Source organism: Streptomyces sp. NBC_01003 (assembly GCF_045162695.1).
Lineage (GTDB): Bacteria > Actinomycetota > Actinomycetes > Streptomycetales > Streptomycetaceae > Streptomyces.
The window spans coordinates 4,061,644-4,119,314 of the sequence record NZ_CP108707.1; the positions used below are offsets into that span (position 1 = coordinate 4,061,644).

At 70.7% G+C, this 57,671-nt stretch carries 49 protein-coding genes and 2 tRNA genes (1 of these 51 running past the window's edge); 19 read left to right on the forward strand and 32 right to left on the reverse strand.

Annotation, left to right across the window (positions count from 1 at the left end; translation table 11 throughout):
* Positions 1-231 precede the first annotated feature (231 nt).
* From rsrA to OG698_RS18490, 4 genes are all read right to left on the reverse strand, one after another.
* A complete protein-coding gene (gene rsrA, locus OG698_RS18475; RefSeq protein WP_326774182.1) occupies positions 232-543 on the reverse strand; it encodes a mycothiol system anti-sigma-R factor in 312 nt (103 codons plus the stop codon).
* Positions 540-1,205 carry an RNA polymerase sigma factor SigR gene (gene sigR / locus OG698_RS18480; RefSeq protein ID WP_199841903.1) on the reverse strand — a complete coding sequence of 222 codons (666 nt, stop codon included), beginning with the start codon at positions 1,203-1,205 and terminating at the stop codon, positions 540-542. Before sigR ends, rsrA begins: the two co-directional genes overlap by 4 nt.
* A 305-nt stretch (positions 1,206-1,510) precedes the next feature.
* Complete coding sequence (locus tag OG698_RS18485) at positions 1,511-2,200, reverse strand: alpha/beta family hydrolase (RefSeq protein WP_406104132.1); 690 nt, start codon at positions 2,198-2,200, stop codon at positions 1,511-1,513.
* 1 nt (position 2,201) lies between these two features.
* Positions 2,202-3,017 carry an SOS response-associated peptidase gene (locus OG698_RS18490; RefSeq protein ID WP_406104133.1) on the reverse strand — a complete coding sequence of 272 codons (816 nt, stop codon included), beginning with the start codon at positions 3,015-3,017 and terminating at the stop codon, positions 2,202-2,204.
* A gap of 49 nt (positions 3,018-3,066) precedes the next feature.
* Between OG698_RS18490 and OG698_RS18495 the strand changes: the two genes are divergently transcribed.
* From OG698_RS18495 to OG698_RS18510, 4 genes are all read left to right on the forward strand, one after another.
* On the forward strand, positions 3,067-3,789 hold the full coding sequence (locus OG698_RS18495) for a M50 family metallopeptidase (protein ID WP_406104135.1): 723 nt from the start codon (positions 3,067-3,069) through the stop codon (positions 3,787-3,789).
* A 56-nt stretch (positions 3,790-3,845) separates the two neighbouring features.
* Positions 3,846-5,162, forward strand: a complete 1,317-nt coding sequence (gene aroA / locus OG698_RS18500; protein WP_406104137.1) for a 3-phosphoshikimate 1-carboxyvinyltransferase — start codon at positions 3,846-3,848, stop codon at positions 5,160-5,162.
* 16 nt (positions 5,163-5,178) lie between these two features.
* Complete coding sequence (rsgA, locus tag OG698_RS18505; RefSeq protein WP_406104138.1) at positions 5,179-6,189, forward strand: ribosome small subunit-dependent GTPase A; 1,011 nt, start codon at positions 5,179-5,181, stop codon at positions 6,187-6,189.
* 116 nt (positions 6,190-6,305) lie between these two features.
* On the forward strand, positions 6,306-6,629 hold the full coding sequence (locus OG698_RS18510; protein ID WP_100595965.1) for a multidrug efflux SMR transporter: 324 nt from the start codon (positions 6,306-6,308) through the stop codon (positions 6,627-6,629).
* 10 nt (positions 6,630-6,639) lie between these two features.
* Here the strand turns inward: OG698_RS18510 and OG698_RS18515 are convergent, their stop codons facing one another.
* The 3 genes from OG698_RS18515 to OG698_RS18525 are packed head-to-tail and all read right to left on the reverse strand — an operon-like array spanning position 6,640 to position 10,591.
* Positions 6,640-8,667 carry a dipeptide ABC transporter ATP-binding protein gene (locus OG698_RS18515; RefSeq protein WP_406111137.1) on the reverse strand — a complete coding sequence of 676 codons (2,028 nt, stop codon included), beginning with the start codon at positions 8,665-8,667 and terminating at the stop codon, positions 6,640-6,642.
* The gene (locus OG698_RS18520; RefSeq protein WP_406104140.1) at positions 8,660-9,586 is read right to left on the reverse strand and encodes an ABC transporter permease; all 927 of its coding nucleotides are present in this window, start codon (positions 9,584-9,586) and stop codon (positions 8,660-8,662) included. Before OG698_RS18520 ends, OG698_RS18515 begins: the two co-directional genes overlap by 8 nt.
* Positions 9,587-9,607: 21 nt before the next feature.
* The gene (locus tag OG698_RS18525) at positions 9,608-10,591 is read right to left on the reverse strand and encodes an ABC transporter permease (protein ID WP_383088180.1); all 984 of its coding nucleotides are present in this window, start codon (positions 10,589-10,591) and stop codon (positions 9,608-9,610) included.
* 263 nt (positions 10,592-10,854) lie between these two features.
* Here OG698_RS18525 and OG698_RS18530 point away from each other — a divergent pair, with 263 nt between their 5' ends.
* Positions 10,855-12,540 (forward strand): ABC transporter substrate-binding protein, encoded by a 1,686-nt coding sequence (locus OG698_RS18530; protein WP_406104142.1) that lies wholly within the window; start codon positions 10,855-10,857, stop codon positions 12,538-12,540.
* Positions 12,541-12,557: 17 nt separating this feature from the next.
* Here OG698_RS18530 and OG698_RS18535 read toward each other — a convergent pair whose 3' ends face one another.
* Positions 12,558-13,160 carry a TetR/AcrR family transcriptional regulator gene (locus tag OG698_RS18535; protein WP_406104144.1) on the reverse strand — a complete coding sequence of 201 codons (603 nt, stop codon included), beginning with the start codon at positions 13,158-13,160 and terminating at the stop codon, positions 12,558-12,560.
* A 132-nt stretch (positions 13,161-13,292) separates the two neighbouring features.
* Between OG698_RS18535 and hisN the strand changes: the two genes are divergently transcribed.
* Positions 13,293-14,087 (forward strand): histidinol-phosphatase, encoded by a 795-nt coding sequence (gene hisN, locus OG698_RS18540; RefSeq protein WP_100595971.1) that lies wholly within the window; start codon positions 13,293-13,295, stop codon positions 14,085-14,087.
* 199 nt (positions 14,088-14,286) lie between these two features.
* Positions 14,287-14,688 carry a cyclic nucleotide-binding/CBS domain-containing protein gene (locus OG698_RS18545; protein WP_406104146.1) on the forward strand — a complete coding sequence of 134 codons (402 nt, stop codon included), beginning with the start codon at positions 14,287-14,289 and terminating at the stop codon, positions 14,686-14,688.
* 82 nt (positions 14,689-14,770) lie between these two features.
* On the opposite strand, the gene OG698_RS18550 is transcribed toward OG698_RS18545, so the two are convergent.
* Positions 14,771-16,252, reverse strand: coding sequence for a catalase (locus OG698_RS18550; RefSeq protein ID WP_406104148.1), 1,482 nt, complete (start codon positions 16,250-16,252; stop codon positions 14,771-14,773).
* Positions 16,253-16,414: 162 nt separating this feature from the next.
* On the opposite strand from OG698_RS18550, the gene OG698_RS18555 reads away from it, so the two are divergent.
* From OG698_RS18555 to OG698_RS18570, 4 genes are all read left to right on the forward strand, one after another.
* Complete coding sequence (locus OG698_RS18555) at positions 16,415-16,831, forward strand: Fur family transcriptional regulator (RefSeq protein WP_329570499.1); 417 nt, start codon at positions 16,415-16,417, stop codon at positions 16,829-16,831.
* Positions 16,832-17,059: 228 nt separating this feature from the next.
* Positions 17,060-17,842 (forward strand): ABC transporter ATP-binding protein, encoded by a 783-nt coding sequence (locus tag OG698_RS18560; protein ID WP_329570501.1) that lies wholly within the window; start codon positions 17,060-17,062, stop codon positions 17,840-17,842.
* Complete coding sequence (locus tag OG698_RS18565) at positions 17,839-18,702, forward strand: ABC transporter permease (RefSeq protein WP_406104150.1); 864 nt, start codon at positions 17,839-17,841, stop codon at positions 18,700-18,702. The genes OG698_RS18560 and OG698_RS18565 overlap by 4 nt, the downstream gene beginning before the upstream one ends.
* Positions 18,703-18,733: 31 nt before the next feature.
* Positions 18,734-19,870 (forward strand): ABC transporter substrate-binding protein, encoded by a 1,137-nt coding sequence (locus OG698_RS18570; RefSeq protein ID WP_406104152.1) that lies wholly within the window; start codon positions 18,734-18,736, stop codon positions 19,868-19,870.
* Between the two features lie 69 nt (positions 19,871-19,939).
* Here OG698_RS18570 and OG698_RS18575 read toward each other — a convergent pair.
* The 4 genes from OG698_RS18575 to OG698_RS18590 form a co-directional block, all read right to left on the reverse strand.
* A tRNA-Met gene (locus tag OG698_RS18575) sits at positions 19,940-20,013 on the reverse strand.
* Positions 20,014-20,153: 140 nt separating this feature from the next.
* The gene (locus OG698_RS18580; RefSeq protein ID WP_406104154.1) at positions 20,154-22,022 is read right to left on the reverse strand and encodes a sel1 repeat family protein; all 1,869 of its coding nucleotides are present in this window, start codon (positions 22,020-22,022) and stop codon (positions 20,154-20,156) included.
* 210 nt (positions 22,023-22,232) lie between these two features.
* Positions 22,233-22,306: transfer RNA gene (locus OG698_RS18585), tRNA-Met, on the reverse strand.
* Between the two features lie 43 nt (positions 22,307-22,349).
* Entirely contained in the window at positions 22,350-25,304 is a 2,955-nt protein-coding gene (locus OG698_RS18590) for a UPF0182 family protein (RefSeq protein WP_406111139.1), read from the reverse strand.
* A gap of 140 nt (positions 25,305-25,444) precedes the next feature.
* Here OG698_RS18590 and OG698_RS18595 point away from each other — a divergent pair, with 140 nt between their 5' ends.
* Positions 25,445-25,987 (forward strand): PPA1309 family protein, encoded by a 543-nt coding sequence (locus tag OG698_RS18595; RefSeq protein WP_399969773.1) that lies wholly within the window; start codon positions 25,445-25,447, stop codon positions 25,985-25,987.
* A gap of 64 nt (positions 25,988-26,051) precedes the next feature.
* On the opposite strand, the gene OG698_RS18600 is transcribed toward OG698_RS18595, so the two are convergent.
* The 4 genes from OG698_RS18600 to OG698_RS18615 form a co-directional block, all read right to left on the reverse strand.
* A complete protein-coding gene (locus OG698_RS18600) occupies positions 26,052-27,140 on the reverse strand; it encodes a PDZ domain-containing protein (RefSeq protein ID WP_399969775.1) in 1,089 nt (362 codons plus the stop codon).
* A gap of 25 nt (positions 27,141-27,165) precedes the next feature.
* Positions 27,166-27,402, reverse strand: coding sequence for a hypothetical protein (locus OG698_RS18605; protein WP_406111750.1), 237 nt, complete (start codon positions 27,400-27,402; stop codon positions 27,166-27,168).
* A gap of 147 nt (positions 27,403-27,549) precedes the next feature.
* A complete protein-coding gene (locus OG698_RS18610; protein WP_399969777.1) occupies positions 27,550-28,014 on the reverse strand; it encodes a molybdenum cofactor biosynthesis protein MoaE in 465 nt (154 codons plus the stop codon).
* A gap of 120 nt (positions 28,015-28,134) precedes the next feature.
* The gene (locus tag OG698_RS18615) at positions 28,135-29,247 is read right to left on the reverse strand and encodes an SDR family oxidoreductase (RefSeq protein WP_399969779.1); all 1,113 of its coding nucleotides are present in this window, start codon (positions 29,245-29,247) and stop codon (positions 28,135-28,137) included.
* Between the two features lie 190 nt (positions 29,248-29,437).
* Here OG698_RS18615 and OG698_RS18620 point away from each other — a divergent pair, with 190 nt between their 5' ends.
* Both OG698_RS18620 and OG698_RS18625 read left to right on the forward strand, forming a co-directional pair.
* Positions 29,438-30,910 carry a zinc-dependent metalloprotease gene (locus OG698_RS18620; RefSeq protein WP_406104156.1) on the forward strand — a complete coding sequence of 491 codons (1,473 nt, stop codon included), beginning with the start codon at positions 29,438-29,440 and terminating at the stop codon, positions 30,908-30,910.
* The gene (locus OG698_RS18625) at positions 30,907-31,431 is read left to right on the forward strand and encodes an NUDIX hydrolase (RefSeq protein ID WP_399969782.1); all 525 of its coding nucleotides are present in this window, start codon (positions 30,907-30,909) and stop codon (positions 31,429-31,431) included. The genes OG698_RS18620 and OG698_RS18625 overlap by 4 nt, the downstream gene beginning before the upstream one ends.
* A gap of 93 nt (positions 31,432-31,524) precedes the next feature.
* Here the strand turns inward: OG698_RS18625 and OG698_RS18630 are convergent, their stop codons facing one another.
* The 4 genes from OG698_RS18630 to OG698_RS18645 form a co-directional block, all read right to left on the reverse strand.
* Positions 31,525-32,280, reverse strand: coding sequence for an AIM24 family protein (locus tag OG698_RS18630; RefSeq protein ID WP_100596678.1), 756 nt, complete (start codon positions 32,278-32,280; stop codon positions 31,525-31,527).
* A 16-nt stretch (positions 32,281-32,296) separates the two neighbouring features.
* Positions 32,297-32,977, reverse strand: coding sequence for an AIM24 family protein (locus OG698_RS18635; RefSeq protein ID WP_100596677.1), 681 nt, complete (start codon positions 32,975-32,977; stop codon positions 32,297-32,299).
* Positions 32,978-32,988: 11 nt separating this feature from the next.
* Entirely contained in the window at positions 32,989-34,686 is a 1,698-nt protein-coding gene (locus OG698_RS18640; RefSeq protein ID WP_406104159.1) for a TerD family protein, read from the reverse strand.
* 241 nt (positions 34,687-34,927) lie between these two features.
* Positions 34,928-35,527, reverse strand: a complete 600-nt coding sequence (locus OG698_RS18645) for a M48 family metallopeptidase (protein ID WP_406104161.1) — start codon at positions 35,525-35,527, stop codon at positions 34,928-34,930.
* A gap of 304 nt (positions 35,528-35,831) precedes the next feature.
* Here OG698_RS18645 and OG698_RS18650 point away from each other — a divergent pair, with 304 nt between their 5' ends.
* Together OG698_RS18650 and OG698_RS18655 are read left to right on the forward strand one after the other, a co-directional pair.
* A complete protein-coding gene (locus tag OG698_RS18650; protein WP_406104163.1) occupies positions 35,832-37,025 on the forward strand; it encodes a ThiF family adenylyltransferase in 1,194 nt (397 codons plus the stop codon).
* A 41-nt stretch (positions 37,026-37,066) separates the two neighbouring features.
* Positions 37,067-38,545, forward strand: coding sequence for an ABC1 kinase family protein (locus OG698_RS18655; RefSeq protein ID WP_406104165.1), 1,479 nt, complete (start codon positions 37,067-37,069; stop codon positions 38,543-38,545).
* Between the two features lie 93 nt (positions 38,546-38,638).
* Here the strand turns inward: OG698_RS18655 and OG698_RS18660 are convergent, their stop codons facing one another.
* From OG698_RS18660 to OG698_RS18680, 5 genes are all read right to left on the reverse strand, one after another.
* A complete protein-coding gene (locus tag OG698_RS18660) occupies positions 38,639-38,848 on the reverse strand; it encodes a hypothetical protein (protein WP_100596672.1) in 210 nt (69 codons plus the stop codon).
* A gap of 86 nt (positions 38,849-38,934) precedes the next feature.
* Positions 38,935-39,258 carry a hypothetical protein gene (locus OG698_RS18665; RefSeq protein ID WP_326774205.1) on the reverse strand — a complete coding sequence of 108 codons (324 nt, stop codon included), beginning with the start codon at positions 39,256-39,258 and terminating at the stop codon, positions 38,935-38,937.
* The gene (locus tag OG698_RS18670; protein ID WP_116510238.1) at positions 39,255-39,623 is read right to left on the reverse strand and encodes a WhiB family transcriptional regulator; all 369 of its coding nucleotides are present in this window, start codon (positions 39,621-39,623) and stop codon (positions 39,255-39,257) included. Before OG698_RS18670 ends, OG698_RS18665 begins: the two co-directional genes overlap by 4 nt.
* 172 nt (positions 39,624-39,795) lie before the next feature.
* Positions 39,796-40,119, reverse strand: coding sequence for a hypothetical protein (locus OG698_RS18675; RefSeq protein WP_100596669.1), 324 nt, complete (start codon positions 40,117-40,119; stop codon positions 39,796-39,798).
* A gap of 163 nt (positions 40,120-40,282) precedes the next feature.
* On the reverse strand, positions 40,283-42,613 hold the full coding sequence (locus tag OG698_RS18680) for an ATP-dependent DNA helicase UvrD2 (RefSeq protein WP_406104166.1): 2,331 nt from the start codon (positions 42,611-42,613) through the stop codon (positions 40,283-40,285).
* 131 nt (positions 42,614-42,744) lie between these two features.
* Between OG698_RS18680 and OG698_RS18685 the strand changes: the two genes are divergently transcribed.
* The gene (locus OG698_RS18685) at positions 42,745-43,008 is read left to right on the forward strand and encodes a mycoredoxin (protein ID WP_399969797.1); all 264 of its coding nucleotides are present in this window, start codon (positions 42,745-42,747) and stop codon (positions 43,006-43,008) included.
* 57 nt (positions 43,009-43,065) lie between these two features.
* On the opposite strand, the gene OG698_RS18690 is transcribed toward OG698_RS18685, so the two are convergent.
* From OG698_RS18690 to OG698_RS18715, 6 genes are all read right to left on the reverse strand, one after another.
* A complete protein-coding gene (locus OG698_RS18690; protein ID WP_406104168.1) occupies positions 43,066-43,776 on the reverse strand; it encodes a hypothetical protein in 711 nt (236 codons plus the stop codon).
* Between the two features lie 103 nt (positions 43,777-43,879).
* Complete coding sequence (nudC, locus tag OG698_RS18695) at positions 43,880-44,830, reverse strand: NAD(+) diphosphatase (RefSeq protein WP_165914633.1); 951 nt, start codon at positions 44,828-44,830, stop codon at positions 43,880-43,882.
* A gap of 85 nt (positions 44,831-44,915) precedes the next feature.
* Positions 44,916-46,328 carry a dipeptidase gene (locus OG698_RS18700; RefSeq protein WP_406104170.1) on the reverse strand — a complete coding sequence of 471 codons (1,413 nt, stop codon included), beginning with the start codon at positions 46,326-46,328 and terminating at the stop codon, positions 44,916-44,918.
* Between the two features lie 10 nt (positions 46,329-46,338).
* Positions 46,339-50,064, reverse strand: coding sequence for a UvrD-helicase domain-containing protein (locus OG698_RS18705; protein ID WP_406104172.1), 3,726 nt, complete (start codon positions 50,062-50,064; stop codon positions 46,339-46,341).
* A gap of 58 nt (positions 50,065-50,122) precedes the next feature.
* Entirely contained in the window at positions 50,123-53,470 is a 3,348-nt protein-coding gene (locus OG698_RS18710) for an ATP-dependent helicase (protein WP_406104173.1), read from the reverse strand.
* A 275-nt stretch (positions 53,471-53,745) separates the two neighbouring features.
* Positions 53,746-54,120 carry an MGMT family protein gene (locus tag OG698_RS18715; RefSeq protein WP_406104174.1) on the reverse strand — a complete coding sequence of 125 codons (375 nt, stop codon included), beginning with the start codon at positions 54,118-54,120 and terminating at the stop codon, positions 53,746-53,748.
* A gap of 162 nt (positions 54,121-54,282) precedes the next feature.
* On the opposite strand from OG698_RS18715, the gene OG698_RS18720 reads away from it, so the two are divergent.
* Entirely contained in the window at positions 54,283-57,198 is a 2,916-nt protein-coding gene (locus tag OG698_RS18720; RefSeq protein WP_406104176.1) for a lysylphosphatidylglycerol synthase domain-containing protein, read from the forward strand.
* 180 nt (positions 57,199-57,378) lie between these two features.
* Positions 57,379-57,671: the start of an alpha/beta hydrolase gene (locus tag OG698_RS18725; protein ID WP_406104178.1), read on the forward strand. 1,252 nt of this gene lie beyond the right edge of the window; only the first 293 of its 1,545 coding nucleotides appear in the window; it begins with the start codon at positions 57,379-57,381; its stop codon lies beyond the right edge, outside the window.

Here is a 57,671-nt window from a genome sequence, read left to right on the forward strand (position 1 = left end):
CCCCTCCCCGTGATCCCGCTTCAGGTTCCGGAGAATAGAGCGGTGGGGAGGGCGCGCGGGCGGCATCGCGAGGATTCCCCGGGCCACCCGACGGCGGATTAGCACATTCGGGTGACGGGGGTGGAGAACGAGGGGCGGGGAACCCGGCCGGGAACGGCGGGGAACGGCGGCGGGACGTGACGTATCGCCGTCACGTCCCGCTCATCACCGCTCGGCCCCAGGGCCGCCGTCTCAGGCTTCCCGCAGCTTGGGAGCCGACGCCGTCACGTCCTGGTCGGGCACGGCCTGCCCCGACCGGATCAGGTCGATGCGGCCCATGACCTTCGACCGCAGGTCGCTCGGTACGTCGTCCTGGCCGCAGCACCGCTTGACCAGCTTCTTCACGGCCTGCTCGAGGCCGTACTTCTCGAGGCACGGAGAGCACTCCTCGAAGTGCGTCTCGAACTTCGTGCAGTCGCTGTCCGGCATCTCGTGATCGAGGAACTCGTAGAGATGGTCGAGGACTTCACTGCAGTCCGTCTCGTGGTGCTCGCCGCAGCTCATGAGCCCGAGCCTTTCGCTTCGTTCGACTCCCCGGCACCGGCCGGGACCAGTCCGCGGTCGCGGGCGTAGTCCTCGAGCATGCCGCGCAGCTGGCGACGGCCCCGGTGGAGCCGGGACATCACCGTCCCGATGGGTGTCCCCATGATGTCCGCGATCTCCTTGTACGCAAAGCCCTCTACGTCGGCGAGATAGACCGCGATGCGGAACTCCTCGGGGATCGCCTGGAGCGCCGACTTCACGTCCGAGTCGGGCAGGTGGTCGAGCGCCTGCGACTCGGCGGAACGCAGGCCGGTCGACATGTGCGACTCGGCACGCGCCAGCTGCCAGTCCTCGATCTCCTCGGCGGCACTGCGCTGGGGCTCGCGCTGCTTCTTGCGGTACGAGTTGATGAAGGTGTTGGTGAGGATGCGGTACAGCCACGCCTTGAGGTTCGTGCCCTCGCGGAACTGGTGGAACGACGCGTACGCCTTCGCGTAGGTCTCCTGCACCAGGTCCTCGGCATCGGCCGGGTTGCGCGTCATGCGCAGCGCGGCCGAGTACATCTGGTCGAGGAACGTGAGCGCGTCGCGCTCGAAGCGCAGGCTGCGCTCCGCGGCGGTCTCCTCGGGCTCTTCCGCCTGGCCGTGTTCGGTCCCTGCGTCGGTGCCAGTGACCGGACCCACCTCCTCCAACGACGTGGCGGGGCCGAAGGAGACCCCACTCGAATCGGAGAATAGACGACCCTCGGTCGGAGCGGCCTGGCGATCAGGTCCGCCCGCCGTCCGAATGGGGGCGGTCTTCGCCGCGTGCAGCACGCTCCACTCCAGGTCAGCGGCGCTGCTGCGGCTCGGGCAGATGGTCGAACCCATGCGGCGGACTTCCTCTCGTAAGCACTCGTGACAACGCGTGACTTCTCGCAATTCTTCGACAGCACTCTCGTACCGTCTGTACCGGACAACAGACGCCCGGGCCGCAACATTCCCGGGCGTCACGCGAGTGATCCGGCCCACTTCACGACGGCGTCCACGATGAGTGCCACGGCCTCGTCCTGGCCGATGTCCGCCCGCTTCGGCACCGCGAACCCGTGGTCCCCGTAAGGGATTTCGACGAGCTCGTACGCGGTGGATCCGGGGAATTCTGCGGGCTTCCCGAAGGGGTCGTTGCCGCCCTGGACGACGAGGGTGGGGACCCCGGCGCCGAGGAGTTCGTCGGCGCGGGACTTCTCGGGGCGGCCCGGCGGGTGGAGCGGGAAGCTCAGGGCGAGGACGGCGGCCGCGCCGAGTTCCCGCGCCGTGCGGCACGCCACGCGCGCGCCCGCGCTGCGCCCGCCCGAGACGACCGGGAGCCCCGGCTTCTCCAGGGCGGGCCACACCCCGCGCCAGCCGACGTCCAGGGTCTTCGGCGCAGGCGCCACCTTCTTGCCGGCCACCCGCCACGGCTGCTCGACGAGGGCGACGGTCACTCCGTGTGCGGGCAGCTCGGCGGCGACGGCCTTCAGGTCACGCGCCTCGATGCCGCCGCCGGCGCCATGGCTGAGGGCCAGGACGAGGCGGGCCTTCTTCGCGGGGGCCGGGTGCCAGGTGATGCGGGCCTCACCTGCGCCGGTCTCGACGATCTCGGTCTTCGCGGCGGGCCCGGCGGCGCTCGTGGTCGTGTTCTTGGTCACGTTCTTGGTCACGTCAGAAGAGTGTGCCCTCCTCGGGCCCTTCCAGCTCCTTGAGCAGCTCCGGCCCGTTGTTGCGCACGTTGCTGACCGAGGTCGATACGGGGTAGGCCCGCATCAGGCCCTCCGGCGGCGGCGCGAGCAGCGACTTCAGGTCGTCGACGTCGGTGCGGGCCGGGTCGAGCCAGGCGTCCCAGCGGTCCGGCGTGAGCATGAGCGGCATGCGGGGGTGGATGTCGAAGAGCGAGCGGGGCCCCTCGCCGGGGGCGACGGCGAGCGGCGCGGTCTCCGCCTCGGTGGTGATGACCGTGCAGGTCACCCACCAGGCGAGCGGGTGCTCGTCGGGCAGGGTGCGGTCGCGCCAGAACTCGTACAGGCCCGCCATCGCGAAGACGGAGCCGTCGGCGGGCGTGACGAAGTAGGGCTGCTTGCGCGGCCGCTTCTTCTTGCCCTCGACCTCCAGGTCGCGCTCGCCGACGCCGGTGACCCACTCGTAGTAGCCGTCGGCGGGCAGGATGCAGCGGCGGCTCGAGAAGGCGCGGCGGTACGAGGGCTTCTCGGACACCGTCTCGGCGCGGGCGTTGATCATCCGGGCGCCTCCCTCGGGGGTCTTCGACCACGACGGCACGAGGCCCCACTTGAGCGTGCGCAGCTGGCGAACCGGATTCCGGTCGGCGGCGTCCTTCACAGGGCGGTCGAGGACCGCGTAGACCTCCTTGGTCGGGGCCACGTTGAAGTCGGGCGCGAGGGTCTCCTCGGGCTCCCACTTCTCGATCTCAAAGATTCCTGCGAGATCCTCGGGCCTACGACTCGATGCATACCGTCCGCACATACGTGCCACAGTGCCAGATACTGGCCCGCCAGAGGGAGCCGCTCCAGCCATGTACGTCACCGCGAGTAGCGGCGCCGCCGACCTGTGGGACCGGGTCTTCGGCAGCCAGTCCGACCCTGATCAGTGGGTGGTGTTCGCCACAGCGGCGGTCTCACTCGCCGTGATCGTCCCGCACAACATATGGCGGCTCTCCCGCAACGCGATCACCATCGCCCATGAGGGCGGGCACGGCATCGTGGCCCTGCTCAGCGGGCGCCGTCTCGACGGCATCAGGCTGCACTCGGACACCAGCGGCCTCACGGTCAGCCGTGGCAAGCCGTCGGGCCTGGGCATGATCCTGACCGCGGCCGCCGGCTACACCGCTCCCCCGCTCCTCGGCCTCGGCGGCGCGGCGCTGCTCGCCGCCGGGCACATCACGGCCCTCCTGTGGCTGGCCACGGCCCTGCTCCTGGCGCTGCTCGTGATGATCAGGAACGCGTACGGCGCGCTGACCGTGATCCTGACCGGCGGCCTCTTCGTGCTCGTGTCCTGGCTGGCGGGACCGCAGGTGCAGGCCGCGTTCGGCTACGTCGTCGTGTGGTTCCTGCTGCTGGGCGGCGTGCGGCCCGCGTTCGAGCTGCAGAGCAAGCGCAGGCGGGGCGGGGCCGGGGACTCCGACGCGGACCAGCTGTCGCGGCTCACGCACGTGCCGGCGGGAATGTGGCTGTTCTTCTTCCACGCCGTCTCACTGTGCTCGCTGCTCGGCGGGAGCCGCTGGCTGCTCGGACTGTGACCCCGGGTGGGGGCTCGTGATCCGGCCCGATCGCCTGAGCCCACTAAAGTAAAGGCATGACCGAAATCCCCGCGCACACCTCTCTCTGGCCCGCCCCCCACGCGAGCGGCCCCGTCTTCGCGACGGTCCATGTGCCGGGGTCGAAGTCGGTCACCAACCGCGCGCTCGTCCTGGCCGCGCTCGCCGCCGAGCCCGGCTGGCTGCGCCGCCCGCTGCGCTCGCGCGACACGCTCCTGATGGCGGCCGCCCTGCGCGCCATGGGCGTCGGCATCGAGGAGGGCGTGGGCCCGGACGGTTCCGGCGAGGCCTGGCGCGTCATCCCTTCGGGGCTGCGCGGCCCGGCCACGGTCGACGTGGGCAACGCCGGTACGGTGATGCGCTTCCTGCCCCCGGTCGCGGCGCTCGCCGACGGATCGGTGCGCTTCGACGGCGACCCCCGTTCGTACGAGCGGCCGCTGAACGGCGTGATCGACGCGCTGCGTGTGCTCGGCGCCCGGATCGACGACGACAGCCGCGGCTCGCTCCCGATGACCGTGCACGGCACCGGTGCCCTCGACGGCGGCCTGGTCGAGATCGACGCGTCCTCCTCGTCGCAGTTCGTCAGCGCCCTCCTGCTGTCCGCGCCGCGCTTCAACCAGGGCATCGAGGTGCGTCACGTCGGCGGCCCGCTGCCCTCGATGCCGCACATCCGGATGACCGTCGACATGCTGCGCACAGTCGGCGCCCAGGTCGACACCCCGGAGTCCGGCGGCGAGCCGAACGTCTGGCGCGTCACCTCGGGCGCCCTGCTCGGCCGCGACCTGACGGTGGAGCCCGACCTGTCTAACGCCCAGCCGTTCCTGGCCGCGGCCCTCGTCACCGGCGGCAAGGTCACCGTCCCCGACTGGCCGGAGCGCACGACACAGCCCGGCGACCGGCTGCGCGAGATCTTCACGCTGATGGGCGGCTCCTGCGAACTGACCGGGCAGGGCCTTGAGTTCACCGGATCCGGCGCGATCCACGGCATCGACGTGGACCTGAGCGAGGTCGGCGAGCTGACGCCCGGCATCGCGGCCGTCGCGGCCCTCGCCGACTCCCCCTCCACCCTCCGGGGCGTGGCGCACCTGCGCCTGCACGAGACGGACCGCCTGGCCGCGCTCACCAAGGAGATCAACGAGCTCGGCGGCGACGTCACCGAGACCGCCGACGGCCTGCACATCCGGCCGCGCCGCCTGCACGGCGGGATCTTCCACACGTACGACGACCACCGCATGGCCACCGCGGGCGCGATCATCGGCCTCGCCGTGCCGGGCGTGGAGATCGAGAACGTGGGGACGACCGCCAAGACCCTGCCCGACTTCCCCGACCTGTGGGCCGGGATGCTGGGGAACTGACGGGCGGATCGAGATCATGCGCCGTTACGGCAAGAACCCCGACGAGGACGACATCCGCGTCCGCCCCAACCGCAAGGGCAACCGCCCGCGCACGAACATCCGCCCGAAGCACGAGGACGCCGCTGACGGCATGGTCCTGACCGTGGACCGGGGCCGCCTCACCGTCCTCATCGACGACATCCCCGTCACCGCGATGAAGGCCCGCGAGCTGGGCCGCAAGGCGGCCGTGGTCGGCGACCAGGTCTCCGTCGTCGGGGATCTGTCCGGCAAGAAGGACACCCTCGCGCGCATCGTCCGCATCGGTGAGCGCACCTCCGTCCTGCGCCGCACGGCCGACGACGACGACCCGTACGAGCGCGTGGTCGTCGCCAACGCGGACCAGCTCGCCATAGTCACCGCCCTCGCGGACCCCGAGCCGCGCCCGCGCATGATCGACCGCTGCCTCGTCGCCGCGTACGACAGTGGCCTCGACCCGCTCCTCGTCCTGACCAAGTCGGACCTCGACCCGCCGGACAAACTCCTGGAGATGTACGGGGCATTGGGCGTCCCCTACGTCGTCACCAGCCGGGACGAGCTGGAGAGCGGGGCCGCGGTCGCGCGGGTGCGCGAGCAGCTCGACGGCAAGATCACCGTGTTCGTCGGCCACTCCGGCGTGGGCAAGACGACGCTGGTGAACGCGCTGGTGCCGAAGGGCAGCCGGCGTACGACGGGCCATGTCAACGCGGTCACGGGCCGCGGCCGGCACACCACGACGTCCGCGCTCGCGCTGCCGCTGCCCGACGACAACGGCTGGGTGATCGACACCCCGGGCGTGCGCTCCTTCGGACTGCACTACGTCGACCCGTCCCGCGTCATCAACGCCTTCCCCGACCTGGAGCCGGGCACGGAGAACTGTCCGCGCGCGTGCAGCCACGACGAGCCGGACTGCGCGCTCGACGAGTGGGTCGCTCAGGGACACGCCGATCCCGCGCGTCTGTACTCACTGCGGCGGCTGCTCGCCACGAGGGAGCGACGCGAGGGCGACTGACCTCAGCGTTGTTTGCGACCGCCCCTCGACGGTAAGTGCATAATCGCACCAAGCCGGACGCAAGATCGAAACCGTACGAAGCGGTCACGGAAGTCGAAGATGCTGGAGGCAAGCACATGGCGTGGCTGCTGGTCATCGTGGCGGGGATTCTCGAGACCGGCTTCGCGGTCTGCCTGAAGCTCTCGCACGGCTTCACCCGGCTCTGGCCGACGATCGCGTTCTCGTGCTTCGCCCTCGGCAGCTTCGGCCTCCTCACGCTCGCGCTGCGCAAGCTCGACGTGGGGCCCGCGTACGCGGTGTGGACGGGCATCGGCGCTGCGGGCACCGCGATCTACGGCATGGTCTTCCTCGACGACCTGGTCTCCACCCTCAAGCTCGTCTCGATCTCGTTCGTGATCGTCGGTGTGATCGGGCTTCAGCTGTCGGGCTCGGCGCACTGAGCCGCCACGCTCACACGACGTCCCGTACGCGCGGGAAGTGACAGGCGGCGCTCTGCTTCCCGGCCACCGGGCTCGCGGGCACCTCGCGCTCGCAGCGTTCCCTGTCGGCCCCGCGGAGGTCCGCGTAGACGGGGCAGCGCGCCCGGAAACGGCATCCCTCGTAGCGCCGCGTCGGGCTCGGCGGATCTCCGGCGAGCAGGATCCGGTCCCGCTGCCGTACCCGCTCCCGCTCGGGGTCGGGCAGCGGCACCGCGGACAACAGGGCCTGGGTGTAGGGGTGCAGGGGCCCCTCGAAGACGTCGGCGACGGGCCCGGACTCGACGGTCCGCCCCAGGTACACGACGCTCACACGGTCCGCGATGTGCCGTACGACGGACAGGTCGTGCGAGACGAAGAGATAGGCGAGGCCGAGTTCCGCCTTGAGCCTCTGGAGCAGGTTGAGGACGCCCGCCTGTACGGAGACGTCGAGCGCGGAGACGGGTTCGTCCAGGACGAGCAGCTCCGGCTCGACGGACAGGGCCCGCGCGATCCCGACGCGCTGCCGCTGGCCGCCGGAGAACTCGTGCGGAAAGCGCTCCGCGTGGGCGGGGTCGAGGCCGACCTGTTCCAGGAGTACGGGGATCCGGCGCGCGATCGCCGCCCGGTCCGCACCCTGGGCGCGCAGCGGCTCGGTGATGATGTCGCCGACGGGCATCCTGGGATCCAGGGAGGCCATCGGGTCCTGGAACACGATCTGCACGCGCCGCCGCAACGCCGCCCGCCCCGCCTTCCCGAGCCCGCCCACGGACTGCCCGAACAGCTCGACGTCCCCGGCCTCGGGCCGTGCCAGTTCGAGGAGTTCGAAGAGGGTGGTGGACTTGCCCGACCCGGACTCGCCGACGAGCGCGAGGGTCTCTCCGCCGCGGATGTCGAGGTCCACCCCGTCGACGGCGTAGACGCTCCCGACCCGCCGCCTGAAGGCGCTCCCCTTGAACACAGGAAACGTCTTGGCAAGTCCGCGCACCTTCAACACGGCTTCTGCCACGGGGCGTTCACCGCGATCGGCGATCCCGGGCACGGGGAAGACGTCTTGCGGGGCGAGCCCACGCACCTCGTCGGCGCGCACACAGGCGGCAAGGTGAGGCACCGCCGAACCCACAGCGGCCCGCAGTGCAGGCACCTCGCTCAGACACGCCTCCACCGCCAAGGGGCACCTGGGTGCAAACGCACACGTCTCGCCCAGCTCCCCGGCCCCCGGCGGAGCCCCCGGCACGGGCACCAGCACATCCGCCGCCCCGTCGAGCCGCGGCACCGCCCCCATCAGCCCCAGCGTGTAGGGCATCCGGGCCTCCCGGAACACGTCGTCCACCGGCCCGCTCTCGACCACACGGCCGGCGTACATCACAGCCACCCGGTCGGCCATCCCGGCGATGACCCCCAGGTCATGGCTGACCAGCACGACGGCCGCACCCGTCTCCCGCCGGGCCGTACGCAGTACGTCCAGCACCTGGGCCTGGATCGTCACGTCGAGCGCCGTCGTCGGCTCGTCGGCCACGATGACGTCGGGGTCGTTGGCCATGGCCATCGCGATCATGGCCCGCTGGCGCATGCCCCCGGAGAACTCGTGCGGGAAGGCGTCGGCGCGCGCGGCCGGTTCCGGGATCCCCACGAGATCGAGCAGCTCGACGGCGCGTGCCCGCGCCGCTCGCCCGGACACTTTCTGGTGGGCCCGCACGGCCTCGGCTATCTGGTCCCCGATCCGGTACACGGGCGTGAAGGCCGACAGGGGGTCCTGGAACACCATCGCGATCCGGCTGCCGCGCACCCGCGAGAGGTCCCGGTCCCACGCGCCGACCAGCTCCTGCCCGTCGAGCCGCACCGATCCTCGGACGGCGGCGCCGGCGGGCAGCAGGCCGAGGAGGGCCAGCGCGGTCGCGGACTTCCCCGACCCCGACTCGCCCACCAGGCCGAGGACCTCTCCCCGCTCCAGCGTCAGGTCCACGCCGCGTACTGCGGGCTTCCCGTCGAAGTCGACCTGGAGCCCCGACACCTCAAGCAGCACGGCGCGTACCTTTCCTCGTACGGGTCGTGCTCGTCGGATCGAACGCGTCGCGCAGCCCGTCCCCCACCAGGTTCACCGCGAGCACGAAGACGATGAGGAGCCCGGCGGGGAAGAAGAACATCCAGGGGTAGGTGATGGCCGCGCCCGTCGACGAGGCGATCAGGGTCCCCAACGAGACGTCGGGCGCCTGCACGCCGAACCCGAAGTACGACAGCGCGGTCTCGCTCATCACCGCGCCGCCGACCGCGATCGTGGCGTCGATGATCAGGAACGACGCCACGTTGGGCAGGACGTGCCGCCAGATGATCCGGAAGGGTCCGACGCCCATGTAGCGGGCGGCGCGCACGAATTCGCGTTCCTTGAGGGACACGGTCATCGAGCGCACCACCCGCGCGGTGATCATCCAGCCGAAGACGGCCAGCAGCCCCACGAACGCGAACCAGCCGCCGTCCCGCAGCCGCGGCGAGACGATCGCGATGATGAGGAACGAGGGGAAGACGAGCAGCAGGTCGACGACGAACATCAGCGCCCGGTCCGCCCAGCCCCCGAAGTACCCGGCGCACGCGCCCACGAGCGCCGCGAGCCCCGTCGAGAACAGGGCCACCAGAACCCCGATCACCAGGGACTTCTGGAGCCCGCGCACGGTCTGCGCGAAGACGTCCTGGCCGATGCGGTTGGTGCCCCACCAGTGGTCGGCCGAGGGGCCCTCGCGCAGCGCCGTGTAGTCGACCTTGCTGTACGTCCACTCGGCGAGGTACGGGCCGAGCACGGCGAGGGCGACGAGCAGCAGCAGGACGGTCGCCCCGACGAGGGCACTGCGGTGGCCCAGGAAGCGGCGTGCGACGACGCCGGCCCGGCCCCGGGGGCGTACGGCCGGGGGCACCGGGTCGAGCACGGCGCTGATGGTGGTGGTCATGGCAGGGGACGTCCTCGGGCGTCAGGCGCGCCGGACGCGCGGGTCGAGTGCGGCGTGCAGGGCGTCGGCGAGGAAGCCGGAGAGCAGCACGACCACGGCGGCGAAGACATTGACGGCGACGACGGAGTTGACGTCGTTCTTGCCGATGGAGGAGACGAACCACTCGCCCATGCCGTGCCAGCCGAAGATCGTCTCGGTGAAGGTGGCGCCCGTGAACAGGGCGAGGAAGCCGTAGCTGAAGAACGTGGACATGGGGATGAGGGCCGTACGCAGTCCGTGCCGCAGCAGCACCGTACGCCGGGTCAGCCCTTTCGCCTGGGCCGTGCGCAGATAGTCGGCGCCGAGCACGTCGAGCATGGCGGAGCGCTGGTAGCGGCTGTACCCGGCGATGGCGCCGAGGGCGATGGAGACCGTCGGAAGCAGCAGGTGCACCGAGCGGTCCTTCAGGACGGCCCAGAAGCCGGAGTCGACACCCGGGCTCTTCTCGCCCGTGAACTGGATGAGCTCGGTCCCGGTTTGCTGGTTGAACCAGATGGCGCCGATCTTGAGCAGTACGGCCAGCAGGAAGACCGGGGTCGAGAGCAGCGCGAACGACGCGAGGGTCAGCGCCCGGTCGGACAGCCGGTACTGGCGCACCGCCGTCCACGCCCCGGCGATCACCCCGACCACCGTGCCGGCGATCGTGCCGAGCAGCAGCAGGCGCAGGCTCACCCCGATCCGCCGGCCGAACTCGGCGGCGACGGACGACCCGTCGATGGTCTGCCCGAGATCGCCGCGCACGGCGTGCCCGGCCCAGGCCAGGAACCGTTCGAGGAGCGGCTTGTGGTCGTTGACGCCCATCGCGGTGAGGTGGTGGTCGACCGCCGAGGGCGACAGGGGCGGCTGGCGGCCCTCGTAGTAGGCGCGCGGGTCGAGCGCGAGCGAGGCGATCAGGTAGGAGAGGCAGACGGCGACGAGCAGCAGGACCGCGTAGTAGCCGAGCCGCTTGGTCAGATATGCCGACACCGTGCCTGCCCTCGCTGCGGATTGCGCCGAACTCTCGCTGAAACACACCTGATGACGACCGGGGACCGCGCCCGGCTCCCCTCGTCGCCTGTCATCGATGCAGGTCGTCAGCTTTCAACTCCAGCATGATCGCGGGTTGTTGCCGTTTTGTGAAGAGCGCATGTCAAGACCGTCGTACTCTTCCGTCGTCAACTCCCGTGGGTCTACGGTCTCGGCTGACATGCGGCCGCTCCGCCGCCGCAGCCCGGACCGGAGGAAGACCCATGCGCAGATCCACCCTCACCGCCGTCGCCGCAGCCCTGTCGGCCACTCTGGTGCTGGCGGGCTGCGGGTCGTCCGACGACGACAAGCCGGTACGGAAAGAGGCCGCGCCGGCGGTGGACGGTCAGGACATCAACGCGCATCCGGTGAGCGATCTCCGGCAGGGCGGGACGCTGAAGATGGGCCTGTCGACGTGGCCCGCGAACTTCAACTGGAACACCCCCGACGGCTTCCAAGGGGACGCCACGGAGGTGGACGCGGCGCTGCTGCCCGACCTGTTCGACAACGACGCCAAGGGCGCCCAGCACGTCAACCCGAACTTCCTGGTCTCGGCGAAGGTCGTCTCCACCGACCCGCAGGTCGTGGAGTACGAGCTGAACCCGAAGGCCAAGTGGTCCGACGGAAAGCCGCTGAGCTGGAAGGACTTCGCCGCTCAGTGGAAGGCGCTCAACAACACGGACAAGGACTACGAGGCGGCCGTCACCGACGGCTACGAGCAGATATCCAAGGTCGAGCAGGGCAAGGACGCACACGGCGTCCGGATCACCTTCGACAAGCCGTACGCCGAGTGGCAGAACCTCTTCGACCCTGTGTACCCGGCGGCGTACATCGACACCCCGGAGAAGTTCAACAAGGGCTGGACGCAGAAGCTCCCGGTCACCGCGAACGCCTTCAAGATCAAGAACATCGACAGGACAGCCCAGACGATCACCATCGTGCCGGACCCGGCCTGGTGGGGTCCCAAACCCAAGCTGGACTCCGTCGTCTATCGGATCGTCGACTTCACCGCGACCACCGAGGCGTATCTCAACAAGGAGATCGACGCCGCCACCGCGCTGCTGCCCGAGGACTACAAGCGCCTCGTGAAGTCGGCCGGCACGGACATCCGGCGCGGCGCGCGCTGGGACGAGGTGCACATCGCGCTCAACGGCGCGCACGGCCCGCTGAAGGACGTCCGCGTGCGCCAGGCGCTCGGCAACGCGATCGACCGCAAGGGCATCAACGCCGCCTTCAGCAAGGACCTCTCCTTCGAACTGAAGCCGCTCGACAACCACTTGTTCATGCCCAACCAGGAGGGCTACCAGAGCAATTCGGGCGAGTACGGGAAGTACGACCCCGAGAGGGCGGACAAGTTGCTCGACGCGGCCGGCTGGAAGTCGGCCGGTGAGGGGAAGACCCGCACCAAGGGCGGCAAGGAACTCACGCTCGAGTACACGCTCAGCGCGGGCAGTTCGTCGGCCCAGGTCGACCAGGCGGAGCTGGTGCAGCAGCAGCTGGCGGCCGTCGGCATCAAGGTCACGCTGAAGAAGGTCCCGGCCAACGACTACTTCACGAAGTTCGTGAACACCGGCAACTTCGACCTGACGAGCTTCCGCAACGTCGACGCCGTCTTCAAGAACATCGTCATCCCCACCTTCGTGCAGCCGCAGGGCAAGAACCTCTTCCAGAACTACGGCTCCATCGGCTCCCCGAAGATCGACGCGCTGCTGAAGAAGGCCCAGCAGACCACGGACAGGACCGAGGCGGACAAGCTCTACAACGAGGCCGACAAGGAGCTGTGGAAGCTCGGCCACTCCATCGAGCTGTACCAGCGGCCGCAGATCGTCGCGGTCCGCTCGGGCCTCGCGAACTACGGCGCCGAAGGCCTCGCCAGCAGCGACTACACGAAGATCGGCTGGCTCAAGTAGCTCACCGGTACGTCACTTCAGGCGGTGGCGTCCCGGCGCCGGTTCCCCAGCGCCTCCCTCAGGAGGCGCCCCAACCCACCGTCGCCCGGCGCAGCGAGCAGACAGGACAGGGCGAGCCGGACGGCCAGTTCGCAGTCGCGGGCCAGATGGTCCGCCTCCGCCCGCGGCCGCCCCGCCGAACGGAACGTGGCCGCGGCCCGCTCGCGGACCAGCTTCACCAGGTCGCCGGGGCCGGGGAGCGGCCCATCGGCCCGGCGCTGCGCGGGCACGGTGGACGACGAGGGCGCCCCGGCGAGCGCCGGGGCCGGCAGCCGCTCTCCCCAGCAGCCGGTGAGCACGGCCCGTACGAGCGCGCTGGAGCCGGCCGCGGTGACGGTCCACTCGGCGACGGCCTCGATCCCGGCCTCCTTCAGGGCCCGGTCGACGCCCGCCAGATAGGCGTCGGCCTCGCGTCGGACCAGGGCGCGCGCGAGCCCGTCCTTGCTGCCGAACTCGTTGTAGAGGGTCTGCCGGGACACCCCGGCGACGGCCGCCACGTCGATCATCCGCACCAGGGGCCAGGGGCGCCCGGCCAGCGCCGTACCGGCCGCGTCCAGCAAGGACTCCCGCGCTGTGGGCATCGTCGCCTCCCCACGCCGTAGCGGCTCAACCGCCAGGGTTGACGCGCCCGCGTGCCCTGTCAATAGCCCTCGCGGACCGCCGGGCCCGGCGCCCTGTGGCCCCGGACCGACCTCGATCGATACTGTTCACCCATGCCCGACTATCACGATGATCTGCGTCTCGCCCACGTCCTCGCGGACGCCGCCGACGCCGCGACCATGGACCGGTTCAAGGCCCTCGACCTGAAGGTCGAGACCAAGCCGGACATGACGCCGGTGAGCGAGGCCGACAAGGCCGCGGAGGAGCTCATCCGCGGTCAGCTGAAGCGGGCACGGCCGCGGGACGCGATCCTCGGCGAGGAGTACGGGATCGAGGGGACGGGCCCGCGCCGCTGGGTCATCGACCCGATCGACGGCACCAAGAACTACGTACGGGGCGTGCCGGTCTGGGCGACGCTCATCTCGCTGATGGAGGCGGGCGAGGGCGGCTACCAGCCGGTGGTCGGCGTCGTCTCCGCGCCGGCTCTCGGCCGCCGCTGGTGGGCGGCGAAGGGCGCGGGCGCATACACGGGCCGCAGCCTGACGTCGGCCTCGCGCCTGCACGTCTCCAAGGTCGGACGTCTCGCGGACGCCTCCTTCGCGTACTCCTCACTGAGCGGCTGGGAGGAGCAGGGCCGGCTCGACGGCTTCCTCGACCTCACGCGCGCGGTGTGGCGCACGCGCGGATACGGCGACTTCTGGCCGTACATGATGGTCGCCGAGGGCGCGGTCGACATGGCGGCGGAGCCCGAGCTCTCCCTGTGGGACATGGCGGCGAACGCGATCATCGTGACGGAGGCGGGCGGCGTCTTCACCGGCCTCGACGGGCGCCACGGTCCGCACAGCGGCAACGCGGCGGCGTCGAACGGCCTGCTCCACGGCGAGCTGCTGAGCTACCTGCAGACGTGAGCGTCGCGCCGCTACGGCGCGCGGAAGCTCCGTAGCGGCACAACGGACCTTCCGCGCCCCCTTGTTGACGGCCCGAACGGCTGCGACTCTGAGAGTCCCCCCACTTGTGAACTTGTGAATCCGTTCTCCAGGTCGGGACCGGAGGCAATCCTTCGGCATCCCGGAGGTCGCGGATTCACCAAGGAGGTGGCTCACGCCCATGCTCGTCCGCGACGCCATGAGCACGGTGGTCCTCACCATCGGCCCCACCCACACACTCCGCAGGTCGGCCCGGCTGATGTCCGAGCGCCGCGTCGGCGCGGCGGTCGTCCTCGACCCCGACACCTGCGGGATCGGCATTCTGACCGAGCGCGACATCCTCAACTCACTCGGCCTCGGCCAGAACCCGGACCACGAGATCGCCGGCACCCACACCACGACCGACGTCGTCTTCGCCGCCCCGGCGTGGACGCTCCAGGAGGCTGCCGAGGCCATGTCGCACGGCGGCTTCCGGCATCTCATCGTGCTCGACGACACGGAGCCGGTCGGGATCGTGTCGGTCCGCGACATCATCCGCTGCTGGGCCCCGGCCCGCCGCGCGTCGACGACGCTGGTGAGCTGATCCGCGTACGGCACCGCTGTACGCGAACAAGAGGGCCGGCCCCCGATGGGAGCCGGCCCTCTGCCTGCGTCAAGCGTCCCGGTCAGCCGCGAAGGGCCTGGACCGCGGCCTCGAGGCGCTTGCCGAAGTCACCGTCCGCCTGGCGGAAGTTGCCGATCGCGCGCTCGGCGATGTCGTCGCGGGAGACGCCCGCGATGTTGCCCGCGAGGTTCTCGATCAGACGGGCCTTCTCGTCCTCGGACATCAGGCGGTAAAGGTTGCCCGCCTGCACGAAGTCGTTGTCCTCGGCGTGCGAGGGGGCCTCGTGGTTGCCGGTGCCGCCGGCGACGGGTGTCGACACCCACAGCGGCCGGTCCGTCTGGAACGGGCCGCCGAAGGAGTTCGGCTCGTAGTTCTTCGCGCCCTGGTGGCGGCCGTCGTACAGGAAGCCGTCACGGGAGTTGGTGCGCGCCTCGGTGGCGTGCGGGCGGTTCACCGGCAGGTGGTCGGCGTTGATACCGACGCGGTAGCGGTGCGCGTCCCCGTACGCGAAGAGGCGGCCCTGGAGCATCTTGTCGGGCGACGGGCCGATGCCCGGCACGAAGTGCGCCGGCGAGAAGATGCTCTGCTCGACCTCGGCGAAGATGTTCTCCGGGTTGCGGTTGAGCTCCAGCTTGCCGATCTCGATCGCCGGGTAGTCCTCGTGCGGCCACACCTTGGTGAGGTCGAACGGGTTGAAGCGGTAGGTCGCCGCGTCGGCCGCCGGCATGATCTGCACCTGCACGGTCCAGGACGGGAACTCGCCGCGCTCGATGGCCTCGCGCAGGTCGCGCTGGTGCGAGTCCGGGTCCTCACCGGCGAGCTTCGCGGCCTCGTCGGCCGTGAGGTTCTTGATCCCCTGGTCGGTCTTGAAGTGGTACTTGACCCAGAAGACCTCGCCGGCCTCGTTGTTCCACTGGTACGTGTGCGAGCCGTACCCGTTCATGTGGCGCAGCGTCGCCGGGATGCCGCGGTCGCCGAAGAGCCAGGTGACCTGGTGCGTCGACTCGGGGCTCAGGCCCCAGAAGTCCCACACGTTGTCGGCCTCCTGCGAGCCCGTGTACGGGTCGCGCTTCTGCGTGTGGATGAAGTCGGGGAACTTGATGGCGTCCTTGATGAAGAACACCGGGGTGTTGTTGCCGACGAGGTCGTAGTTCCCCTCCTCGGTGTAGAACTTCAGCGCGAAGCCACGGGGGTCACGCACGGCGTCCGCGGAGCCGAGGCTGCCCGCGACGGTGGAGAACCGCAGGAACGTCTCGGTCTGCTTGCCGACCTCGGAGAGGAACTTGGCCCGCGTCCACTGCGAGACGTCCCGGGTCAGCGTGAACGTGCCGTACGCACCGGCGCCGCGGGCGTGCACGATGCGCTCCGGGATGCGCTCGCGGTTGAAGTGCGCGAGCTTCTCGAGCAGCGCCTGGTCCTGGACCAGTACAGGCCCGCCGACGCCCGCGGTCTCACTGTTCTGGTTGTCGGCGACCGGCGCGCCGGCCTCCGTGGTGAGCGGTCCCTGCGACGTCACGTGCGCCTCCTGCCCCGGTGCAAGCACCGGCTCCACTGGAGCGGCTGTTGCCGCGCCCTCATCTGCTGCAAGTCCTGTCCCTTGGCCAAAGCCGGTTTCGATCCTACAATGGACACTGTCTAAGTCAAGCTAGCTTCCAAAGTCACACCCGTTCGGGACCTGGTCCCTCCGCCTGTTAGGCTGACCCTCATGAGTGACCTGTTGGAACGACTGCGCGGACGCGGCTGGCGTATGACCGCGCAGCGGCGCGTCGTGGCCGAGGTCCTCGACGGCGACCATGTCCATCTGACGGCCGACGAGGTGCATTCGCTCGCCGTCGCCAAACTCCCCGAGATCTCCCGGGCGACCGTCTACAACACGCTCGGCGAGATGGTCTCCCTCGGTGAGGTCATCGAGGTCGCCACGGACAAACGCGCCAAGCGCTACGACCCGAACGCACACCGCCCGCACCAGCACCTGGTCTGCGCCCGGTGCGGCGCGATCCGGGACGTGCACCCGAGCGGCAACCCGCTCACCGACCTCCCCGACTCCGAGCGCTTCGGCTTCACGGTCTCGGACGTCGAGGTGACGTACCGGGGCGTCTGCCCGAACTGCGCGTCGGCGTAGCGCACACCACCCTTCCCGAAGAGGGCCCGCACCGGACGGTGCGGGCCCTCTTCGCGTACCCCTCTTCGCGTACCCCTCTTCGCGTACCCCTCTTCGCGCACCCCTCTTCACCGAGCCCCCTGGCGCTCCCTTTTGGTCCGTATCTCAACAACCCGCCCCCTTCCCCAATCTGACGACCCGTCATATCGTCGGCGGCGCCCACCTCCACCGCACCCCGGGAGGAAAACCGTGGGAGAGCCGCACCCCAAACTCCAGGCCCGCACACTCACCCGGTCCTTCGGCCGAGGCCACCGCACGGTGGCGGCCCTCGGCCCCCTCGACCTCACCATCGCCCCCGGCGAGTTCACCTGCGTAGTCGGTCCCTCCGGCTGCGGGAAGTCCACCCTCCTGCGCATCGCCGCCGGCCTGCTGCGCCCCACCGCGGGCGAGCTGGCCATCCGCACGGACAGCGACCGCCCCGCCGCGATGATCTTCCAGGACTACGGGATCTACGACTGGAAGACGGTCCTGGCCAACGTCCGCTTCGGCCTCGACATCCAGAAGGTCCCCCGCCGCGAGGCCGACGCCCGCGCCACCGACTGGCTCACCCGCATGGGCCTCGCCGACTTCGCCGACGCCTATCCGGCCGCGCTGTCCGGCGGCATGCGCCAGCGCGTCGCCATCGCCCGCGCGCTCGCCGTCGAGCCCGAGATCCTCCTCATGGACGAGCCGTTCGCGGCCCTCGACGCCCAGCTGCGCACGATCCTCCAGGACGAGCTCCTCGACCTCACCCAGACCACCCGCACCACCACCCTCTTCATCACCCACAGCCTGGAAGAGGCGATCGTGCTCGGCGACCGCGTCCTCGTGATGTCGGCACGGCCGGGCCGCATCATCGCCGAGCGCCGCCCGCCGTTCGCCCGGCCGCGCACCGGCGACATCCGCTCGACGCCCGAATTCACCGCGCTGAAGGGCGAGTTGTGGGATCTGCTGCGGGGCGAGGTACGCCGCGACGAGGTGGTCCCGGCATGACGACGACCGCCCCGAAGGAAGACACGACGCTCCTGGTCAGACGGCCGGGCCCGCAGGAGCTGCACCCCGCCCGCACCCACCGCAGGCGCCGCGCCCTCGAACTCTCGCTCGCCGTCGCCGTCCCCCTCGTCCTGGTCCTGCTGTGGCAGCTCGCCGCCACCCAGGCGTGGATCGACGACCGCGTCTACCCGGCGCCGTCCACGATCCTCGTCGACGGCTGGCACCGCGCCGCGGACGGCGACCTGTGGCCGGACGTGTGGGCCACCCTCAAGCGCGTACTCGCCGGATACGCGATCGGCACCGTCACCGGATACGCCCTAGGCCTCCTGATGGGCTCGCTCTCCGTGGTGCGCGCCGCCCTCGAACCGATGCTGGACGCGCTCTACGTCGTCCCGAAGCTGGCCCTGCTGCCGGTCTTCCTGAACATGTTCGGCCTCGGCGAGGGCCCGCAGATCGCGCTGGTCGCCACGACCGTCTTCTTCTTCGTCTGGATCTCCACGATGGCGGCGGTGCTCGCCGTCCCCTCCGGCCACCGGGACGCCGGGCAGGTCTTCGGCGCCTCTCCGTGGCAGATGTTCCGGCACGTCCTGCTTCCGGCGTCGCTGCCCGCGGTCCTGGTCGGCGCCCGCATAGCCGCCGGCGTCGCGGTCCTCGTGATCGTCGCCTCCGAGCAGATCGCGGCCACGAACGGCCTCGGCCACCTGATCTTCGACGCCCGTGCCCTCTTCCAGAACGACGTGATGTTCGTCGGCATCGTCTGCGTCGCCGTGCTCGGCGTCGTCTTCTCCGAACTGGTGCGCATCGCGGGCCGGCTGCTCACTCCGTGGGCGCCGCGCGACCGCGGCCGCGGCCAGTCCTGACCTCCACCGCCCCTTCCCGTACGGAGAATCCATGCGCACCAGACTCGTCTGTACGACCCTGCTCGCGACCGGCGTCCTGTTCACCTCGGCCGGCTGCGGCGGCGGCAGCACCTCCTCGTCGGACACGGCCGCGAAGCCCCGCACGGTCAAGGCGGTGGCGGGCTGCGGGAAGAACGGCTGGACCGATCCGTCGGACCTGGCCGCGGACCGCGCACCCGCCCGCTGCGACAAGGGCTCCCCGGCCCCGGTGAAGCTCGCCAAGACCCGCAAGCTCACCATCGCGACCGGCACCCTGAGCGCCGAGTACGTGGCCCCGCTCGAACTCGCCGTGCAGAAGGGCGAGTTCACGAAGGAGGGCCTCGACGTCACCCTGAAGGTCCTGCCGACCCCTGACGCGCTCCCGCTACTGGCCAAGGGGGACATCGACGCGCAGTGGGCGGCGCCCGAGGCCGCGGTGATGAACGGCATCAGCGGCGGCTTCGACATCAAGTGGGTCGCCGGGAACTTCTCCCCCGACCCGAAGTCCAAGAGCGGTATGTGGGTGCGTCTGAAGAAGGGGCAGAGCCCGGACCACGTCCCGATGGCGGGGCGCAGGCTCGGCACGATGATCGGCAAGGGCTCGGTCATCTCGTACCCCATGGACAAGGCGCTGAAGAAGCACGGCGGCGGGCTCGACAAGATCCAGTTCCAGCAGCTCGGCTCGGCCGACGTGCTGACCGCGCTTCAGAACGGCGGGGTCGACTCGGCCTGGCTGCTCGACCCGGTGTGGCGCAAGGTCGACGGCGACAAGCGGTTCGCGTTCCTGGGCGGCCAGCCGCTCGGCGAACCCCTGGGCGGTCTCCTGTTCGGCCCGAAGCTCCTCAAGGAGGACCCGGACGCCGGGGTCGCGTTCCTGCGCGCGTACATCCGCACGGTGAACACGTACTTCGCGGGCGACTACAAGAAGGACCCGGCGTTCGTCGACGGCCTCGCCGGGCTCCTGAAGACCGACAAGGCCGTACTGGAGTCGACGCCGTCGCTGCGCATGGACTGGGAGATCAGGGCGGGCACGACGGACCGGCTCCAGGCCGCCTACCGCGCGGCGGGCGTCTCCAAGGGGGACCCGCTGCCGGAGGACAAGGTCGTGGACCGGGCGCTGTACGGGGAGGCGGTGGGCCACAAGCCGTGACGCCGGGCTCACCCGGCCCGAAACAGAGCTGAGGCCCGGAACCAATGGTTCCGGGCCTCAGGCCTTCAGTAGCGGGGACAGGATTTGAACCTGCGACCTCTGGGTTATGAGCCCAGCGAGCTACCGAGCTGCTCCACCCCGCGTCGGTAAACACGACTCTACGTGAACGCCCCCGACCAGCGCAAATCCCTTCCGGCGCCTGGCCTGCGGGGGCGAAATGAGGGTCTGACGGGAGTGGTGGCGGGGACCGGTCGAGGCCCCGCCACACCCCCCTGTGCCTCCGCTACGCGGACAGCTCCGACCGCAGCGCGTCCCGCAGTCGCCCGGCCCGCTCGGACACCTCGGCCGGACCGAGCTCCACGGCCCGGTGCGCCCATCGCTGCCCTTCGACGAGGTCGCCGCGGCGGGCGCACAGCAGCGCGAGCCGCAGCGCCGCGCGCCCGTGCCCGGCGTCGGCGGCACGCGTCCACCACAGCGCGGCCTCCGGCTCGCTCCCCTCGCGGGCGAGCAACAGCCCGAGGTTGAAGGCGCCGTTGCGCGAGCCCGCCTCCGCGGCCTCGCGGTACCAGCGCGCCGCGCAGACGATGTCGCCCCGCGCCGCGGCCAGCATGCCGACCCGCACCTGCGCGCGCCGGTGCCCCTGCTCGGCGGCCCGCTCGTACCACTCCTCGCACTCGGCGCGCTCACTGACGCACTCGCCGAGCGCGGGCGGCCCGACCGGGGGCTGCCGCGCGTCGAGGACCGTGGCCAGGCGGTACGCGCCCTCGGCGCTGCCCCCGCCGGCGGCGCACCGCAGATGCCGCTCGGCACCCCGCTCGTCGCCGTCCCGCAGCCGGGCGATCCCGGCCTGGAGCGCGGCCTCGGTGTGCCCGCCCGCCGCGGCCCGCTCGTACCACTGGAGGGCGGCGACCTCGTCGTCCCGGCCGGCGTACAGGATGCCGAGGTTGAAGGCGGCGTCCACGCTGCCCGCCTCGGCAGCCTTGGAGAACCACGGCTCGGCGCCCGCCGCGTCGCCGCCCTGGAGGAGCAGCACGGCCAGCGCGTTCGCCGCCTCGCGGTGGCCCGCGTACGCGGCACGCCGGTACCACTGGTCGGCCTGCGCGGTGCGGCCCTGCTCGGCGCAGAGCAGGCCGAGGTTGTACGCGCCGTTGATGTCGCCCGCGTCCATGGCCGCGCGGTACCAGCGCTCGGCGGTCTGGGTCTCGCCGCGCTGGGCGTGCAGGGCGCCGAGCGCGTTGGCAGCGTTGCCATCGCCCTCCTGGGCGGCGCGCAGCCACCAGACCCCTGCGCTCTCCTCGTCACCGGCGTCGCGCAGCAGGAAGCCGAGCGCGCAGGCGGCCCGGGGCTCGCCGTCCTTCGCGGAGTTCAGGTACCAGCGGCCGGCCTCCTTGAGCTCGCCGCGCTTCTCCAGGATCGCGCCGAGGTGCAGGGCGGCCCGGCGGTGTCCGCGCGCGGCGGCCTGCCGGTACCACTGCTCCGCCTCCGCGGCCGCGGGCAGCTTCCTGCGGGTGCCGGTCGCGGTCGCGCCGCCGGGGGCACCGCTCTCGTCGTCGGCGGGCGCGGGCGCACCACGGAGCGCTCCCTCGGGGCGCTCCTGCGCGGCGCGCCGGTCGAGGGTGCGGGCGAGCCGGTAGGCCGCCTCGCGGTGGCCGTGCTCGGCGGCGGCGCGCATCCAGCGCTCGGCGCCGACGTCGCTGCGGTGTTCGAGGAGGTCGGCGAGCGCGTACGCGCCGAGGGCGTGGCCCTGTTCGGCGGACTGCCGCAGCCAGTACTCGGCGGCGGGCTCGTCGCCGCGCTCGCGGTGGTGGCGGCCGAGGGCGTGCGCGGCGGGGGCGGATCCGGCGACGGCGGCGATGCGCCACCAGCCGGCGGCCTCGTCCGCGTATCCGCGCTGGTGCAGCAGGACGCCGAGGTTGTTGGCGGCGGCGCGGTCGCCCGCGGCGGTGGCAGCGCGCAGCTGGGGCTCGGCTCCGTCGAGGTCACCGCGGCGCAGCAGCATGGCTCCGAGGACACTCATCGCCTCGACGTCGCCGGACTCGGCGGCCGGCCGATGACGTGCTTCCTCGGCGGCCGCCCCGGGTTCCTCCCGGTCGGCCGGCTGCACAAACCGCCCTGTATCCAACAGAGTTGCCTTGTCCCCCATAACGTCCATCGTCGCACCACCTGCAACCTGGGTACACCTGGTATACCGCAGCCAGTGAGGTCACTTCAGCGTTTTGTCGACATGCCCACAGAGAGATAAGTGAAACACAAAAACCTCAACTACCCCCGGGAGTGGCACGCTTCGCACGGACGGACGGTTCCAGCGCACACGACGAAGGCCCGGATCCTGAAAGATCAGGATCCGGGCCTTCGTCTTCAGTAGCGGGGACAGGATTTGAACCTGCGACCTCTGGGTTATGAGCCCAGCGAGCTACCGAGCTGCTCCACCCCGCGCCGTTGTGTTCAAACCGTACCACGGCGCGAGGTGGGTCTTCGCTCAGCTGCTCGAGCCCCCACTGTTCTTGCTGGTGTCCTTGTCGGCGCTCTGATCAGCGCTCTTGTCGCCGGACTTGTCGGCGCCCTTGCCGTCGCCGGCCGCCTTGTCGGCCGCGGACTGTGCCTTGTCGGCGCGCTTGAGGGCATCCTCCAGCTTGTCCTGCGCGTCGGCGTAGGCGTGCAGGTCGCCCTTCTTCATGGCGGCCTGGCCCTCCTCGAAGGCCTTCTCCGCGTCCGCAAGGGCTTCCTTGACCGTGGAGTTCTCCGGTGGCTTCGTCGTGTCGCCACCGGGCTTCTCCGGCTCGGCCGGCTGCGCGCCGTCCACGCCGAACGCCTGGTTCAGCGCGTCCCCGAGGTTGTCGGCGAATCCGGTTCTGTCGCCGTAGGAGACCGCGACCTTGCGCAGCAGCGGGTACTCCGCGTTGCGGCCCTGTGCGTAGATCGGTTCGACGTAGAGGAAGCCCTTGTCGAGTGGCACCGTCAGCAGATTGCCGTACAGGACCGTCGAGTCGGCGCCCTTCATGTCGCGGACGAAGTTCGCCACGGACGACAGGGAGTTGAGCTTGTTCTGCACCTGTTCCGGGCCGTACACCTTGTCCTCGGTGACCCGCAGCAGTCTTATCGTGCCGTAGTCCTTGCTGGTGGCATCGGCGTCGACCGCCATGAACGCGCGCAGGTTGGGGCGCCCGCTCGGGGTGAACGTCGTCGTCAGCGAGAACTGCTGGTCGTTCTGGCCCGGCATCTTCATGGACAGGTAGTACGGCGGGACCGCGCTGTTGTCCTTCTTCGTCGGGTCGTTCGGGACCTGCCACGCGTCGGACGCGTTGTAGAACTGGTCGGAGTCCGTGACGTGGTACAGGGACAGCAGCTCGCGCTGCACCTTGAACATGTCCTGCGGATACCGCAGATGGTCCTTGAGCTCCTGCGGGATCGCGCTCTTGGGCTCGACCGTGCCGGGGAACGCCTTCTTCCAGGTCTTGAGGACCGGGTCCTTGTCGTCCCACGTGTACAGCTTCACCGTGCCGTCGTAGGCGTCGACGGTGGCCTTCACCGAGTTGCGGATGTAGTTGACCTGGTTCTGCTGGGCCACCACCGCGCGCTGGTTGTCACCCTCGTTGAGGGAGTCTGCCGTCGTGTCACCGAGCGTCGTACGGGACGCGTACGGGTATCCGTTCGACGTCGTGTACGCGTCGACGACCCACTGGATCTTGCCCTTGACGATCGCCGGGTACGCGTCGCCGTCGATGGTCAGCCAGGGGGCGACCGCCTCGACGCGCTCCTTGGGCGTGCGGTTGTACAGGATCTTCGAGCCGTCGCCGATGGCTCCCGAGTACAGGATCTGCGGCTCGCTGAAGGAGACCGCGTACGCGGCGCGGTTGATCGGGTTGGAGAGGCTGACGCCGCCCTTGCCGCTGTAGCTCGTGGTCTTCTGGGTGCCGTCGTCCTGCTCGTAGTCGAGCTCCTTCTGGGGCCCGCCGACGATCGAGTACTGGCGGGTCTTCTCGCCGTAGTAGATCCGCTGCTGGTACGAGCCCAGGGTCCCGCCGGCGGGCAGGCCCGACTCGGTGAACAGGGGTGCGCCCGGGGAGTCCGGGTCGGTCTGCGTGCCCTTGGCCGCGACCGCTCCGAAGCCGTGCGTGTAGGTGAAGTGGTCGTTGATCCAGTTCCGCTTCTCGACGCCCGCGAGGTTGAGCTCGCGCAGGCCGATGACGGTGTCCTGGCCCTTGTAACGGTCGACGTCGAGGGTCTTCGGGAACTGGTAGTACTTCCGCTCCTGCTCCAGCTGCTGGAACGTCGGCGAGACCACGTTCGGATCGTTGACCCGGTAGCTGGCCGCAGAGTCGGCGTCCGTGCGCTGCTGCTTGGAGTCCTTGACCGTGCCCTTGCCGGTGTAGTCCACCGGGGACACCCCGGCGATCCCGTACGCCTTGCGGGTCGCCTCGATGTTCTTCTCGATGTACGGGGCTTCCTTGGACTGCTCGTTCGGCTGGACCTGGAACTTCTGGACGATGGCCGGGTACAGGCCGCCGATCAGGATCGCGGAGAGCACCATCAGGCCGAAGCCGATGACGGGCAGCTGCCAGGTACGCCGCCACAGCGTCGCGAAGAACAGCACGGCACAGATCGCGGCGATGCAGAACAGGATGGTCTTGGCCGGCAGATACGCGTTCGCGTCGACGTACCGCAGGCCCGTCCAGTTGTCCGTCGCCTTGAAGTCGCTGGACTTCACCGCGAGCCCGTACCGGTCGAGCCAGTACGCGACCGCCTTGAGGGTCACGAACACGCCGAGCAGCACGGAGAGATGACCGGTGGCCGCGGCGGTGGCGCGCGCGCCCGGGCTGGTGATCCGCAGCCCGCCGTACAGGTAGTGGGTCAGCGCGGCCGCGATCAGGGAGAGGATCGTCGCCGCGAAGCCGAAGCCGAGCAGGAACCGGTACCACGGCAGGTCGAACGCGTAGAAGGCCACGTCGAGGTGGAACTGGGGGTCCTTCTGGTGGAACGGCACGCCGTTCACCCACATCAGCCACGTGCGCCACTGGGTGGCGGCTGAGGCGCCCGCGATGAGGCCGACCAGGGCCGTGATGCCGAGCAGCAGCCACTTCTTGTAGGGCGCGATGCTCATGCGGTACCGGTCGAGGCTCTGCTGCTCCATCGACATGGCGCTCAGCGGGGGCCGCAGCCGGTGCGCGAGCCAGACGTTCAGACCGACGGCGATCGCCATCAGCAGTCCGAAGACGAAGAACAGCCCGATCTTCGTCCACAGGGTGGTCGTGAAAACGGACGAGTAGTTGACCGATCGGTACCAGAGCCAGTCGGTCCAGAACCCTGCGAACATGACGAACGCCATGCCCAGTGCGGCAAGGACGCCGAGCGTCATGAGCAGGGAACGGACGCGCCGGGACGGTCGGCCCACTCTCATCCGTGGCCCCGTCGGGCCTCCGCCGCGGTCCGGCATCTGGAAAGCCAAGGTGCGCACCTCGAAAAGTTCGAAATCGATCGGTCAGGCCCCCGTGATCGCGGACCCATCACCTATGCAACTTACTCACGCTTTACTCAGTTCCCGGTTCCGGGTACTAACGAGGCAGGATTGTGACCATGTCCAACACTCCCATGGCAGCCAGCCCCCTCACCCGGGCCGTACTCGAGATCGACGAGTACGCCTCCGGCCTCGGCTGGGACCAGCCCGCCCGCCTCTTCGCCCTCGTCGACACCGCCCGCCTGCGGGCCCAGGAACCCGGCCTCGCGGCCCAGCTCGGCCTGGACGGCGAGGAGGAGGCCGCGGCCTTCACCCCGATCGAGCAGGACGAGGTGCCCGCCGACAAGGCGCTCGACGAGTTCCTCGGCACCATCGCCTGGCCCGACGCGGTCGTCGGCTGCGCCCTGACGGTGGAGCGGCTGATGCTGCCGCCGTCCGCGGAGGCGTCCGTTCCGGAGGGGCTCGGTGAGGCCCAGCTCGCCGACTGGGTGGCGAAGCACCCGGGCCGTCAGGAGGTCCGGATGACGGTCGCAGTACTGCGTGACGGTGCGCGCGAGTCGGCGCTGCGCCTGCGCGAGAAGGACTCCCCCAACGATGTCCTCACCGGGTCGGACCTGGTCCCGGGCCTGGCCGAGGCCCTCGCGGCGACGTTCGCCGAGTAGCACCCGCACCGCAACGAGAGGGGGCGCCGCACAGTGTGCGGCGCCCCCCTTCATGAACCTCGTGTCACCCCTTGACCGTGCACTTCGGCAGGTCGGCGGTGTTGCCCGAGCGGATGTCCTTGAGGGCGTTCATCGCGTCGTCGATGGTGTTGACCTTGACGAGGGTGAGTCCGCCCGGAACGTCCTTGGCCGCCTCGGCGCAGTTGTCCTTGGGGGTCAGGAAGTAGCGCGCGCCCTTGCCGCGGGCGCCGACGGTCTTCATCTGGATGCCGCCGATCGGGCCGACCTTGCCGTCGTCGTCGATGGTGCCCGTGCCGGCCACGAACCTGCCGCCGGTGAGGTCCTCGGGCGTCAGCTTGTCGACGATGCCGAGCGCGAACATCAGTCCGGCGCTGGGGCCGCCGACGTCGGCGAGCTTGATGTCGATGGCGAACGGGAACGTGTGATCGGTTCCGGCCTGGATGCCGACGATCGCGCGGCCGTCCTTGGCCTTCTCCGTGGTGACCGTGACGTTCTGCGTGCGGGTGGGCTGCTTGCCCTCCTTCTCGGCGGCGGCCGCGTCCTTGACGGGCACGATCGTGAAGGAGACGTCCTCGCCCGGCTTGTGCTTGGTGACGAGCTTCGCGACGTCGGCCGGCTTCTCGACCTTGACGCCGTCGACGGCCTTGATCACGTCACCCGCGTGCAGCCGGCCCTCGGAGGGGCTGCCCTTGATGACCGACTGGACGATCACCCAGGACTTCACGGGGATCTTCAGCTCGTCCAGGGCGGCGACCTTGGCGCTCTCCTGGGACTGGCTGAACTCCTCGGCGTTCTCCTGCGAGGACTGCTGCTCGGTCTTGCCGTCGGGGTAGAGCGTGGCGTGCGGCACGACGATGCTGTCGTGCGCGAGCCAGCCGTAGACCGCCGAGACGAGGTTCATGTTGTAGTCGGCGCTCGTGACCCGGACCGTCGTCATGTTGAGGTGACCGGTCGTCGGGTACGTCTTCCGGCCGGAGATCTGGAGCACCGGCTCGCCGTCGTGGTCCCCGAGCGTGTTGACCGTCGGTCCCGGGGTCATCTCGGCGTACGGAACTTTGATGAGCACTCCCGCGCAGAGCAGCGCGATCAGCATCAGGGTCGAGGCGAGCATCGTCGCGGTGCGGCGTGGCATGGAACGACAGTACGGGACCGGCCTGTCAGTGCACCGCTGGGGCGTCCGTCCGGGACTCGACCGGGGGCAGCGCCTCCGCCTCGGGGTCGAGGGGGTCCGTCTCCGTGCCGGTGTGCGACCGTTCCATGGCCTCGCGGAATCGGACGTACCCGTTGAGCTCCGACACGTCACCGGTCCTGCGGTTCCGTGCGGCCCAGCTGCCCCACAGACCGGCGCCGACCGCTGCGACAAGCGGAATGAGCAGCCACAAGAGCGCCGCCATGCCGAACCTCCGACCCCGTGAGCCACCGCAACTGACTGATCAGCAGATTAACCATCTGCTGGGTCAACGCTCGCCGCAGGGGTGCGGTTACGCAACCGGAACCGCCCGTGTGGCCGAAGGCGACGATCGTGGCCCGGCTCCGGGAGGTCAGCAGGCGCCGACCCACTCCTCGGTGCCGTCCGAGAACTTCTGGTGCTTCCAGATGGGCACCTCGTGCTTGAGGTCGTCGATCAGCTTGCGGCAGGCCTCGAAGGCCTCTCCGCGGTGCGGACAGGACACGGCGACGACGACCGCGATGTCGCCGACCGCCAGATCGCCCACTCGGTGGACGGCCGCGAGGGCGCGCACCGGGAACTGGGCGACGACCTTCTCGGCGACGGTCCGCATCTCGATCTCGGCGGAGGGGTGGCACGAGTACCCGAGCGCGTCGACGTCGGCGCCACCGTCGTGATTGCGCACCGTCCCCACGAACAGCGCCGTGCCGCCCGCCGCGTCCTCCCCGACGGCCCGGAACACCTCGTCCACGGACAAGGGCGTGTCGCGGATCGCGATGAGCCGGATGGGGTCGTGCGCCGACTGCTCTCCGGGGTGGTCGTTCGTGGTGCGTGCCATGAGGTCATCGTGCCGTACGCGGCCACCGGCACGGAATAGCGCTTTCCACCGGCACGCGTGCGTAGTGGGTTGGAGCCTCCTACAGGGCGGGCCGGTCCGGGTGCCGGCCGGGGCGGGCTGTCAGATCCTGCGCCTGGCCTTGCGGGCCCGGCGCACGACGGCGGCCGCGCCGAGCAGGGCGACGGTGGCTCCGGCCGCTCCGGCCGCGGTCGCGTCCTTGCGTCCGAGGCGGCGGCCCGCGACGGTGTGCCGTCCCGAGACCTCCTCGAGGAGTTCGGCGAGGACCTCCTCGTTGGTCCACTGCGGGCGCCATCCGGCGTCGTGCAGCCGGCTCACGCTGACCACCCAGGGGTACATCGTGTACGCGAGGTCGCCGGCGGGGGACGGTGTGAGCCCGATCCGGTGAAGCCGGGCCGCGGCGCCCAGGGCGACCGCGGAGGGCAGCTCCATGCGGCGGATCCCGCTGAGCTCCTCGACCTCCTCCTGCTCCAGCCAGCCGTCGCAGCCGACGGCGAGTTCCCCTTCGACCTTCTCCAGGACGGCGTATTCCAGGGCGCTGCACAGGTCCTCGACGTGGCAGAACTGCCAGGCGGGCCGGGATCCCGCCACGACGAGGAGCCGCGGCGACTCGAAGTACCTGGTCAGGGCGGTGTCGGTGCCGCCGACGAGGGTGGCGGGGCGGACCACGGTCACGTTGAGTCCGGGGTGGGCGCGCGGCGCGCGGCGGGCGAGCCGCTCGACCTCCAGGAGGTCGCCGACGCCGGTGGCCTCCGCGGTCGCGCGCAGTTCGGCGTCCTCGGAGAGGGGCAGCTCGTTGTCCTCGAGCGCTCCGTAGACCATCGCCGAGGTGCACAGGACGACACGGTGGACTCCGGCGGCGGCCGCGGCGGTGAGCACCGTCTGGGTGCCTCGCACGTTGTACGCCGTACGGGCGGCGGGGTCGGTCTCCAGGTCGAGGTCGAGCGCGAGGTGCACGACGACGTCCGCGCCGCGCAGCTTCTCGGCGATCGCCGGGTCGCGCACGTCCAGGATGTGCCACGTCGCGGACGTGCACTCACCGCGCCGCTCGTCGATGGCCAGGACCTGCTTGATCTCGTCGGATGCGGCGAGTCGCTCGGTAAGGAGCGCGCCGACGCCGGAGGCGGCACCGGTGACCGCGACGACGGGGCCGCGCGCTCCGGAACTGGTCGAAGGGTTTCGCGCTGCGCGAACCTGCGGATCTGGGGAACTCACCGGGCGTCTCCAGCGGTTGTATTCAGTACGTACGTGTACGACGCGTACGTACCAGGAGGCATCCATCCTGCCGCAGGCCGTGAGTCGGCGGAGCACCGAGGCCCGATCGCGTCACGGTGTCTACGCTGGGTGTGTAGTCGGGCAAACGCCGCCGGGACAGAACCGGTGGCCTTACCAGCCGAGGAACCCCGTGAGTGACACCCCATTCGGATTCGGCCTTCCGCCGGAGGAGCCGGACGACGGCGACGAGGGCAAGAAGAAGGATCAGCAGGGCGGTGGCGGTCAGGGACCTGCCAACCCCTTCGGTTTCGGAGGAATGCCCGGCATGGGCGGCGGGGACAATCCCTTCGCCGCGATGTTCGGTTCCCTGAACCCCAATGACCTGGGGGCCGCCTTCCAGCAGCTCGGCCAGATGCTCTCGTACGAGGGCGGCCCGGTGAACTGGGAGATGGCCAAGGACATCGCGCGTCAGACGGTCTCCCAGGGCACCGCCGACGGCACCAAGGACGCGAGTGTCGGCCCCGCCGAGCGTTCGCAGGTCGAGGAGGCCGTGCGCCTGGCCGACCTGTGGCTCGACGACGCGACGTCGCTGCCCTCGGGCGCCGGGTCCGCGGTGGCGTGGAGCCGCGCCGAGTGGGTCGAGGCGACCCTCCCGGTGTGGAAGGAACTCGTCGACCCGGTCGCCGAGCGTGTCGGCCTGGCCATGGGCGATGTCCTTCCCGAGGAGATGCAGGCCATGGCGGGCCCGCTCATCGGGATGATGCGCTCCATGGGCGGCGCCATGTTCGGCTCGCAGATCGGGCAGGCCGTGGGCGTCCTCGCGGGCGAGGTCGTCGGCTCGACCGACATCGGTCTGCCGCTCGGCCCCGCCGGCAAGGCGGCGCTCCTGCCGGTGAACATCGAGGCGTTCGGCAAGGACCTCGGCATCCCCAAGGAGGAGGTGCGGCTCTACTTGGCGCTGCGCGAGGCCGCCCACCAGCGGCTCTTCTCGCATGTGCCGTGGCTGCGCTCGCACCTGTTCGGCGCGGTCGAGGGGTACGCGCGCGGCATCAAGGTCGACACGGCGAAGCTGGAGGACGCGGTCGGCCAGCTCGACCCGCAGAACCCGGAGCAGCTGCAGGAGGCGCTTCAGCAGGGCATGTTCCAGCCGGAGGACACTCCGGAGCAGAAGGCCGCCCTGGCCCGCCTGGAGACCGCTCTCGCGCTCGTCGAGGGCTGGGTCGACGCCGTGGTCCACGCGGCCGCGAAACCGCGCCTGTCGTCGGCCGACGCGCTCCGTGAGACGCTGCGCCGCCGCCGGGCGACCGGGGGCCCCGCCGAGCAGACGTTCGCCACGCTGATCGGTCTGGAGCTGCGCCCGCGCCGCCTGCGGGACGCCTCGCGACTGTGGGCCTCGCTGACGGACGCGCGCGGTGTGGACGGGCGCGACGGCCTGTGGGCGCACCCGGACATGCTGCCGACGGCTTCGGACCTGGACGACCCGGACGGCTTCGTGCACCGCGAGCAGCTGGACTTCTCCGAGATCGACAAGATGCTCGGCGAGGCGGCGAGCGGTGGCCTGGACAAGCCGAACCTCTCCAAGGAGGGCGACTCCAAGGGCGACGGTCCCGCGGACAGCTCCAAGGACGACTCCGACGGCTCCAAGGACGACGAGGGCAAGTGACGCTGCACGACGACGCAGTCCTCGTACTGAAGGCCTACGAGGGCCAGCCCGAGCTGCGCCAGGCCTACCTGGACCACCTGTCCGCCCATCCCGAGGACGGCATGTGGAAGGCCTGCACGGACGGTCATCTGACGGCGAGCGCGCTGGTCATCGACCCGTCCCGCGGGCGGGTGCTGCTCACGCTGCACAAGAAGCTCCGGATGTGGCTGCAGATGGGCGGCCACTGCGAGCCGGGTGACCTGACGCTCGCGGACGCCGCGCTGCGGGAGGCGACCGAGGAGTCCGGCATCCCCGGCTTGACGCTCCTGCCGGGCGGCCCCGTGCGGCTCGACCGGCATCCGATCCCGGGCCCGTGCACACGGCATCTCGACACGCAGTACGCGGCTGTCGCTCCCGCCGACGCGGTGGCCGCCATCAGCGACGAGTCGCTCGACCTGCGCTGGTTCTCGTACGACGAGGTCGCGGGCGTGGCGGACGACTCCGTCGTGCGCCTGGTGGAGGCGACGCGCGCCCGACTGTGAGCGGGCATGTGTAAGGGGCGGCCACCGAGGTGGCCGCCCCTTACACATGTCACACAGCACATGGTCATTCAGGACACATGGCCGCCCTGTGGGTCAGCTCCAGACGTTGCCCTGGTTCTGGCCGCGGGCACCCTGCTGCCCCATGCCGTACTGGGCGCCGAGGCCCTGGCCGATCACCGCGTTCTGCGGGGGCAGCAGCTCGCTGGGCTGCACGAGGGCGTAGCCCTGGCCCATGAAGCTGAGCTCCCAGCCCTCACCCGTGTTGCCGCGGCGCCGCCACACTCCGGAGGAGTGCGTCTGGGCCTGCATCTGCACGCGCAGGCCGTTCGACCAGGCGACGATCGCGTCCGCGTCGGCGTTGACGTACCGGTCCGGGGTGACCTGGAGCATCAGCGGCTGCCCCGACGTCATCAGGGCGACCTTGCCGCGCCCGGTGATGTTGAGCTGGTACTTGCCGGAGCCGGAGATGCCGTACTGGCTGTCGACGGCGACGACCTGGTAGCTGAGCGAGGAGTCGAGCGCGAGGACATAGCTGCTGTCCACGGTCAGGCCGTCCTGCTCGACCTCCACCACGTGGATGAACTGGGCGAGGTTGGCGAGGTAGACGGTGCCCTGCCCGTGGCAGCGCATCAGGTCGAGGCCCTCACCGGTGTTGGCGCGGGCGCGCCGCTGACCGGAGGTCTGGATCTCGCCGTCGAACTCGACAAGGCCCTGGTAGGCGACCATGGCGCCCTTGCGGGCGAGGATGTCGTCGTGGCCTTCCAGGGTCACCCGCAGCAGCTGCGGGTTCTGGACGGTGTAGCGCTCCTGGGTCTGCTGCTCGGAGTGCGCGAAAAGCGGGCTCTGCATGGTGTTCCGTTCCCCCTCAGCCCCGGACTCGGAGGCGGTCGGTGCTGTCCTCACTGGGCTGTACGACGACAATGCCTTCCCCGGAGAAGCCCATCTGGTAGGCCTCGCCGCTGCCGCGCCCGATGAGCGAGCCGGCCTTGAAGCTGCGCTTGCCCTTCACCTTGAGGTTCGGGGACCAGGCGATCAACGCGTCCGGGTCGACGTACGTCTCGTCCTCGCCGCGGCCGCAGTCGACGACGATGGGGGTGCCCCGGGACGTGAGGGCGACATAGCCCTGCCCGGAGATCTTGATGTTCCACAGGCCCTGTCCGGCGAACTTGGCGAGGCCCTTGACGCGCTCGACGCCCCACTGGAGGTGCGCGTCGAAGGCGAGCAGGTTCGTGCCGTTCACCGAGATCGAGTCGCCACCGAGGTTGATGACGACAATCTCGGCGCCGTAGTCGGCGAGGTAGAGGATGCCGTCTCCGGTGGCCTTCATCAGGGGCGCGCCCTCGCCGGTCATCCAGTCGCGGGCGATCTGGCGGACGGCGGGCGGGTTGGGCTCGTACTGGACGAACCCTTCGTAGGCGACCATCGAGCCCACGCGCGCGAGGAGGTCGTTGCCGGTCTGCATGGCGACCTTGAGCATGTTGGCGCCGTGGTTCTCCATGCGGGCGGCTACCGGGGTCGGGGCGTAACCCGCGAGCGGCTGGTTCATGACGGGCTCCCTCAGACCTCGAACGGCTGGACGACGATGAAGTTCCCTGGCGCACCCCGGAACTGGAGGTTCACGCTCTCTCCGCTGTGTCCCGGGTAGGCGTTGTAGCGCATGCGCACCTGGCTGGACACGATCGCCTGCGCGGCGGCCGACCAGGCGACGACCGCGTTGCAGTCGGCGAACGTCGTCGGCGTCACGGGCAGCACGACGGGCGTGCCGTGCGTCTTGACGACGACCGTGCCCGTGCCCTGGAACTGCATGACGAACAGGGCGCCGCCGGGAATGCCGTGCCCCTCGATCCTGCGCACCTCGTGCTGGAGGCTCTCGTCGAACGCCAGAACGTTCTCCGCGGATACGCAGATCGCGTCGCCCTGGAGCTCGATGGGGTGCAGATGCGTGGCCTCCTCCGCGAGGAAGACCTGGCCTCGGCCGGTGCAGCGCATCAGCTGCATCTCCTGGCCGGTCGCGTTGCCCACGATCCGGCCGGCGAAGCCCGCGCCCTTGTAGCTGAACTCGACCTTGCCCTGGTAGAGCACCATGCTGCCCTGACGGGCGAGCACCGGCTGGTCGCCGCCGGCGCCGAGGTCGACGCGGATCAGCTTCTTGTTCTGCAGGGTCCACCGCTGACCGGTGGGCGCCTCGCGGAACGCCGAGAGCGCGGCGGCCACACCGGCAGCGCCTCCGCCCTGCGGCGCACCCTGAGGTGCCCCGTACGGCGACGGGGCACCCTGCTGACCGGGGAACTGACCGGGCGGCTGCTGCCCGTAACCGGGAGGCGGAGTCGGCTGCCCGTAGCCCGGAGGCGGGGTCGGCGCCTGGGGCTGCTGTCCGTAGCCGGGAGGCGCGGTCGGCTGCCCGTAGCCCGGGGGCGGGGGCGCGGTCTGACCGGGCACCTGTCCGATGGGCGGCGCGTGCGGGGTGGGCGCGGCCGGCGGCTGCATGGCGCCGGGCGGCGTGGCCAGCGGTGCGACGATCGTCGGCGCCGCGTGCACCGACGGCGGGGCCGGGGCGGGCGCTGGCGGCGGCGTGGCTCCTTGCGGCGGCGCGTAGCCCTGCTGGGCGGGCTGCGGGGCCGGGGCGGGCGCGGGCGCGCCGAACGCCGGTGGCGCCGTGGCCTGCCCGGGCGGCGCGAACGACGGTGCACCGGCCTGCTGCTGGGGCGGAGCGGCAGCGGGCTCCTCGTCGGCGACCTCACCTCCGAAGTTCTTCAGCAGCGCGTCGAGTCCGCCGTCGAACCCCTGCCCGACGGCCGCGAACCGCCAGACGTCCTTCAGGTAGAAGTCGCCCAGCATCACGGCACGTTCGGTCGAGAACTCCGTGCCGTTGAACGAATAGCGGGCGACCTCCTCGCCGCCCGCGACGATCCGTACGTATCCGGGGGCGATCTGCGACATCTGCCCGGCGCCGTCGATCGTCGCGGTGAACGACAGCTTCTGGATGTTCGCCGGGATCCGGTCGAGGGTGACGCGGAAGGACTCGCTGTCGCCGGCCTGCGCACCGAGAAGCTGAATCGACTCCTCGGGCGATTTCGGCTGATTGAAGAAGACGAAATACCGGTCGTCCGAGAGCCGTTCGTCGGCGTCAAGACCGAAGCAGCTGATGTCGAAGGTCAGCCCGGGACCCGTGATCTGCACGCCTACGTACAGATCGGTGCCCGCGGTGAGGTCACTGATCTTGGCCTTGTGGCCGCGTTGGAATTCCCTGGCCATGCGTAACGACCGTCCCCCATCCCGAAGGTGAATACGTCGCGTCAGGCTAACCGCAATCGCTGACAGCGGCGGCAGCCGGTACAGCCCTGGTACACAACGGGCACGCGGCGGGCGGAATCAGCGAAGGGGCGACGGACAGTCAGACCTGGACGCCGGAAGCTCAGAAGAGGGTGACGGCTCGGTCAGTCACTCCAAGGCGGTCGCTCATGAGAGCCACTCGTGGGCGGTCACTCCTGGGCGCTCACTCCTCGCGAGCGGCCGGCAGGTGCGGTGGCAGCCGGTCGGCCGCGACAACACCCTCGAGATAGCCCCGCGCCCGCTCCGTGCGCGGATACGCCTCAAGGAGACGCCAGAACCGCGGCCCGTGCCCCGGCACCAGCAGATGCGCCAACTCGTGTACGAGTACGTAGTCGACGACGTACTCAGGCATCCCCTGCAGCCGGTGCGACAGCCGGATGCTGCCCTCGGACGGCGTGCACGACCCCCAGCGCGTGTTCTGATTCGTCACCCAGCGCACGGACGTGGGGCGGGCCCGGCCATCGAAGCACTGCTCGGACAGCCGCTCCGCCCGCTCGGCGAGCTCCGCGTCCCCCAGGACCCGTTTGCTCTCCTGCGCGGCCAGCTTGTCGAGCATGACGTTGACCCAGCGCTTCTCCTCGGCCTCCGACATACGGGCCGGAATGAGGACGACGGTCCGGTCACCCTCGCGATACGCGGAGACCGTTCGGCGCCGCCGGGCGCTTCTGCGGACCTCTACCGCGCTCGCCCTCGGGCCGCTCGGCGGCGGGCTGGTCGTGCTGCGCTGCGTGTTCGTGGCACGGTGCAGTGGGTCGGCGGGCACGCCCCGACGTTACCCGCTGCACATGGGGGAAGTCCCGCCTCCGGGACTCTTCGGTGCGGCCCCGCACCCCTCCCGCGCGATTTATACGACTAACGCCCACCCCCTGTGGATAACTTTTCACACGGATTCCCCCCGCCGTGCATCCTGGCAATCGACCGACGAGCCACCCGAATTCCGGACCGCGGTCACGTCACCAACGCCACCGACTTCGCCAACGTCATCAACCTGATCGCCGACTTGATCACCAGAGCGAGAACACAGGCACATCACGGGGGAACAGATGGGCACTTCACCGCTAACAGCCATGCATCCGATCCTGAAACCGGCGCTGCGACGCGGCTGGCGCGACCTCAATACCGTCCAGTTCGGCGTGGCAGCCGCCCACGCCGTCGTACTCGGCCCGGTCGACACCGCGACCGGCACCTTCCTCACCCTCCTCGACGGAACCCGCGGCGTGGCCCTGCTACGCGACGAAGGCCGCCGGATGGGACTTCCCGACGGCCATGTCGACGCTCTGCTCCACCGGCTGACGAGGGCCGGACTGGTCGACGACGCCACCGGCGGAGGCCCGGCCTTCGACGCGCTCCGCAGGCGCCAAGGAGTCCTCGACCGACTCCGCCCCGACCTGGCGGCCCTCACGGTCCTTTCCCCTGAACCAGCTGCAGGGGCACGTAAGTTGGCAGCCCGCCGCAGCATGCGCGTCCAGGTCCGGGGAACCGGCCGTGTCGGCACAGTCATCGCGTCCGTCCTGTCCGCCGCAGGCGTCGGCCACGTCGATGTGCGCGACGGAGGCATTGTCGAACCGTGGGACGTGGCCCCGGGCGGACTCCCCGTCGAATCCGTCGGAGAACGCCGAGACACAGCCGCGTGTCGAGCCGTACGCAAGGCGGCACCCGACCGCCCGCCCCGCCCCGACCGCCGCTCCGGCCCACGTCAATCCCAAGCCCAGTCCCAATCTCCGTCAGAGATCCAGGCCCCGCCCTCAGCGGAGGAACCGGCCCTCTCCCTCGTGATCATCGCCCCACGCGACGGCCTGTCCGCCCACACCCCCGACCCCCTGGCCGCCGAAGAACTCATCGCCTCGGGCACGCCCCACCTCTACGCCGGAGTGGTCGAGGCCACCGGAGTCGTCGGCCCCCTGGTACTGCCCGGCGGCACCGCCTGCGCCGGCTGCCTGTCACTGGACCGCACGGACCGCGACCCCACCTGGCCCCGACTGCTCGCCCAATGGCGTTCCGGACGTCAACTCCAGGTACCCGCATGCGACCTGGCTCTCGCCACGGCCGTCGCCGGACTCACGGCGGCACACGCGCTGGCCTTCCTCGACGGCGAACTGCCGTCCAGCACCGGCGCCCGCTGGGAGACATCGGCTCCGGGACTCGACTGGCACGCCCGCCCGGTATGGGCGCATCCGGACTGTTCATGCGGAGCAGGTGAGAGAAGTAAGGGGGAGCAGACCTCCGAGGGCGGAGAGCAGCACGACACAATGGCCGGGTAACCGCCACTGGCGGCACGGCAGGCTGGGACTTGGAGGGGCGCATGTCTGATCTTCCCCGGAAGGCGGTAACCCGTACCGCCAAACTGGCCGCGCTGCCACTCGGCTTCGCCGGGCGCGCGACCTGGGGCCTCGGCAAACGCATCGGCGGGAAGTCGGCCGAGATCGTCGGGCGGGAACTGCAACAGCGCACGGCGGACCAGCTCTTCAAGGTTCTCGGTGAGCTCAAAGGCGGAGCCATGAAGTTCGGGCAGGCCATGTCCGTCTTCGAATCCGCCCTCCCCGAGGAGGTCGCAGGCCCGTACCGTGCCGCGCTGACCAAACTCCAGGAAGCAGCGCCGCCCATGCCCACCAGGGCGGTCCACGCCGTCCTCGCGGAACGGCTCGGCGACGAATGGCGGGAGAACTTCCTGGAGTTCGAGGACAAGCCCGCGGCAGCCGCATCGATAGGGCAGGTCCACCGCGCCATCTGGCACGACGGCCGCGAGGTCGCCGTCAAGGTGCAGTACCCGGGAGCCGGCGAGGCCCTGCTTTCCGACCTGAACCAACTCGGCCGCTTCGCCCGCCTCCTCGGCCCCCTGATCCCCGGCATGGACATCAAGCCGCTCATCACGGAACTGCGCGACCGGGTGTCCGAGGAACTCGACTATGGACTGGAGGCACAGGCCCAGCGCGCTTGCGCCGAAGAGTTCGCCGACGATCCCGATGTGCACGTACCCGACGTGGTGCACCAGCGCGACCAGGTCCTCATCACCGAATGGATAGACGGAACACCTCTCTCCGAGGTGATCATCGACGGCACCGACGAACAACGGAACCGGGCAGGACAGCTTCTCGCCCGCTTCCTGTTCTCGGGCCCGGCCCGCACCAGCCTCCTCCACGCCGATCCGCACCCTGGAAACTTCAGGCTGCTGCGCGACGAGAAGAACGGCTGGCGACTCGGAGTCCTCGACTTCGGCACCGTGGACCGGCTCCCCGACGGCCTCCCCGAGACCATCGGCACCTCACTGCGCATGACCCTGGCAGGCAACGCGGAAGCGGTCTACGAACTGCTGCGCACAGAGGGCTTCGTCAAGGAGACGATCGACCTCGAACCCGACGCGGTGCTCGAGTACCTGTTGCCGATCATCGAGCCGGCCCTGGTCGACGAGTTCACCTTCACGCGCGGCTGGATGCGCAGCCAGGCCGCACGCATCGCCGATCTGCGCTCCCCCGCCCACCAGCTCGGCAAGCAACTGAACCTGCCGCCCTCCTACCTCCTGATACATCGCGTGACCCTCAGCACCATCGGAGTCCTGTGCCAACTCGGCGCGACGGTACGGCTACGGGACGAACTTGAGAGGTGGCTACCGGGATTCCTGACGGGGGACGAGGAGCCGGTTGACGACGCGGCAGGCGGAGCGGTCGTGGGATCGGCCGTCGGCGCGGTCGAGGGCTCGACCGTCGGCGCGGTCGAAGACATAGCCGCGGAAGCAGCGGCGAGCGCGGGGACAAGCGAGGGCGTCTCGGCTGCTGAGGCGTGATCAGAATCTGGGGGCGGGGCGGGGTGGGGAGGGGGCGGGGTGGGGAGGGGGCGGGGGGGGAGGGAAGCCCCCCGAGGAATGTTCCGCCGAAGCTCACCACCACTCCGAATCCAGCCGCCCCTCAATAGCCCTCAGGTTCTCCCGGGCGCAGCGGTCGCAGTAGTGCCGGCCGGTCCCGTTCTCCACTGAGTAGGTCCAGGTCGGCGGGGCGCCCTGGGCGGTGGTGCCGCAGAGGGCGCACACGATGGTGCCGGGTTCGGGCTCGGGTCGCTGCGCTGAGTCGCCGTCGGGAAGAGACGTCACGTGGTGACGATAGCTCTGTCTTCCGAGGCTGTGGGGCAACGCACCGCGGGGGCCGGTCCGTTGTGGATCGGCCCCCGCGGGGTGGGTCACTGCATGACCGCCATGGCGAGCGCGCGGCGTGCGCGCAGTGATGCGCGCTCGGCGCGGCGCTGCATCCGGCGGGCCGTTGCCAGGCGCAGTGCGCGGCGTTCGGCCTCGGCGGAGCGCAGCCGCTCGTGCATATGCGCACGAGCCAGTGCTTCTGGGATGAGTTGCATCTCTCGGGTCCTGTTCTGGCGCGAGTCGTTCGCGTCGGTGGTGGTGAAGTCTGGGGTCGCAGAGCCGGTGGGCTCGCTGGTGGACGGCTTCATCGGGGCCTGCTTCTGGGGGTCGTGCGTCAGGGGGCGGTCGATCGTTCCTCGTGCGTTCATGCCGCGACCGGGTTCTTGCGCGGGCGGCCACGCGGCCGCTTCCGGGCTACGACGACGCCCTGGACGAACAGCTCGCCGCCCCAGACGCCCCAGGGCTCGCGCCGCTCCTTGGCGCCGGCGAGGCAGGCCTCGACGAGCGGGCAGGTGCGGCAGAGGGACTTGGCGTACTCGACGTCCGCCGGCGACTCCGCGAAGAAGACCTCGGGGTCGTAGGCACGGCAGGGGACGGGTACGCCGAGGTTCTCGATGGCGTCGTCGAGCGCGGTGAGCGTAGTCAGGGGGTTCAAGGTGGGGTCCTCCGTGAGACCGGGCGGGGGGAGAGTGTCTGAAGGCGGTACTGACGGGGCGTGCGCTTCGAGTTGCACGGTGTTGTCTTCCTCGTCTGGTCGTTCCGGCCTGTGGGCCGGGTGGCGGTGGTACCGGGTCTTTTCTTGTTCCCGAGGCCCCTTCGTTCTGTTGTCCCGTGCGGGCAAAACAGAAGGGCCGCGGATCCCGGGTGGGGTTCCGCGGCCCTGAAGGCGCCGGCCTGATCGAGGATCAGGCTGGATCACTCCAGGGTTCGAGCCCACGGAAGGCCCACATCGTGTGGTGGTGCGTCGTCTGCTTCCGGGATCCGGCACCGGCCGCCGCAAAGGCATAGGCCTGGGCCTGTGCCGTTGCTACTGCTTCCGGTGCCTTGGTCGGTCGCTCATTGCTCTCGCGGACGGGAAGGTCGGCGAGAGACAGGAAGGACTCCGGACGGGCGGCGGGAATGCCGGACGCACCGGTGCCCAGGTTCGAGAAACCGAGCAGGCAGGAAGCGACGACCGAGCGATCGGTCATTTTGGCGGTGCTGATGAAGCTGGCGTTGATGCTGATCACTGGAATTCGCCTCCTCTCGGCGTCTCTGGGACCGGGGTGAACCGGTCCGACGGCTTTAGTACAGCACGGAACCAGGGCCTCGGAGAAGAGGCGCTGTTCCCGTGCTTAAGAACCTATGGGGATTGCTGGGGCATGCGCAAACTATTTTTTCGACGAGTTTGCATCAGTCGTCCTCGTCGACTCCTCCAACGCCCGTATCCGGGGCCCCACCTGCGCAGATGGTGAGCACGTCGGTGCCGAACCGGTTGAGCTTGCGCATGCCGACGCCGGGGATGCGGGCGAGTTGGGCCGCGTCTTCGGGCATGGCTTCGGCGATGGCGACGAGGGTCTTGTCGGTGAAGACGCAGAAGGCGGGCTGCCCGAGCTGTTGTGCCTGGTCGGCGCGCCAGTCGCGGAGTCGCTCGTAGAGGCCCTCGTCCATGTCGGAGGGGCAGTCCTCGCAGCGCATGAGTTTCATCTCGCCGGCGTCGGTGAGGGTGCGTCCGCAGACGTGGCAGCGGGCGACGGTTCGGGCGGTGCGGCGTCGGACGGGTCCGGTGGTGGTGCGGGGCGTTGAGGGTGTGCCGTGTTCGATGCCGCCTTGTCCGGTGCTGGTGTTGCGGGCCGCGGCTCCTGAGGTGCCTGGCCGGATGCCGTCGAGGAAGCGGCTGGGGCGGCGGTTGGGGCGGCCGCCGGGTGAGCGGGAGAGGGCCCAGGACAGGCTGAGGTGGTGGCGGGCCCGGGTGACGCCGACGTAGAGGAGGCGGCGTTCTTCCTCGATTTGTTCGTCGGTCTTGGCATAGGTGATCGGCATCATGCCTTCGGCGAGGCCGACGAGGAAGACGGCGTCCCATTCGAGGCCCTTGGCGGCGTGCAGGGAGGCGAGGGTGATGCCTTCGACGGTGGGTGCGTGTTGGGCGGCGGCGCGTTCGTCGAGTTCGGCGACGAGGTCGGTGAGGGTGGCGGTGGGTTTGGCGCGGGCGAAGTCCTCGGCGAGGCGTACGAGGGCGGCGAGGGATTCCCAGCGTTCGCGGACGGCTCCGGAACCGTCGGGGGGTTGGCTGGTCCAGCCTTCGCCGGAGAGGACGGCTCGGACCTGGGAGGGCAGGTCGACGGCGTCGTCGAGGAGGGAGTCGTTGTTTCCGAAGCGGGCGGCGCTGCGGAGGGCGTGGCCTGCCTTCCGTACTTCCGCGCGCTCGAAGAAGCGTTCTGCGCCGCGTAGCTGGTAGGGGATGCCGGCGTCGGCGAGGGCTTGCTCGTAGATCTCGGACTGTCCGTTGGTGCGGAACAGGATGGCGATTTCGCCGGCGGAGACGCCGTTGTCGATGAGGGTGCGGATGCGGCGGGCGGTGCCTTCGGCTTCGGTGGGTTCGTCGGCGTAGTCGGTGTAGGCGGGTTCTGGTCCTCGGTCCCGCTGGGAGATGAGTTCGAGGCGGTGTTCGGCGGCACGGCCTTTGGCGTGGGAGAGGAGGGTGTTGGCGAGGTGGACGACCTGGGGGGTGGAGCGGTAGTCGCGCACGAGTTTGACGACGGTGGCGCCGGGGTGGCGGGTGCGGAAGTTGAGCAGGTGGTCGGGGGTGGCGCCGGTGAAGGAGTAGATGGTCTGGCTGGCATCGCCGACGACGCAGAGGTTGTCGCGGTCGCCGAGCCAGAGGTCGAGGAGTCGCTGCTGGAGGGGGCTGACGTCCTGGTATTCGTCGACTACGAAGTGCTGGTACTGGGAGCGGACCTGTTCTGCGATGTCGTGGCGGTCCTGGAGGATGCCGACGGTGAGCAGGAGGACGTCCTCGAAGTCGATGAGGGTGCGGTCGCGCTTGAGCGTTTCGTAGGTGGCGTAGATCTGGGCGGTCTCTGCGTTGTTGCGGGGGGTGAGGCGTCCGGTTTTGGCGGCTGCCGCGGCGTAGTCGGCGGGGACGGTCTGGGTGACTTTGGACCATTCGATTTCGGCCGTGACGTCGCGGAGCTCGCCGCGCTCGAGGCGGATGCGGCAGGCGGCGGCCGCGTCGGCGACCAGCTGGATCTTGCGGTCGACGATGCGGGGGAGTTCGCCGCCGACCGCTTTGGGCCAGAAGAACTGGAGCTGGCGCAGAGCGGCGGCGTGGAAGGTGCGGGCCTGGACTCCGCCGGCGCCGAGGTCGCGGAGTCGGCCGCGCATTTCTCCTGCTGCGCGGTTGGTGAAGGTGACGGCGAGGATGCTGTTGGGCTGGAGGATGCCCGAGCGGACGCCGTAGGCGATGCGGTGGGTGATGGCGCGGGTCTTGCCTGTGCCCGCGCCGGCGAGGACGCACACCGGTCCGTGCAGGGCGGTGGCGACGGCGCGCTGTTCGGGGTCGAGCCCGTCGAGCACCGCGTCGGCCGTGTCCGGAACCTGCGGGAAGAGGGTGGAGTGCGTTGCTGCTGTCACCCCGCCATGCTGCCAGGTCGGTGGGGGCGGGTGCGTCGCGTTGTCCACAGGGGGCGGGTGCAGTCGTATTAATGCGGCGCGTGTCACGTCTGCGGGTGTGGTGGGCGTCATGCGTGGGCTGTGGTGGGTGCTCGGGCGGGGGCAGTGGTGGGTGCTCGGGCGGGGGCGGGAATGGTGGCCGGGTCACGTACGTTCGACTCAGTGCCAATAAGCATTCCGAGCCGTGAAGGAGCATGAGGAACATGCCGGGGACTGTGACGATGTACAGCACGACGTGGTGCGGCTACTGCCGTCGGCTGAAGGGCCAGATGGACCGCGAGGGCATCGAGTACAACGAGGTCAACATCGAGCAGGACCCGGATTCTGCGGCGTTCGTCGAGAAGGCGAACGGCGGAAACCAGACGGTTCCGACCGTTCAGGTCGTTCCCGCCAGTGGTGGGGCCGAGGTCATCATGACGAACCCGAGCCTTGCCCAGGTCAAGCAGGCGCTGGGCGGCGCCGCCTGATCGCTCCGTCCGTACAGACTGGCCCCTGCTTCGGCGGGGGTCTTCTGTATTTCTTGGTCACTTTCCCTTTGGCCTGTCCCGGGTTCCCTTTGGCCCGTCCCGGGCGGCGTCCGCCTCCAGGGGGTAGCCGATCTTGGTCGCCTCTTCGGCGACTGTGGTCATGGATGCCTCGGGGTTCAAGCGGAGGGTCAAGGCCCGGTTCAAGGGTCGGTGGGCGTACACGTGGCGTACTACGTCGATGTCGACCGCGGTCTCGTAGTGGTCCTCGGCGAATGCTTGGAATGCGGCCGGGGTCGCGTCGGTGAGCAGGCGGAACATCCATCCGGAGCCGTCGGGGTCCGGGGGGTTGTCGGGGTATTCGATGTCTCCCGTGCGCCACTGTTCATCGTCGGTCTCGCGCCATAGGCACGCCGTCACCCTGGGCATGTCTTCGTCGGTGAAGGCCGGTTCGTCGACGTAGGCGTGGAACGGGGCGGGGACCGAGCCCACCACGCCTGGCCAGGGCAGATCGTCGACGTAGGGGCTCATTGGCGACTCGTGGTCGAAGGCCCGGATGTACGCGCCCACGGGGGCGAAGACGATGTCGAGCTCGTCTCCGGAGCCGTTTCTCATCGAAGCGATCTGGTCCGTGTCCGACCAGGTGCGGCTGTACGAGTAGTACCGCTCGCCGTCCGGGTTCAGTACCGCTTCCAGCATCGCCATCGAGCGGCACAGGTCCCGCAGGGTTGGGATGTCGGGAAGGCCGCGAGCTACGTCGTGAACGGTCATGCGGCCCATCCAAGCGGATGCCCTGCCTGATCCGGCCTGATCCGACCTGACCGGTTGGGCCCCAGCCTGGATCAGATTCGATCTGATCTGATCCAGGCTGGGCTTATACGGCGTCGCCGGGCTTGGGGAGGGGCTTGCCGTACCAGAGTTCGATGAGGCGGGCCGCGATCGAGATCCCGTAGGGGGGCATGACCTCTCCGGACTCGAACGCTGCGCGCAGGTCTTCGCGGGAGAACCAGCGGGCCTCGTGGATCTCTTCGCCGTCGACGTTGATCTCGGACGAGGTGGCGCGGGCCATGAAGCCGAGCATGAGGCTGGAGGGGAACGGCCAGGGCTGGCTGGCGACGTACTCGACGTCGGGTCCGACGACGACTCCCGCTTCTTCGAAGACCTCGCGGCGTACGGACTGCTCGATGGACTCTCCGGGCTCGACGAAGCCGGCGAGGGTGGAGAAGCGGCCTTCGGGCCAGTGGACCTGGCGGCCGAGGAGTGCGCGGTCCTCGTCGTCCGTGACGAGCATGATCACTGCGGGGTCGGTGCGGGGGTAGTGCTCGGCCCCGCAGGCCTGGCAGCGGCGGATGTGGCCCGCGGCGGCGATGACGGTGCGTTCGCCGCAGCGGGAGCAGAAGCGGTGCAGTCGCTGCCAGTTCTCGAGGGCGACGGCGTGCACCATGAGGCCGGCGTCCCGGGGGGACAGGAGGAGTCCGGCTTCGCGCAGGCCGGCGGGGCGCGCGGACTGGTCGATGCGGCCGGGGAGGGTGTCCTTCTGGAGGGCGAAGTAGCTGACGCCGTCGTCGTCGGTGCCCAGGAAGTAGCGGTGGGCTTCGGTGAGGGGCGCTTCGAAGGACGGGGTCATGACCAGTTCGGTGGCGCCGTCCGGCGTCTCGTCGATCAGTACCTGTCCGCCGGAGACCACGAAGACGCGGGTGGTGGGGTGGCTCCAGGCTGCGGCGAGCCAGGCCTCGTCGAGGCGGTGGTGTGCGGCGCGGTCGATGCCGCTGGGCGCGGAGAGCGAGAGCGGACGGTCGGCTGTGCGGTCGGTCCAGGTGGTCACGGGTGCTTCCAACTCCCCCGGTGGAATGGGTGTTTCGGCGGGACGGTTCGGCTGAGCGGGTGCGTGGTGCGGCGGGTGGGGTGGCTCAGTGTGCATCGCGCCAGTTCTCCGCGAGGTCGCCCCACAGGTGGGCGGCGGTTTCGACGCCCTTTTTGAGGAGGTCGAGTTCGACTTTCTCGTTGGGTGCGTGCCAGCCGTCGGAGGGGACGGAGATGCCGAGGAAGAGGACGGGTGCGTCGAGGACGTCCTGGAGGTCGGCGGCGGGGCCGGAGCCTCCTTCGCGCGTGAAGCGGATCTTCTGGTCGAAGGCGAGGTTCATGGCGCGGACGACGGACTGGAGGGCGGGGTGGTCGAGGGGGGTGAGGCAGGGGCGGGTGGCGGCGCCGAAGGTGACCGTGTGGCGGATTCCGGCGGGCAGCTGTTGGGCGACCCAGTCGGTGACGGCCTTTTCGACGTGGTCGGGGTCCTGTCCGGCGACGAGGCGGAAGGACAGCTTCAGCGTGGCTGAGGAGGGGACGATGGTTTTGCCGCCTGGGCCTTGGTAGCCGCCGCCGATGCCGTTGACCTCGGCGGTCGGGCGGGCCCAGATCCGTTCGAGGGTGGTGTGGCCGGCCTCGCCGTGGGTGGCGTGCGACTTGGCGGTGCGCAGCCATTGGGCTTCGTCGAAGGGGAGCTCGGCGAAGAGTTCCCGTTCGCGGTCGGTGAGGGGGGTGATGCCGTCGTAGAAGCCGGGGACGGCCACGCGTGCGTGGTCGTCGTGGAGGGCCGCGACGAGGCGGGCGGCGGCGGTGGCGGGGTTGGGTACGGCGCCGCCGAAGGATCCGGAGTGGATGTCCTGGTCGGGGCCGTGGAGTTCAATCTCGCAGTCGGCGAGGCCGCGCATTCCGGTGCAGACGGTGGGGGTGTCCTCGGACCACATGCCGGTGTCGGAGACGATCACGACGTCTGCGGTGAGGCGGTCCCTGTGCTGCTCGACGAGGGCGCGGAAGTGGGGGGACCCGGATTCCTCTTCGCCCTCCACGAGGAGCTTGAGGTGGACGGCGGGGGTGGTGCGGCCGGTGGCGGCGAGGTGGGCGCGGACGCCGAGTGTGTGGAAGAACACCTGTCCCTTGTCGTCGGCTGCTCCGCGCGCGTGGAGGCGGTTTCCGATGACGACGGGTTCGAAGGGGTCGGTGTTCCAGCCGTCCTCGCGGGCCGCGGGCTGGACGTCGTGGTGCCCGTAGACGAGGACGGTGGGGGCGTGCGGGTCGTCGCAGGGCCAGTCGGCGAAGACGGCGGGCGCGCCGGGGGTCTCCCAGACCTCGGTGGTCGGGAATCCGGTCTCCCGGAGTTTCGCGGCGAGCCAGTCGGCGCTGCGGCGTACGTCGGGTGCGTGGTCGGGCTGGGCCGACACGGACGGGATACGGAGCCACTCGGCGAGGTCCTGGAGGAACGCGTCGTGGTGGGTATCGATGTACGCACGGACGGCGCTGACGGCGTTGTCAACGGGCTTGCTCATGGTCCCGAGCCTATCCGTCCGCCGGGGTGTGCTCGTGCGGTGGTTCGGGTGCTGTCCGGTCGCGGGGGCCGGGGGTGGGGTCTTCGAGGAGGAGGCGTTCCATTTCGGCGCGTCCGGGGAGGTCGCGGGGGGTGACGGTCTCGCCGTCGCGTACGTAGACGAACGTCGCCTTGACGGCCTCGGGCGGGAGGCCGTGCTGCTCGGCCCAGGCGAGCCGGTAGACGGCGAGCTGGAGGGGGTCGGCGGTGCGGCCGCGGGTGGTCTTCCAGTCGACGATCTCGTACGTGGTGTCGTCGCCGTCGCCTTCTTTGTAGACGGCGTCGATGCGGCCGCGGATGACGCGGCCGGCGATGGCGAGCTGGAAGGGCGTTTCGACGCGGTGGGGGGTGCGGTGGGCGTACGGCGTGCGGTCGAAGGCTTCCTTGAGGGTTTCGAGGTCGCGTTCGTCGGCGATGTCGGCCTCGGTGCCGGGGAGCTCTTCGGGGTCGAGCATGGGCAGGCGGAGCTCTTCGAAGCGGGATTCGACCCAGGCGTGGAAGCGGGTGCCGCGGCGGGCGGCGGGCTGGGGCGGGCGGGGCATGGGGCGGGCCAGGTCCTGGGCGAAGCCGTCGGGATCGGCGGCCAGGCGCAGGAGCTGGGAGGCGGTGAGGGTGGTGGGGAGGGGAACGTCGCGGACGGCCTGGCGGGAGCGCAGGAGTTCGCCGGTGAGGGCGTCGAGGTCGCGGTCCCAGGAGGCGAGTGTGCGGGTTTCCTCCGGGGTGAGCGGGTGGCGCTCCGGGGGCGCGGTCTTTGTGGGCGCCGGGTCGGGGTGGGGGCGGGGGTCGGCGTCCTGGGGCGGGGTGGGGTGCGGGATGGCACCCAGGGGGTGCGCGTCGGCGGGCGCGGGCGGGGCGTCGTGCACGGGCGCGTGCGGGGCGCCGGGCGTGGGGCGGGCGTCGTCCGGGTGGGGGTGCGTGTCGTTGTGCGGGGCGTCGGCCGCGGGCTGCTCGTGCGCGGGGGTGCCGGTCGGGTGCGGAAGCGTGGGGCGCTCGTGCGGCAACGCGTCCCAGTCGTCCCACTCGTCCCAGTCCGGTCCGGGTCCGTCCTCCGGCGAGCTGAAGAAATCGCCCTCTTCATTGAGAGGCTCATCTTCGTAGAAGGGCTCGTCTTCGTAGAGCGCCTCTTCGTCCGGCGGGGCCGGCCAGTCCGGGTCGGTGTACGTGGCCGGGTGGGCCATCTCGTGGGAGTGGTCGTCGGCCGGGGTTTCGAGGTGGGCGAGGACCGTGGCCGCGGCCTCGCGGCGGCGCGCCATGGCCTCGTCGTCGAGCGGGAGCGGCCACGCGTGTTCGGCAGATGCCTCCTGGAGCGCGGGGTTCTCCTCGTCTTCTGCCGGTTCGTCGACCCAGGCCTCGATCTCCCCGTGTCCGGCGGCGCAGTGGTCGTACAGCGCCTGGAGGAAGTCGGAGGGGCCGCGGGGGCGCTTCTGGGCGGGGCCCCACCAGTGGCCGGAGCCGAGGAGGAGGGTGCGGGGGCGGGTGTAGGTGACGTAGCCGAGGCGGAGTTCCTCGGTGCGCTGGTGTTCCTTCATCTCTTCGTGGAAGGCCTTCATGCCCTTGGAGTCCCACGCTTCGATGTCGGGCAGTGTGGCGGCGTCGCCGCGCAGTTCGTGCGGAAGGACCTTGCTCTGGGCGGTCCATTTCTCGCGGCCCTGGGAGCTGGGGAACGTCCCGGTGACGAGGCCGGGGACGGCGACGACGTCCCATTCCAGGCCCTTGGACTTGTGGGCGGTGAGCACCTTCACGGTGTTCTCGCCGCCGGGCAGCGCGTTGTCGAGGCCCTTTTCGTACTGGGCGGCGGTGCGCAGGAAGCCGAGGAAGGCGAGGAGGGTCGCGGAGCTGTCGTTCGCGGCGAACGAGGCGGCGATGTCGAGGAAGTTGGACAGGGTCTCGCGGCGGCGGGCGGCCAGGGCGTGCGGTGAGGCGGCGAGTTCGACTTCGAGGCCGGTGACGGCGAGGACGCGGTGGAGTACGTCCATCAGCGGGTCGGCGAGTGAGCGGCGCAGGTCGCGCAGCTCGGTGGCGAGGCGCGCGAAGCGTACGCGGGCCTGCGGTGAGAAGGGCAGCTTGTCGTCGCCCGGTTCGTCGAGGGGCGTCTCGAGGAATGTGTCGAGGGCGTCGGCGAGCGATATCACTTCGGAGGGGTCGACCCCCTCGACGGCTTCGGCGAGACGGCGGTCGGGGTCGTCGTCGGGGCCTCCGCGCGCGTGGGCGACGAGGAGGCGGGCGCGGCGTCCGAGGAGGGCGAGGTCTCGGGGGCCGATGCGCCAGCGGGGGCCGGTCAGGAGGCGGACCAGCGAGGCGTTGGCGCCGGGGTCCTGGAGGACTTCGCAGACGGCGACGAGGTCGGCGACCTCGGGGAGGTGGAGGAGGCCGGAGAGGCCGACGACCTCTACGGGGATGTCGCGTGCGACGAGGGCGCCCTGGATGGCGGCGAAGTCGGTCGCGGTGCGGCACAGGACGGCGATCTCGCCGGGGGCGGTGCCGGTGCGTACGAGGTGGGCGAGGGAGTCGCCGAGCCAGTCGATCTCCTCGGCGTGGGTGCGCAGGAGGGCGCAGCGGACGATGCCGTCGCGTTCGGCGCCGGGGGCCGGGCGCAGGGCTTCCACGCCCGCGTGGAGTGCACGCAGGGGCTGGGCGAGGCCGTTGGCGAGGTCGAGGAGGCGGCCGCCGCTGCGGCGGTTCTCGCTGAGGGAGAGGCGGGTGGCGGGGCGGCCGTCGGCGTGGGCGAAGTGTTCGGGGAAGTCGTCGAGGTTGGCGACGGAGGCGCCGCGCCAGCCGTAGATCGCCTGGCAGGGGTCGCCGACGGCGGTCACGGGGTGGCCGGTGCCCGCTCCGAAGAGGCCGGCCAGGAGGATCCGCTGGGCGACGGAGGTGTCCTGGTACTCGTCGAGGAGGACGACGCGGAACTCGTCGCGGAGGATGGCGCCGACCTCGGGGCGGGTGCGGGCGAGGGTGGCGGAGAGGGCGATCTGGTCGCCGAAGTCGAGGAGGTCGCGGGCGCGCTTGGCTTCGCGGTACCGGGTGACGAGGCCGGTGAGGTCGAGGCGGGCGGCGGCGGCCTCGGGGACCTTGCGCAGGTCGGCGTTGGTGAGTTTGCGGCCTTCGAGTGCGTGCAGCAGGCGGGTGTCGTAGGCGCGGAGTTCGTCGGGGTGGACGAGGTGTTCGGCGAGCTCGCCGTCGAGGGTGAGGAGGTCGCTGACGAGGTCGGCGAAGGAGCGGGTGAGGGCCGGGTAGGGGCCGGGGGCCTCGCGCAGGACGCGGGCGGCGAGCTGGAAGCGGGTGGCGTCGGCGAGGAGGCGCGCGGTGGGTTCGAGGCCGATGCGCAGGCCGTGGTCGGTGAGGAGGCGGCCGGCGAAGGCGTGGTACGTGGAGATCACGGGCTCGCCCGGGGGGTTGTCCGGGTCGATGGCGTCGGGGTCGGTGACGCCTGCCTTGATCAGTGCCTTGCGGACGCGCTCCGCGAGTTCGCCGGCGGCCTTGTTGGTGAAGGTGAGGCCGAGGACCTGCTCCGGGGCGACCTGTCCGGTGCCGACGAGCCATACGACGCGGGCGGCCATGACCGTCGTCTTGCCGGATCCGGCTCCGGCCACGATCACCTGCGGGGCGGGCGGCGCGGTGATGCAGGCCGTCTGCTCCGGGGTGAACGGGATCCCGAGGAGCTCCTTGAGCTGCTCGGGATCGGTGAGGCGTGTGGTCACTTCATCGAGGCTAACCGGCCCCACTGACAGCGCCGGCCCGTTCCGGCGGAGGCGCACGTCACTCGACGACGTGTTTGCCCTCGGGGCGGGCGCTGCACGAGGCGCGGAACGCGCAGTGGGTGCAGTGCTGTCCGGTGGTGGGGGTGAAGCGTTCGTCGAGGACCTTGCCGGCGGCGGTCGCGAGGAGGTCGCCGACCCACTCCCCCTCGCCGGCGTCCGCGACGTCCCCCAAAGGTTGCTGCGACTGCACCTTGGGGAGGGCGTCACCGCCGTCCTTCTTGGCGGCGCCCTGGCGCAGCTGGACGAGTTCGGCGCCGCCGGGTTCGGGGCGTTCGCCGTCGAAGGGTTCGTCGACGGCGCCCTCGCGGACGGCGAGCTGGTAGACGGCGAGCTGGGGGTGGCGGGCGACGTCGGCGGCTGAGGGCGTCTGCTTGCCGGTCTTGAAGTCGACTACGTAGGCGCGGCCTTCGGTGTCGCGTTCGACGCGGTCCATGGAACCGCGGATGCGTACTTCGTAGGAGCCCGCTTCGAGCGTGACGTCGAAGGCGTGTTCGCTGGCGACGGGGGTGCGCACGGTGCTGGAGTCGACGTGCCAGCGGAGGAAGCGTTCGAGCGCCACGCGCGCGTGCTCCTTCTCCTGGGCGGACTTCCAGGGGGCGTCGAAGGCGAGGGCGTCCCAGACGGAGTCGAGGCGTTCCATGAGGACGGCGAGGTCGGCGGGGGTGCGTCCGGAGGCGACCTCGTCGGCGAGGACGTGGACGACGTTGCCGAAGCCCTGGGCGGCGGTGGCGGGGGCGTCGGCCTTGACCTCGCGGCCGAGGAACCACTGCAGGGAGCAGGTGTTCGCGAGCTGGTCGAGGGCGCTTCCGGAGAGCACGACGGGCTGGTCGCGGTCGCGCAGGGGGATCCTGCTCTCGGTGGGGTCGTCCATGCCCCACCAGCGGTAGGGGTGCGCGGAGGGTACGAGGGGGCGGCCGTCGTCGTCGGTGAGGGCGGCGAGGCGGGCGAGGCGGCGGGCGGCGGCGTCGCGCAGTGTGGCGGAGGCGCGGGGGTCGACGGTGGTGGCGCGCAGTTCGGCGACGAGCGCGGCGACGGACAGGGGGCGGCGGGGGCGGCCGGTGACGTCCTGGGGGTCGACGCCGAGTTCGGTGAGGAAGCGGGACGGCTGGTCGCCGTCGTCGGCGGGTGCCTTGACCGCGGTGACGACGAGGCGTTCACGCGCGCGCGTGGTGGCTACGTAGAACAGGCGGCGTTCTTCGGAGAGGAGCGCTCCGGGGGTGAGGGGTTCGGCGAGGCCGTCGCGTCCGATGCGGTCGGCTTCGAGGAGGGAGCCGCGGCGGCGCAGGTCGGGCCACAGGCCTTCCTGTACGCCGGCGACGACGACGAGGCGCCATTCGAGGCCCTTGGAGCGGTGGGCGGTCATGAGGCGTACGGCGTCGGGGCGTACGGCGCGTCCGGCGAGGGTGTCGGCGGCGATGTCCTGGGCCTCGACCTCTTCGAGGAAGTTGAGGGCGCCGCGGCCTCCGGTGCGTTCCTCGGCGCGGGACGCGGTCGCGAAGAGGGCGCACACGGCGTCGAGGTCGCGGTCCGCGTTGCGTCCTGCGGCGCCGCCGCGGCGGGCCGCGCGTTCCAGGCGCTGGGGCCATGAGGTGCCGTTCCACAGCTGCCAGAGGGCTTCTTCGGCGGTGCCTCCGCAGGTGAGGGTGGAGCGGGCCGCGCGCAGCAGGGCGCCGAGGCGCTGGGCGCCGCGGGCGTGGGCGGGGTCGTGGGCGGCGAGGCGTTCGGGCTGGGCGAGGGCGCGGGCGAGGAGTTCGTCGGAGGGCGGCGGTACGTGGTTGCCGGCGGCGCGTTCCTCCTCGCGCAGGGCGCGGCCGAGGCGGCGCAGGTCGGCGGCGTCCATGCCGGCGAGGGGTGAGGTGAGGAGGGTGAGGGCGGTCTCGGTGTCGAGCCAGACGGGCGGTTCCTGGTCCTGGTCGCCGTCGGGCTCGGGTTCGGGCTCGGGGATGTCCTGCGCGACGCTGAGGGCGACGGCCCTGAGGGCGGTCAGCAGGGGCGTGACGGCCGGTTCGTGGCGCAGCGGCAGGTCGTCGCCGTCGATGTCGAGGGGGACGCCCGCTGCGGTGAGGGTGCGGCGGATCGCGGGGATGGAGCGGGTGCCGGCGCGGACGAGGACGGCCATGTCGCTCCAGGGGATGCCGTCCTCGAGGTGGCCGCGGCGCAGGATGTCCGCGATGTTGTCGAGTTCGGTGCCGGAGGTCGGGTACGTGTAGACCTCGACGCGGCCGCCGTCCCGCGCGGGGGTCAGCTCTCGGTGGGCGCGGACCTTGTCGGCGGGCAGGCGGGTCAGGGGCATGCGCCGGGTGATGCGGCGGGTGGCGTCCAGGAGGTGTGCTCCGGAGCGGCGGGACGTCGTGAGGACCTCTACGGGGGCGGGGCTCTTGTCGGCGCGGGGGAACTGGTCGGGGAATTCGAGGATGCCGTTCACGTCGGCGCCGCGGAACGTGTAGATCGACTGGTCGGGGTCTCCGAAGGCGAGCAGGGTGCGGCCGTGGCCGGCGAGGGCGTGCAGCAGCCGGACCTGGGCCGGGTCGGTGTCCTGGTACTCGTCGACGAACACGGCGTCGTAGCGGGTGGCGAGTTCGTCGGCGACGGGGGTGCGGTGGGCGAGGAGGACCGCGCGGTGGACGAGTTCGGCGTAGTCGAGGACGCCGTGCAGGTCGAGGACGTCGAGGTATTCGGCGAGGAAGGTGGCGGCGGCTTTCCAGTCGGGGCGGCCGATGCGGCGGGCGAAGGCGTCGAGTGCGGCCGGCCCGAGGCCCAGTTCGCGGCTGCGGGCGAGGACGGCGCGGACCTCGTCGGCGAAGCCGCGGGTGGTCAGGCAGGCCCGCAGTTCGTCGGGCCAGCGGACGTGGGCGAGGCCGGCCTGCTCGAGGTCGATCTGGCCGGCGAGCAGTTCGCGTACGGCGACGTCCTGTTCGGGTCCCGACAGCAGGCGCAGGGGTTCCTCGAACAGGCCGGCGTCCTGGTGGGCGCGGACGAGGGCGTAGCAGAACGAGTGGAACGTGGTGGCCTGTGGTGCGTGGGCGGCGCCTATGCGCAGGGCCATGCGGTCGCGCAGTTCGACGGCTGCCTTGCGGCTGAAGGTGAGGACCAGGATGCGCTCGGGGTCGGTGCCTTTGGCGATGCGTGCGGCGACGGCCTCGACGAGCGTGGTCGTCTTGCCCGTGCCCGGTCCCGCGAGGACGAGCAGCGGGCCGTGCGGGTGGTCAACCACCGCGCGCTGGCGTGCGTCCAGACGAGGGGGGTCCACCTGGGCCGGCGGGGTACGCACCAGTCGGTACGCGCCGGGGATCCCCTGTCGTACCTGGCGGTGCGGCAGGTTCCGGGTGGAGGAAGAGGAGCTCACGTGGATCGCTGGTCCTGGTGGGTGTGCTGGGGGAACTGGGAGGCAGCCGGCCGTCCGAGCGGGGCGGTGGCTGCGGGGTGAGGGAGGTGTGCGCCGTCGACGCTACGCCGTCGAGTGTGGCGGAAGCCGGGCTTCCGCCGGGTCCCCCGGGTCCCGTGCGGCACGGGTGTGCCGCGATTCACGAACGTACGCGGTGGTGGCGAAGTGCCCCTCTCGCCCCGTTTCCCCCGTACGGGCCACAGGCCGTTCGAACTGGGGCGCGATGGCGGAAGCTGTCAGGTGTGAGATTCCGCGCGTTCTTCGCCGTCCCATCGCGCGCGCCTCATGTCGAGGCGCGGGACGTGCCCCTCGGACGTACGGGAGGCTTCGCGCAGGGGGGTGCTCTCCGCGCGGTAGTGCGCCATGGCGTCCAGTTCGTGGCCGGGCAGCAGCACGCCGTCGGAGCGCACCACGCGCCACCACGGAACGGCTCCTCCGTAGAGGGCCATCACGCGGCCGACCTGGCGCGGGCCGCCCTCAGCGAGCCATTCGGCGACGTCCCCGTAGGTCATGACGCGCCCGGGCGGGATCAGCTCCGCGACCTCGAGCACCCGCTCCGCGTACTCCGGCAGCTCTCCCGCCGCACCGCTCTCCTCGCTCATCCGACCCATCCTGCCGCACCCCACCGACACTGTGACGGCCCGGTCACGGGGCGTGGAGAGGCGTATGAAGAAGCACGAATCCGCGGTTGCGGGATACTTTGCTCCCCCGCATTGCACCCTGATGCCCCCCTGTGTCAGTGGGACGTGCCACCATCGTGCGGGCGGTGACCGGTGATACGAGATCAAGAAGACACGACGGAGCAGCAGGGCGTGCATCCCGATAAGGCGGAGGGCACCTCTGGGGCTTCGGCGCGCCCGGACGGCGAAGAGGCCGACCACTCCCCCGTGACCGAGCGCCGTGGCCACCGGGCCGCGGCGCCACAGGCGGACGTGCCCGCGAAGGCCGCGGAGGCCGGGCCCGAGCGGACCGAGGTCCCTCTGGTCGACCCGGAGTGCATCGACGCCGACGCGCACGCCGAGCGGGTCGACGGCGACGAACCCCTCCTCCCCGCGCGCGTGCACCGCCCCTCCGACCTGATGCGGCTCCTGGTGGGCGTGCTCGCGATCGCCGTACTGCTGTCGATCGCCGCGTTCGCCCACGGCACGACGTCGGGTCTTCAGCAGGACATCAGCAAGGGCATGGGCGCCGCTCCCGACCTCATGATCAAGTTCGCGGGGCTCGCGTCGAGCATCGCGATCCTTCTCGTACCGGTCGCCTTCGCGATCGAGCGGCTGATCAAACGCGACGGCCTGCGGATCGCCGACGGTGTGCTCGCGGCCGTCCTCGCGCACGGGGTGACGCTGGCGACGGACCTGTGGGTCGCCCAGGGCGCCCCGTCCTCGATCCAGGACGCGCTCACCCGCCCGTCGCCGGGCGACATCCACGCGCTGACAGATCCGGTGCACGGCTATCTCGCACCCGTCATCGCCTATATGACGGCTGTGGGGATGTCCCGCAGACCACGCTGGCGCGTGGTGCTGTGGGTGGTGCTGCTGCTCGACGCGTTCGCGATGCTGGTCACCGGCTACACGACACCGTTCTCGATCATCCTGACGGTCCTGATCGGCTGGACGGTCGCCTACGGCACGCTCTACGCGGTCGGTTCGCCGAACGTGCGTCCCACCGGTCAGACGCTCCTCGCGGGCCTGCGGCACGTCGGCTTCCACCCTGTCAGCGCGGCCCGCGAAGAGGCCCACGAGAGCACCACGGAGAACGGCGACAGAGGGCGGCGGTACTTCGTCACCCTGGAGGACGGCCCCCCGCTCGACGTCACCATCGTCGACCGTGAGCAGCAGGCCCAGGGCTTCTTCTACCGCGTGTGGCGCCAGCTGACGCTGCGGGGTATCACCACGGGACGCAGTCTCCAGTCCCTGCGCCAGGCACTGGAGCAGGAGGCACTTCTCGCGTACGCGGCGATCGCGGCCGGGGCCAACGCCCCGAAGCTGATCGCGACGTCCGAGCTCGGCCCCGACGCGGTGATGCTCGTGTACGAGCACACGGGCGGCCGTTCGCTGGACTCGGTGCCGGACGAGGAGATCACCGACGAGCTGCTGCGGGACACCTGGCACCAGGTGCAGGCGCTCCAGTCGCGGCGTATCGCGCATCGGCGGCTCACCGGCGACGCGATTCTGGTGGATCGTTCCGGCACGGTGATCCTCACGGATCTGCGCGGCGGCGAGATCGCGTCCGGCGACCTGATCCTGCGCATGGACATCGCACAGCTCCTGGCCACGCTGGGCCTGCGCGTGGGCGCCGAGCGGGCCGTGGCGTCCGCCGTGGGCGTGCTCGGCCCCGACGCGATCGCCGACTGTCTGCCGCTGCTCCAGCCCATCGCCCTGAGCCGTAATACGCGCTCGACGCTGCGCAGGCTCGGCAGGGAGCGTTCCGAACGCGAGCGCGAGGCCGTGCTCGAGGCTTCGCGCAGGGCGAAGCAGGCCCGCCTGGACGAGGCCACCCAAGCTGCGGCCTCCCTTGCCGAGGCCTCTCCGGCCGAGAAATCAACGCCTACGGAGACGGTCGCCGAGCACGCGGCACCCCCGTCGGCCAAGACCTCCGCGAAGGCGGAACGGCAGACCGAGAAAGCCGAGCGGCAGGCCGAGAAGAAGGCCATCGACGAAGCCCTGGACGAGGCGCGCGAGGAGGATCTGCTCACCCAGATCCGCCACCAGGTGCTCCGCATCCGGCCGCAGGCACCCGTCGAACCGGCCCGCCTGGAGCGCGTCAAACCGCGCACCCTCGTGAGCTTCATCGCGGGCGCCATCGGCGCGTACTTCCTCCTGTCGCAGCTGACGCACATCGAGTTCGGCACCCTGTTCCGAGAGGCCCAGTGGGGCTGGGTCGCCGCCGCCGTCCTGTTCTCGGCCCTGAGCTACTTCGCCGCCGCGATGAGCCTGCTCGGGTTCGTCCCGGAGCGCGTCCCCTTCATGCGGACCGTCGCGGCGCAGGTCGCCGGCTCGTTCGTGAAGATCGTGGCACCGGCCGCCGTGGGCGGTGTCGCGCTCAACACCCGCTTCCTGCAACGCTCGGGCGTGCGCCCCGGGCTCGCGGTGGCCAGCGTCGGCGCCTCCCAGCTCTTCGGCCTGGGCGCCCACATCATGATGCTGCTGACCTTCGGCTATCTGACCGGCACGGAGAAGACCCCGTCCCTGTCGCCGTCCCGGACGGTCATCGCGGGTCTGCTGACCGTCGCGGTCCTCGTGCTCGTGGTGACGTCGATCCCCTTCCTGCGGAAGTTCGTCGTCACGCGCGTACGGTCCCTGTTCGCCGGCGTCGTACCGCGCATGCTGGACGTGCTCCAGCGGCCGCAGAAGCTGCTCACCGGCATCGGCGGCATGCTCCTCCTGACGGCCTGCTTCGTGATGTGCCTGGACGCGTCGATCCGCGCCTTCGGGGACGAGACGACGACGCTCAGCCTGGCCAGCGTCGCGGTCGTGTTCCTCGCCGGCAACGCGCTCGGCTCCGCCGCGCCGACACCGGGCGGTGTGGGCGCCGTCGAGGCGACCCTGACGGTCGGACTCATCGCGGTCGGCCTGCCCAAGGAGGTCGCGGCCCCGGCCGTGCTGCTCTACCGGCTCATGACGCTGTGGCTGCCGGTCCTGCCGGGCTGGCTCTTCTTCAACCACCTCTCCCGGAAGGGCTCCCTGTAGGGACGCGTTTGCGGGGAGGGGCCCCGTAGCGGCACGTTTCCCGAGCGGGCTCCCCGAAGAGGCACATTTCCCGAGCGGGCTCCCCGTAGAGCCCCGCCCCGCCCCCGTAGCCGTCGTCGTCGCTCACCCGCACGGCCCCCGCCCCGAGCGCCCCGAGGGCCGTCGCCGCAGGATGGGTTCATGCCCAATCCGTCCCGGCCGCGTGCCGCTGCTCTGGCCGCCACCGCTGTCCTCTTGACCTCCGCCCTCGCGGCGTGCGGCAGCGACACGAACGATGTGGACCTGAAGTCCCAGTCCCTCAGCTGGAAGGACTGCCCCGCGCCCTCGGAGTCGGAGGGCGGCGGCCCCGCGCCCTCCCCGCTGCCCGGCGGCGCCACCTGGCAGTGCGCCACCATGGAGGCGCCCCTCGAATGGGACAAACCCGAGGGCGACACGATCGGCATCGCGCTCATCCGCGCCAAGACCTCCGGCGC

Coding starts and splice junctions, on each gene's coding strand:
- rsrA (WP_326774182.1), bottom strand. CDS start 543: ATGAGCTGCGGCGAGCACCACGAGACGGACTGCAGTGAAGTCCTCGAC.
- OG698_RS18490 (WP_406104133.1), bottom strand. CDS start 3,017: ATGTGCGGACGGTATGCATCGAGTCGTAGGCCCGAGGATCTCGCAGGA.
- OG698_RS18495 (WP_406104135.1), top strand. CDS start 3,067: ATGTACGTCACCGCGAGTAGCGGCGCCGCCGACCTGTGGGACCGGGTC.
- aroA (WP_406104137.1), top strand. CDS start 3,846: ATGACCGAAATCCCCGCGCACACCTCTCTCTGGCCCGCCCCCCACGCG.
- rsgA (WP_406104138.1), top strand. CDS start 5,179: ATGCGCCGTTACGGCAAGAACCCCGACGAGGACGACATCCGCGTCCGC.
- OG698_RS18510 (WP_100595965.1), top strand. CDS start 6,306: ATGGCGTGGCTGCTGGTCATCGTGGCGGGGATTCTCGAGACCGGCTTC.
- OG698_RS18520 (WP_406104140.1), bottom strand. CDS start 9,586: ATGACCACCACCATCAGCGCCGTGCTCGACCCGGTGCCCCCGGCCGTA.
- OG698_RS18530 (WP_406104142.1), top strand. CDS start 10,855: ATGCGCAGATCCACCCTCACCGCCGTCGCCGCAGCCCTGTCGGCCACT.
- OG698_RS18535 (WP_406104144.1), bottom strand. CDS start 13,160: ATGCCCACAGCGCGGGAGTCCTTGCTGGACGCGGCCGGTACGGCGCTG.
- hisN (WP_100595971.1), top strand. CDS start 13,293: ATGCCCGACTATCACGATGATCTGCGTCTCGCCCACGTCCTCGCGGAC.
- OG698_RS18545 (WP_406104146.1), top strand. CDS start 14,287: ATGCTCGTCCGCGACGCCATGAGCACGGTGGTCCTCACCATCGGCCCC.
- OG698_RS18555 (WP_329570499.1), top strand. CDS start 16,415: ATGAGTGACCTGTTGGAACGACTGCGCGGACGCGGCTGGCGTATGACC.
- OG698_RS18565 (WP_406104150.1), top strand. CDS start 17,839: ATGACGACGACCGCCCCGAAGGAAGACACGACGCTCCTGGTCAGACGG.
- OG698_RS18570 (WP_406104152.1), top strand. CDS start 18,734: ATGCGCACCAGACTCGTCTGTACGACCCTGCTCGCGACCGGCGTCCTG.
- OG698_RS18580 (WP_406104154.1), bottom strand. CDS start 22,022: ATGGACGTTATGGGGGACAAGGCAACTCTGTTGGATACAGGGCGGTTT.
- OG698_RS18590 (WP_406111139.1), bottom strand. CDS start 25,304: ATGCCGGACCGCGGCGGAGGCCCGACGGGGCCACGGATGAGAGTGGGC.
- OG698_RS18595 (WP_399969773.1), top strand. CDS start 25,445: ATGTCCAACACTCCCATGGCAGCCAGCCCCCTCACCCGGGCCGTACTC.
- OG698_RS18600 (WP_399969775.1), bottom strand. CDS start 27,140: ATGCCACGCCGCACCGCGACGATGCTCGCCTCGACCCTGATGCTGATC.
- OG698_RS18605 (WP_406111750.1), bottom strand. CDS start 27,402: ATGGCGGCGCTCTTGTGGCTGCTCATTCCGCTTGTCGCAGCGGTCGGC.
- OG698_RS18610 (WP_399969777.1), bottom strand. CDS start 28,014: ATGGCACGCACCACGAACGACCACCCCGGAGAGCAGTCGGCGCACGAC.
- OG698_RS18630 (WP_100596678.1), bottom strand. CDS start 32,280: ATGCAGAGCCCGCTTTTCGCGCACTCCGAGCAGCAGACCCAGGAGCGC.
- OG698_RS18635 (WP_100596677.1), bottom strand. CDS start 32,977: ATGAACCAGCCGCTCGCGGGTTACGCCCCGACCCCGGTAGCCGCCCGC.
- OG698_RS18640 (WP_406104159.1), bottom strand. CDS start 34,686: ATGGCCAGGGAATTCCAACGCGGCCACAAGGCCAAGATCAGTGACCTC.
- OG698_RS18650 (WP_406104163.1), top strand. CDS start 35,832: ATGCATCCGATCCTGAAACCGGCGCTGCGACGCGGCTGGCGCGACCTC.
- OG698_RS18655 (WP_406104165.1), top strand. CDS start 37,067: ATGTCTGATCTTCCCCGGAAGGCGGTAACCCGTACCGCCAAACTGGCC.
- OG698_RS18665 (WP_326774205.1), bottom strand. CDS start 39,258: ATGAACGCACGAGGAACGATCGACCGCCCCCTGACGCACGACCCCCAG.
- OG698_RS18680 (WP_406104166.1), bottom strand. CDS start 42,613: ATGACGCCCACCACACCCGCAGACGTGACACGCGCCGCATTAATACGA.
- OG698_RS18685 (WP_399969797.1), top strand. CDS start 42,745: ATGCCGGGGACTGTGACGATGTACAGCACGACGTGGTGCGGCTACTGC.
- OG698_RS18690 (WP_406104168.1), bottom strand. CDS start 43,776: ATGACCGTTCACGACGTAGCTCGCGGCCTTCCCGACATCCCAACCCTG.
- OG698_RS18700 (WP_406104170.1), bottom strand. CDS start 46,328: ATGAGCAAGCCCGTTGACAACGCCGTCAGCGCCGTCCGTGCGTACATC.
- OG698_RS18715 (WP_406104174.1), bottom strand. CDS start 54,120: ATGGGTCGGATGAGCGAGGAGAGCGGTGCGGCGGGAGAGCTGCCGGAG.